Annotated in this window: 55 protein-coding genes (2 of these 55 cut by a window edge); 22 read left to right on the top strand and 33 right to left on the bottom strand. The window is 57.5% G+C overall.

Translation table 11 applies throughout. The features are described from left to right. Both BXY66_RS16020 and sseA read right to left on the bottom strand, forming a co-directional pair. A protein-coding gene (locus tag BXY66_RS16020) for an amino acid aminotransferase (RefSeq protein WP_132861393.1) crosses the window boundary here: on the bottom strand, positions 1-388 show its start. 797 nt of this gene lie to the left of the window's left edge; the window shows 388 of its 1,185 coding nt (coding positions 1-388); it begins with the start codon at positions 386-388; the stop codon falls past the left edge of the window. Beyond that, a complete protein-coding gene (gene sseA, locus BXY66_RS16025) occupies positions 388-1,245 on the bottom strand; it encodes a 3-mercaptopyruvate sulfurtransferase (protein WP_207911341.1) in 858 nt (285 codons plus the stop codon). Before sseA ends, BXY66_RS16020 begins: the two co-directional genes overlap by 1 nt. Before the next feature lie 310 nt (positions 1,246-1,555). Here sseA and BXY66_RS16030 point away from each other — a divergent pair, with 310 nt between their 5' ends. Then, positions 1,556-2,293, top strand: coding sequence for a hypothetical protein (locus BXY66_RS16030; protein ID WP_132861394.1), 738 nt, complete (start codon positions 1,556-1,558; stop codon positions 2,291-2,293). Here the strand turns inward: BXY66_RS16030 and smpB are convergent. Further along, complete coding sequence (gene smpB / locus BXY66_RS16035) at positions 2,276-2,755, bottom strand: SsrA-binding protein SmpB (RefSeq protein ID WP_132861562.1); 480 nt, start codon at positions 2,753-2,755, stop codon at positions 2,276-2,278. The genes BXY66_RS16030 and smpB overlap by 18 nt on opposite strands. 220 nt (positions 2,756-2,975) lie before the next feature. Here smpB and BXY66_RS20520 point away from each other — a divergent pair, with 220 nt between their 5' ends. The 3 genes from BXY66_RS20520 (at position 2,976) to BXY66_RS16045 (ending at position 5,089) form a co-directional block, all read left to right on the top strand. Continuing rightward, complete coding sequence (locus BXY66_RS20520; protein ID WP_165929216.1) at positions 2,976-3,122, top strand: hypothetical protein; 147 nt, start codon at positions 2,976-2,978, stop codon at positions 3,120-3,122. Between the two features lie 64 nt (positions 3,123-3,186). Continuing rightward, the gene (locus BXY66_RS16040) at positions 3,187-4,296 is read left to right on the top strand and encodes a THUMP domain-containing class I SAM-dependent RNA methyltransferase (RefSeq protein WP_132861395.1); all 1,110 of its coding nucleotides are present in this window, start codon (positions 3,187-3,189) and stop codon (positions 4,294-4,296) included. A gap of 67 nt (positions 4,297-4,363) precedes the next feature. Then, positions 4,364-5,089, top strand: a complete 726-nt coding sequence (locus BXY66_RS16045; RefSeq protein WP_132861396.1) for a class I SAM-dependent DNA methyltransferase — start codon at positions 4,364-4,366, stop codon at positions 5,087-5,089. 130 nt (positions 5,090-5,219) lie between these two features. Here BXY66_RS16045 and BXY66_RS16050 read toward each other — a convergent pair whose 3' ends face one another. Together BXY66_RS16050 and BXY66_RS16055 are read right to left on the bottom strand one after the other, a co-directional pair. Further along, complete coding sequence (locus BXY66_RS16050) at positions 5,220-8,141, bottom strand: error-prone DNA polymerase (protein ID WP_132861397.1); 2,922 nt, start codon at positions 8,139-8,141, stop codon at positions 5,220-5,222. A gap of 68 nt (positions 8,142-8,209) precedes the next feature. Then, positions 8,210-8,863 carry an RluA family pseudouridine synthase gene (locus tag BXY66_RS16055; RefSeq protein ID WP_207911342.1) on the bottom strand — a complete coding sequence of 218 codons (654 nt, stop codon included), beginning with the start codon at positions 8,861-8,863 and terminating at the stop codon, positions 8,210-8,212. Positions 8,864-8,991: 128 nt separating this feature from the next. Between BXY66_RS16055 and BXY66_RS16060 the strand changes: the two genes are divergently transcribed. The 3 genes from BXY66_RS16060 (at position 8,992) to BXY66_RS16070 (ending at position 11,806) form a co-directional block, all read left to right on the top strand. Further along, positions 8,992-9,402 carry a nuclear transport factor 2 family protein gene (locus tag BXY66_RS16060; protein WP_132861398.1) on the top strand — a complete coding sequence of 137 codons (411 nt, stop codon included), beginning with the start codon at positions 8,992-8,994 and terminating at the stop codon, positions 9,400-9,402. A 145-nt stretch (positions 9,403-9,547) separates the two neighbouring features. Further along, entirely contained in the window at positions 9,548-11,089 is a 1,542-nt protein-coding gene (locus BXY66_RS16065; RefSeq protein WP_165929217.1) for a DUF2125 domain-containing protein, read from the top strand. A gap of 3 nt (positions 11,090-11,092) precedes the next feature. Then, positions 11,093-11,806: an SGNH/GDSL hydrolase family protein gene (locus BXY66_RS16070; protein ID WP_132861400.1), complete on the top strand. Its 714-nt coding sequence runs from the start codon at positions 11,093-11,095 to the stop codon at positions 11,804-11,806. Here the strand turns inward: BXY66_RS16070 and rarD are convergent. From rarD to BXY66_RS16120, 10 genes are all read right to left on the bottom strand, one after another. Beyond that, positions 11,803-12,708, bottom strand: coding sequence for an EamA family transporter RarD (rarD, locus tag BXY66_RS16075; protein WP_132861401.1), 906 nt, complete (start codon positions 12,706-12,708; stop codon positions 11,803-11,805). The two genes, BXY66_RS16070 and rarD, sit on opposite strands and share 4 nt — an antisense overlap. A 127-nt stretch (positions 12,709-12,835) precedes the next feature. Further along, on the bottom strand, positions 12,836-15,286 hold the full coding sequence (locus BXY66_RS16080; protein ID WP_132861402.1) for a GcvT family protein: 2,451 nt from the start codon (positions 15,284-15,286) through the stop codon (positions 12,836-12,838). A 95-nt stretch (positions 15,287-15,381) separates the two neighbouring features. Beyond that, positions 15,382-16,284, bottom strand: coding sequence for a homocysteine S-methyltransferase family protein (locus BXY66_RS16085; protein ID WP_132861403.1), 903 nt, complete (start codon positions 16,282-16,284; stop codon positions 15,382-15,384). Beyond that, complete coding sequence (locus BXY66_RS16090; protein WP_132861404.1) at positions 16,281-18,731, bottom strand: GcvT family protein; 2,451 nt, start codon at positions 18,729-18,731, stop codon at positions 16,281-16,283. The genes BXY66_RS16085 and BXY66_RS16090 overlap by 4 nt, the downstream gene beginning before the upstream one ends. Positions 18,732-18,742: 11 nt before the next feature. Then, a complete protein-coding gene (locus BXY66_RS16095; RefSeq protein WP_132861405.1) occupies positions 18,743-19,366 on the bottom strand; it encodes a LysE family translocator in 624 nt (207 codons plus the stop codon). 2 nt (positions 19,367-19,368) lie between these two features. Further along, positions 19,369-19,740 carry a GFA family protein gene (locus BXY66_RS16100; protein WP_132861406.1) on the bottom strand — a complete coding sequence of 124 codons (372 nt, stop codon included), beginning with the start codon at positions 19,738-19,740 and terminating at the stop codon, positions 19,369-19,371. Positions 19,741-19,751: 11 nt separating this feature from the next. Continuing rightward, positions 19,752-20,321, bottom strand: coding sequence for a helix-turn-helix domain-containing protein (locus BXY66_RS16105; protein WP_243694417.1), 570 nt, complete (start codon positions 20,319-20,321; stop codon positions 19,752-19,754). Positions 20,322-20,476: 155 nt separating this feature from the next. Continuing rightward, a complete protein-coding gene (locus tag BXY66_RS16110; RefSeq protein ID WP_132861407.1) occupies positions 20,477-20,935 on the bottom strand; it encodes a GAF domain-containing protein in 459 nt (152 codons plus the stop codon). A 3-nt stretch (positions 20,936-20,938) separates the two neighbouring features. Then, entirely contained in the window at positions 20,939-21,982 is a 1,044-nt protein-coding gene (locus BXY66_RS16115) for an alpha/beta hydrolase (RefSeq protein ID WP_132861408.1), read from the bottom strand. A 69-nt stretch (positions 21,983-22,051) separates the two neighbouring features. Further along, positions 22,052-23,224, bottom strand: a complete 1,173-nt coding sequence (locus tag BXY66_RS16120; protein WP_132861409.1) for a thiolase family protein — start codon at positions 23,222-23,224, stop codon at positions 22,052-22,054. Between the two features lie 182 nt (positions 23,225-23,406). Between BXY66_RS16120 and BXY66_RS16125 the strand changes: the two genes are divergently transcribed. From BXY66_RS16125 to BXY66_RS16140, 4 genes are all read left to right on the top strand, one after another. Beyond that, on the top strand, positions 23,407-23,736 hold the full coding sequence (locus BXY66_RS16125; RefSeq protein ID WP_132861410.1) for an STAS domain-containing protein: 330 nt from the start codon (positions 23,407-23,409) through the stop codon (positions 23,734-23,736). Between the two features lie 35 nt (positions 23,737-23,771). Next, positions 23,772-24,215 (top strand): ATP-binding protein, encoded by a 444-nt coding sequence (locus tag BXY66_RS16130; protein WP_165929218.1) that lies wholly within the window; start codon positions 23,772-23,774, stop codon positions 24,213-24,215. 114 nt (positions 24,216-24,329) lie between these two features. Further along, positions 24,330-25,907 (top strand): gamma-glutamyltransferase family protein, encoded by a 1,578-nt coding sequence (locus tag BXY66_RS16135; protein WP_132861412.1) that lies wholly within the window; start codon positions 24,330-24,332, stop codon positions 25,905-25,907. A 1-nt stretch (position 25,908) separates the two neighbouring features. Then, positions 25,909-26,295 (top strand): rhodanese-like domain-containing protein, encoded by a 387-nt coding sequence (locus tag BXY66_RS16140; protein WP_132861413.1) that lies wholly within the window; start codon positions 25,909-25,911, stop codon positions 26,293-26,295. A 29-nt stretch (positions 26,296-26,324) separates the two neighbouring features. On the opposite strand, the gene hspQ is transcribed toward BXY66_RS16140, so the two are convergent. Continuing rightward, entirely contained in the window at positions 26,325-26,651 is a 327-nt protein-coding gene (gene hspQ, locus BXY66_RS16145; protein ID WP_132861414.1) for a heat shock protein HspQ, read from the bottom strand. An 83-nt stretch (positions 26,652-26,734) separates the two neighbouring features. Here hspQ and BXY66_RS16150 point away from each other — a divergent pair, with 83 nt between their 5' ends. Further along, positions 26,735-27,616 carry an AEC family transporter gene (locus BXY66_RS16150; RefSeq protein WP_132861415.1) on the top strand — a complete coding sequence of 294 codons (882 nt, stop codon included), beginning with the start codon at positions 26,735-26,737 and terminating at the stop codon, positions 27,614-27,616. An 82-nt stretch (positions 27,617-27,698) separates the two neighbouring features. Next, on the top strand, positions 27,699-28,286 hold the full coding sequence (locus BXY66_RS16155) for a transglycosylase SLT domain-containing protein (protein ID WP_132861416.1): 588 nt from the start codon (positions 27,699-27,701) through the stop codon (positions 28,284-28,286). A 19-nt stretch (positions 28,287-28,305) separates the two neighbouring features. Here BXY66_RS16155 and BXY66_RS16160 read toward each other — a convergent pair whose 3' ends face one another. The 4 genes from BXY66_RS16160 to BXY66_RS16175 form a co-directional block, all read right to left on the bottom strand. Continuing rightward, entirely contained in the window at positions 28,306-28,908 is a 603-nt protein-coding gene (locus BXY66_RS16160) for a LolA family protein (RefSeq protein ID WP_132861417.1), read from the bottom strand. Positions 28,909-28,996: 88 nt separating this feature from the next. Then, a complete protein-coding gene (locus BXY66_RS16165) occupies positions 28,997-31,978 on the bottom strand; it encodes a DNA translocase FtsK (protein ID WP_132861418.1) in 2,982 nt (993 codons plus the stop codon). 19 nt (positions 31,979-31,997) lie between these two features. Beyond that, the gene (locus BXY66_RS16170) at positions 31,998-33,173 is read right to left on the bottom strand and encodes an aminotransferase class I/II-fold pyridoxal phosphate-dependent enzyme (protein WP_132861564.1); all 1,176 of its coding nucleotides are present in this window, start codon (positions 33,171-33,173) and stop codon (positions 31,998-32,000) included. Positions 33,174-33,353: 180 nt separating this feature from the next. After that, positions 33,354-34,685: an amidase gene (locus tag BXY66_RS16175; protein WP_132861419.1), complete on the bottom strand. Its 1,332-nt coding sequence runs from the start codon at positions 34,683-34,685 to the stop codon at positions 33,354-33,356. An 84-nt stretch (positions 34,686-34,769) separates the two neighbouring features. On the opposite strand from BXY66_RS16175, the gene BXY66_RS16180 reads away from it, so the two are divergent. Next, on the top strand, positions 34,770-35,984 hold the full coding sequence (locus BXY66_RS16180; RefSeq protein WP_132861420.1) for an FAD-dependent monooxygenase: 1,215 nt from the start codon (positions 34,770-34,772) through the stop codon (positions 35,982-35,984). Between the two features lie 69 nt (positions 35,985-36,053). On the opposite strand, the gene BXY66_RS16185 is transcribed toward BXY66_RS16180, so the two are convergent. From BXY66_RS16185 to BXY66_RS16210, 5 genes are all read right to left on the bottom strand, one after another. Then, positions 36,054-36,245, bottom strand: a complete 192-nt coding sequence (locus tag BXY66_RS16185) for a Trm112 family protein (RefSeq protein WP_132861421.1) — start codon at positions 36,243-36,245, stop codon at positions 36,054-36,056. Beyond that, entirely contained in the window at positions 36,242-36,886 is a 645-nt protein-coding gene (locus tag BXY66_RS16190) for an LON peptidase substrate-binding domain-containing protein (protein WP_132861422.1), read from the bottom strand. Before BXY66_RS16190 ends, BXY66_RS16185 begins: the two co-directional genes overlap by 4 nt. Positions 36,887-36,913: 27 nt before the next feature. Further along, positions 36,914-37,840 carry a tetratricopeptide repeat protein gene (locus BXY66_RS16195; protein WP_132861423.1) on the bottom strand — a complete coding sequence of 309 codons (927 nt, stop codon included), beginning with the start codon at positions 37,838-37,840 and terminating at the stop codon, positions 36,914-36,916. Positions 37,841-38,404: 564 nt separating this feature from the next. Beyond that, positions 38,405-39,193: an exodeoxyribonuclease III gene (locus BXY66_RS16205; RefSeq protein ID WP_132861425.1), complete on the bottom strand. Its 789-nt coding sequence runs from the start codon at positions 39,191-39,193 to the stop codon at positions 38,405-38,407. A 415-nt stretch (positions 39,194-39,608) separates the two neighbouring features. Then, a complete protein-coding gene (locus BXY66_RS16210) occupies positions 39,609-40,295 on the bottom strand; it encodes a response regulator transcription factor (RefSeq protein ID WP_132861426.1) in 687 nt (228 codons plus the stop codon). Positions 40,296-40,466: 171 nt separating this feature from the next. Here BXY66_RS16210 and ribA point away from each other — a divergent pair, with 171 nt between their 5' ends. Both ribA and BXY66_RS16220 read left to right on the top strand, forming a co-directional pair. Continuing rightward, positions 40,467-41,558, top strand: a complete 1,092-nt coding sequence (gene ribA / locus BXY66_RS16215; protein WP_132861427.1) for a GTP cyclohydrolase II — start codon at positions 40,467-40,469, stop codon at positions 41,556-41,558. After that, a complete protein-coding gene (locus BXY66_RS16220) occupies positions 41,555-42,049 on the top strand; it encodes a L,D-transpeptidase family protein (protein WP_132861428.1) in 495 nt (164 codons plus the stop codon). Before ribA ends, BXY66_RS16220 begins: the two co-directional genes overlap by 4 nt. Before the next feature lie 6 nt (positions 42,050-42,055). Here BXY66_RS16220 and BXY66_RS16225 read toward each other — a convergent pair whose 3' ends face one another. The 5 genes from BXY66_RS16225 to BXY66_RS16245 form a co-directional block, all read right to left on the bottom strand. After that, positions 42,056-42,448 (bottom strand): hypothetical protein, encoded by a 393-nt coding sequence (locus BXY66_RS16225; protein WP_132861429.1) that lies wholly within the window; start codon positions 42,446-42,448, stop codon positions 42,056-42,058. Between the two features lie 63 nt (positions 42,449-42,511). Next, complete coding sequence (locus BXY66_RS16230; RefSeq protein ID WP_132861430.1) at positions 42,512-43,168, bottom strand: YggS family pyridoxal phosphate-dependent enzyme; 657 nt, start codon at positions 43,166-43,168, stop codon at positions 42,512-42,514. Between the two features lie 112 nt (positions 43,169-43,280). After that, positions 43,281-44,171, bottom strand: coding sequence for a porin (locus BXY66_RS16235; protein ID WP_165929220.1), 891 nt, complete (start codon positions 44,169-44,171; stop codon positions 43,281-43,283). A 360-nt stretch (positions 44,172-44,531) separates the two neighbouring features. Beyond that, positions 44,532-45,419, bottom strand: a complete 888-nt coding sequence (locus BXY66_RS16240; RefSeq protein WP_132861432.1) for a porin — start codon at positions 45,417-45,419, stop codon at positions 44,532-44,534. Between the two features lie 371 nt (positions 45,420-45,790). Next, positions 45,791-46,687, bottom strand: a complete 897-nt coding sequence (locus BXY66_RS16245) for a porin (protein WP_165929221.1) — start codon at positions 46,685-46,687, stop codon at positions 45,791-45,793. Positions 46,688-46,979: 292 nt separating this feature from the next. Between BXY66_RS16245 and BXY66_RS16250 the strand changes: the two genes are divergently transcribed. Further along, positions 46,980-47,498, top strand: a complete 519-nt coding sequence (locus tag BXY66_RS16250) for a DUF3576 domain-containing protein (protein ID WP_132861434.1) — start codon at positions 46,980-46,982, stop codon at positions 47,496-47,498. 72 nt (positions 47,499-47,570) lie between these two features. Here the strand turns inward: BXY66_RS16250 and BXY66_RS16255 are convergent, their stop codons facing one another. Then, positions 47,571-48,830 carry a glycosyltransferase family 4 protein gene (locus tag BXY66_RS16255; protein ID WP_132861435.1) on the bottom strand — a complete coding sequence of 420 codons (1,260 nt, stop codon included), beginning with the start codon at positions 48,828-48,830 and terminating at the stop codon, positions 47,571-47,573. Between the two features lie 191 nt (positions 48,831-49,021). On the opposite strand from BXY66_RS16255, the gene leuS reads away from it, so the two are divergent. From leuS to BXY66_RS16280, 5 genes are all read left to right on the top strand, one after another. After that, positions 49,022-51,589 carry a leucine--tRNA ligase gene (leuS, locus tag BXY66_RS16260; RefSeq protein WP_132861436.1) on the top strand — a complete coding sequence of 856 codons (2,568 nt, stop codon included), beginning with the start codon at positions 49,022-49,024 and terminating at the stop codon, positions 51,587-51,589. Positions 51,590-51,614: 25 nt separating this feature from the next. Next, positions 51,615-52,181, top strand: a complete 567-nt coding sequence (gene lptE / locus BXY66_RS16265) for an LPS assembly lipoprotein LptE (protein ID WP_243694406.1) — start codon at positions 51,615-51,617, stop codon at positions 52,179-52,181. Beyond that, a complete protein-coding gene (gene holA / locus BXY66_RS16270; protein ID WP_132861437.1) occupies positions 52,178-53,203 on the top strand; it encodes a DNA polymerase III subunit delta in 1,026 nt (341 codons plus the stop codon). The genes lptE and holA overlap by 4 nt, the downstream gene beginning before the upstream one ends. A 141-nt stretch (positions 53,204-53,344) precedes the next feature. Beyond that, the gene (locus BXY66_RS16275) at positions 53,345-53,659 is read left to right on the top strand and encodes a hypothetical protein (protein ID WP_132861438.1); all 315 of its coding nucleotides are present in this window, start codon (positions 53,345-53,347) and stop codon (positions 53,657-53,659) included. 66 nt (positions 53,660-53,725) lie between these two features. Continuing rightward, positions 53,726-54,319, top strand: coding sequence for a glutathione S-transferase family protein (locus tag BXY66_RS16280; protein WP_132861439.1), 594 nt, complete (start codon positions 53,726-53,728; stop codon positions 54,317-54,319). A 3-nt stretch (positions 54,320-54,322) separates the two neighbouring features. On the opposite strand, the gene BXY66_RS16285 is transcribed toward BXY66_RS16280, so the two are convergent. Together BXY66_RS16285 and BXY66_RS16290 are read right to left on the bottom strand one after the other, a co-directional pair. Next, complete coding sequence (locus BXY66_RS16285; protein ID WP_132861440.1) at positions 54,323-55,498, bottom strand: TIGR03862 family flavoprotein; 1,176 nt, start codon at positions 55,496-55,498, stop codon at positions 54,323-54,325. Then, positions 55,495-56,393 carry the 3' portion of a mechanosensitive ion channel family protein gene (locus BXY66_RS16290; protein ID WP_132861441.1) on the bottom strand. Its footprint extends 415 nt past the window's final position, so the window shows 899 of its 1,314 coding nt (coding positions 416-1,314); the start codon falls outside the window, past its right edge — the gene reads right to left on this strand; it ends in the stop codon at positions 55,495-55,497. Before BXY66_RS16290 ends, BXY66_RS16285 begins: the two co-directional genes overlap by 4 nt.

Here is a 56,393-nt window from a genome sequence, read left to right on the forward strand (position 1 = left end):
GGTTCGGCCACGTTGGGTCGGACACGAACACCCGTGCGTTCGGGCTCATCTGCTTGACGAGTTCAAACGCCTGACGCACGGCACCGGTGCCACCAGGTGTTGCTGCAGCAGCAAGACGTGCCCGATCCACGCTATCTGCCAACAGCAGGTCGCACATCGCATTGGAATAAGCCGGGTCGCCAGCAAGACCGGTGTAGGCTTTGGTTTCCTGCTCTTCCACCAGTTTGCGTTCAGCCGCCTTGACCGCGCGCATGACTGGAGTGACACCCTGCGCGTTTTTGTACACGCCTACGCCCAGATCCACCTTGGTGGCACGGGGGTCTTCGCGGTACTGGGCCATCAGGCCGAGGATTTTGTCTTTGGGTTGCTCTGTGAGATTGGTGAGCATCAGGCTTCTCCGGTGGCTACAGGCATCGTGGGGAAAGCGCCCCACTCGGCCCAGGATCCGTCATAGAGCGAATGGTCGGACTTGCCGAACCGCTCCATGGCGAGGCTCAGGATCGCGGCGGTCACGCCCGATCCGCAGGTTGTGATGGCCGGCTTGCTTAGGTCCACGCCTGCCGCTTCGAACACAGTGCGTAGCTCCTCAGGCGCTTTCATAGTGCCATCGGCGTTCAAGACAGTTGTGAACGGAATATTCTTGGAGCCCGGAATGTGCCCGGCTCGAAGGCCTTCGCGAGGCTCTGCCGCCTCGCCACGGAACCGCTCGGCACCGCGTGCATCGACGATCTCGTGATCTCCCAGCTTTGCAGCATGAGCCACCTGCGTCACATCTCGCACAAGTTGGTTGTGGCGGCGCACCGTCATGTGGCGGTCGCGGATCACTGGCGGTAAATCGTCTGTCTCGCGCCCTTCCTTGATCCATTTGGGAAGTCCGCCGTCAAGCACTGCGACATCCATCTGCCCCATCAAGCGGAACAGCCACCAGACCCGCGCGGCCGAGAAAATGCCGTGCCCGTCATAGACCACCACCTGATGCCCGTCGCCAACCCCCATGGCGCGCAGACGCGACATGAATTTCTCCACCGGAGGAGCCATATGGGGCATCTCACTCCGAGCGTCAGAAATATCGTCAATGTCAAAGAAACGCGCATTTGGAATATGCGCCTGAGCGTACTCGGCCTTCGCATCGCGTCCCATCGCCGGAAGATACCAGCTGGCATCCAGAATGCGCAGATCAGGGTCCTTCAGATGGGCCGCCAACCAGTCGGTCGAGACCAGCGTTTTCGGATCGTCCAAAGCCATATTTCCCCCTCAATCCGCGCCGCCGCGCACGATTGTTGCGCGGTCAATCCAGAGTCATCTGCCTGCCTACAGCCGAGGACCATAAGAGGCAAGGGCGCGCGCACAGGAACCGACTTCAGAAGCGTTATTTTGCAAGCGTCCAGGCAGACCGGTGACCGACAGATATGCAACTTGTCGGATTTTTATCTTCATCCCGCGTGCGCGCTGTCACGCCACTGTTTCAAAGCTTTTGGAAATCTGATCTAATTTCTTCAACTACCCGTAATTTCACTGAATTTATTTTTGCAAGACGCCAATAGCGGAGACGTTCATGTCCGCCCATTGCGACACGGTCCTAATTCTGGGAAGCGCCCCCAACGCGATTGAGGCGGCGGACTGGTCTCGTGAACACTTTGATCATCTCGTGGCCATCAACAATGCATGGGCCGTACGCCCTGACTGGTCACACCTGATCCACCCGGAAGATTTCCCCGAGGAACGCCGCCCGATCGACCTGCAAGACGGCCAGAAGATCGTTGATTATACCGACTACATACCGCAACAGAACGCCTACGGCGGCGTGGTCTATGCTGGCGGCACGATGGCTTTTACCGCCGGCTATTGGGCGCTCGGAGCGCTTCGCCCGCGCGTTATGGCCTTCATGGGGTGTGACATGATGTATGCCAGCGCCGGAAATACGCATTTTTACGGCACCGGTGAAGCAGACCCGCTGCGCGACGACATCACCTTACAATCATTGGAAGCCAAATCTGCCCGGCTGGCGCTTCTGGCGGCACAGCAAGGCTGCGCTTGCGTGAACCTGTCGTCTGATCCCAGCAGGCTGCTGTTTCCCCGCCGCCCGGTCGACAGCCTACGCGCAACCGGCCCGCTTACTTTGTCAAACGGGTGCGGAATCGCCACGGCGCAAGCCCGCGAGGAAGAGCTCTCATATACAGCGCCTGACGGCCGCTACTGGCAAATGCTGGATCAATTCGACGCGGACAAACTTGCCGAAGTCGACGGGCTCTGGCTCAATGCTTTCGAGACCGCATCAATCGCCGTGGCGTAGCAGACGCTGCTTCTGACGCCCCCAATCCCGTTTGGCTTCGGTCGCGCGTTTGTCGTGGTTTTTCTTACCTTTGGCGATACCGATCTTCATTTTCACAAGGCCTTTGTGATTGAAGTACATCACCATGGGCACAAGCGTCATGCCCTTGCGCTGGGTGGCATTCCAAAGATCGCTCACCTGTTTCCGGCTGACCAGAAGCTTGCGTTTGCGTCTTTCAAGATGGGGGAACATCGCCCGCTCATATGGCGCGATATAAGAGTTCACCAGCCAAAGTTCACCGTCCTCGACGGCCGCATAGCTTTCGGCGATATTGCCCGACTTTTCGCGCAGCGATTTGACCTCGGACCCGGTCAGGACAACGCCCACCTCGAGATCATCCTCGATGGCATAGTCAAACCGTGCCCGCCGGTTCTCGGCGATCACCTTGTAGTTGGGATCCGTATCTTTCTTTTTCTTCGCCATAGCCGTGACGGGATACCTTGCGCTGCGAGGCTTGTCCATAAGCGGCGCCGTGCCAAAATCTGCTGCAAGACCGCTGCAGATGCGGACGAGGAACGATTTTTCAATCTTCACCGTTGAAACGTCCTGTCCGCTAACTAAATCCGCCAGATTCGGAGCGTGCGAACACCCAGCACAATCCTACAACGACGCGGCAGGTTGCCGCCTTTCCGGACACACCGAAATGACACTCATTGCCGTCATCGCAATGCATGCACTTGCTGGCGCCACTTTTGGCGCAGTTGGCCGTATTTTTGGCCGTGATACGCTCGCCTTCATCTCACTACTGGCCGTGATCGGCTTGGTTGCCCTTTCAGCCAGCGGAGTTTGACGCCGCGAAACAAAGCGCGACCTTCCCTCTCGCAGATGCGGTCATTTCCCGTTACACCCTGCCCATGACCCAAGCACCGCCAAAGTTCGAGATCTTCGTCGTCACCGCACCCGGCCTTGAAAAGCCACTCGCAGCAGAAATGCGCGAAGCGGGCTTCAAAAAACCCAAAATGATGCCAGGAGGGGTGCGCTTCCGCGGCAACTGGCAGGATGTCTGGCGCGCCAATCTGACGCTGCGCGGCGCGGTCAAGGTATTGGCACGCGTGGCATCGTTCCAGACCATGCACCTCAACCAGCTTGAAGGCCTGACCGCAGACCTGCCATGGCGCTCTTTTCTCCGCACCGATACTCCGGTGCGCGTCGATGTGGTGACTCAGAAATCAAAAATCTACCATGCCGGCGCGGCCAAGGAACGCGTCGAAAAAGGGCTGCGCGCCGCGCTCGATGTTGAAACAACCGACGACGCGCCTGTGACTCTCAAAACGCGCATCGACAACAACATGGTGACCTTCTCGCTCGACACCTCCGGAGACAGCCTGCACAAACGCGGCTTCAAAGCCGCCGTCGCCAAGGCTCCCATGCGCGAAACGATGGCATCCATGTTCCTGCGCCAAATGGAATATGACGGCACTCAGACTGTGCTTGATCCCATGTGCGGCTCCGGAACATTCGTGATCGAAGCCGCCGAAATCGCCGCGGGCCTTCTTCCAGGCCGCGCGCGCGCATTTGCCTTCGAACATCTTGCCACATTCGACGCTGCTATCTGGGCAGATATGCGCGCAACCGACGCCCAACCTGCTTCAGCCCGCTTCTATGGTTCGGACAAGGATGCCGGCGCCATACGCATGTCACAGGACAATGCGGAACGGTCCGGCGTGTCAGAACTATGCACCTTCACGCACACCTCTGTAGGCGATTTGGAAGCCCCCGACACCGCACCCGGCATTGTCATTGTGAACCCGCCATATGGCACGCGTATCGGCGACAAAAAACCGCTGTATGCTCTTCATGCCAGCCTTGGTCGCGCTCTGAAAGAACGGTTTACTGGTTGGCGCGTCGGTCTCGTGACCTCGGACACCGGCCTTGCCAAATCTACCGGCCTGCCCCTTGAAACGCCCTTTGCGCCGGTGGCCCATGGTGGCCTGACGGTGAAACTGCATACCTGCCAGCTTTAGACCCGGGCCTGACTTGACTTGAAGGGGCGACCATTGTTCGCTCGCCCCATTCACATCGAGTTTTCCCATGCCCAATTTTTTCGACACTGATGTCGCCGAAACCTATGACGCAACACATGGCGGCAGCGACCCCGAACTCATAGCGCGCACAGTGGAAGTTCTTGCGGATCTCGCTGCTGATGGCCCTGTGCTTGAGTTTGCGGTCGGGACCGGACGCATCGCCTTGCCACTGGCCGCACAAGGCGTTCCGGTCTCTGGCATAGAACTGTCCGAGCCGATGGTCGCGCAAATGCGCGCCAAACCCGGCGGCGCAGACATCCCCACCGCCATTGGTGACATGACCTGCACCCGCGTGGCCGGCGACTTCGCTTTGGTTTTTCTGGTCTTCAACACGATCGACAACCTGACCACGCAAGACGCTCAGGTCGCCTGCTTTGAAAACGCGGCTGCTCACCTTGTGTCTGGTGGCCGCTTTGTCGTCGAAACCCTGATACCGCCCCTCCAGCGTCTACCGTTGGGGGAAATCCGCCTGCCCTTTGCCAACGACTCGGACCATTGGGGTGTGGACGAGTTTGACGTCACCACGCAAAACTACAGCTCGCATCACATCTGGCTCAGCGACGGGCAGGCCGAACACCTGACTGTCCCGTTCCGCTATGCATGGCCCGCCGAGTTGGATCTTATGGCGCGGATCGCGGGCATGCAGCTGGAGCACCGCTGGGCCGATTGGAGCCGCAAGCCTTTCACCAACCTCAGCCGCAGCCATGTCTCTGTCTGGAAAAAGACGGGCTAGGCTGTTTGAGCGCCGCGACGACTATCGCAACGCAACGCACGGGTGGTTCACACGTTTCGGGCGCAGATGTTGCACCGACGTAATACCGACGTTTTGCAGCCGTGACGCAGACCTCAAAATCTCATCCATATCAGCCCGTTAACCCTTGATTCGGCTCTCCCGGCGTCAACAGATGCCTGAGCAGAGCCACCGGATGTTTGCGAAGCGTCAGCCGCATCGCCACATAGTCCTCCACCACCTGCTCCCCCATGCTCATCTCTGGCAACAGGGCCGCAGGCTCCACGATCCCCTCCCCATCCATGTCGCCTGCAAACAAAGGCAACGGCTTTTCAGACCGGATCGCTTTGGCCTCCCACAAGGCCTCCCGCCGCTTCAACCCAAGGGACGCAAAGGCGTCCGCCTCCGCAAGCCGTGTCAACACATGCGGTCCAACTCCGGCACGCCGCCACACATCCTCGACCGTCTGATAGCCATTTCCCCGAGCCGCCGTGATCCACGCTGCATCTTCCTCACGCAACCGTCGCACCTGCCGGAACCCCAGCCGCAGCGCCAGCCCCCCACGCCCGTCAGGCTCCATGACATTGTCCCAGAAGCTTTCGTTGATATCGACAGGCCGCACTTCCACCCCATGCTCCCGCGCATCCCTAACTATCTGGGCAGGCGCGTAAAATCCCATCGGTTGCGAATTCAAAAGCGCGCAGGCAAAGATGCCTGGGTGATGGCATTTGATCCATGCGGAAGCATAAACAAGCAACGCAAAAGACGCCGCATGGCTTTCCGGAAAGCCATACGAACCAAACCCCTCGATCTGCGAAAAACAGCGCGCGGCAAAATCCTCTTCATAGCCGTTTTTCTTCATGCCGCGCATGAACCGATCTTGAAACTCGGACACCGATCCATGCTTCTTGAAAGTCGCCAGGGACCGTCGCAAACGATCGGCTTCTTCGGGCGAAAACCCCGCTCCGATAATGGCGATTTGCATCGCCTGTTCCTGAAACAGCGGCACGCCAAGCGTCTTTCCCAGAACCTCGCCCAATTCATCCGACGGGAACGTCACCGTCTCCTCGCCGTTCCTGCGCCGGATATAGGGATGCACCATGTCACCCTGAATCGGCCCCGGTCGGATAATCGCCACCTCGATCACAAGATCATAGAAATTGCGCGGCTTCATGCGTGGCAGAAAGTTCATCTGCGCCCGGCTTTCCACCTGAAAGACTCCAATGCTGTCGGCCTTGCACAGCATGTCATAAACCTTTGAATCTTCTGGTGGAATCGTCGCCAATGCGAGATCCATACCGTGATGGCGCTGCAAAAGATCAAACCCCTTGCGGATGCAGGTCAGCATCCCAAGCGACAGCACATCGACTTTCAGAATGCCCAGTGAATCAATGTCGTCCTTGTCCCAACAAATAACCGTGCGGTCCTCCATCGTCGCGTTCTCGATCGGCACCAATTCATCCAGCCGCCCCTCGGTCATGATAAAACCACCCACGTGCTGACTGAGGTGGCGGGGAAAACCGATGATTTCATAAACCAGATCCATGGTCTGCCGCAGACGCCGGTCATTCGGGTCCAGCCCAATTTCACGCATCCGCTCATCCTCTAGCCCCTTGGCTGAAAAGAAGCCCCAAAGCTGTGAACTCAGAGCAGAGATCGTATCCTCGGTCAGCCCCATGGCCCGTCCCACCTCCCGGATCGCCCGCTTGCCGCGATAATGCACCACCGTGGCACACAGCCCCGCCCGATGACGGCCATACCGCTCATAAATGTGCTGAATCACCTCCTCGCGGCGTTCGTGTTCAAAATCCACATCGATATCCGGCGGCTCGTCCCGCGCCTCGCTGACAAACCGTTCAAACACCATCGTGCCAATTTCGGGACTAACTGACGTTACACCAAGGCAATAGCAAACCACTGAATTTGCGGCACTTCCCCGCCCCTGACACAGAATGTCCCGGCCGCGGGCAAACGCCACCACATCGCGCACCGTAAGGAAGTAAGGTTCGTAGTTCAGCTTGGTGATCAGCGCGAGTTCATGTTCCAGCATCCCCCGCACCTTCTCGGGCGCGCCATGCGGATACCGCCACCGCAGCCCCTCGTAGGACAACCGCTTGAGGCGTTCCGCCGCGGTCTCTCCCTGCGCCACTTCAGAGGGGTACTCATAGCGCAATTCATCCAGCGAAAAGGTGCAGACATCTTGCAAACGCTCTGCTTGCGCCAACGCGTCCTCATAACCCCGAAACAGGCGCGCCATTTCGGCGGCCGACCGCAAACGTCGCTCACCGTTGGCTTGCGCCCCGCGCCCGAGCGCATCCACACGGCATCCCAGCCGTACGGCGCTCAGCACATCGGCCAGCCGGCGCCGCTGTCCCTGATGCATAACCGGTGCACAGGTGGCCACCAAAGGCATCCCGAGCCGCGCGGCCTCTGCTTGTCTTGCTGCAAACCGCTCTCCGTCCTCGCCATCATAAGCCGGCGTCAGGCCCAACTGCATTTTACCAGCAAAGCGCCGCGTCAGACGCGGCACGTGTTTCTCCCATCCACTCGCGCCGCACGGCCCCGCCAGCCCCTGCTGCTCCGGATGCAGGATAAGCTGCAACCCCTCTGCAAAATCCACGAGATCCGAGAGACTGAGAATACAGCTGCCCTTTTCCGCCCGCAGCCGCCCTTTTGACAGTATACGGCACAGGCTCGCCCAGCCCCGCCTGTTCTCGGGTAGGGCCGTCAGCGGCGGCGCATCCGTAAACTCCAACCGGGCCGCTGGCATCAGACGCGGCCTGGCATAGATTGGCGCACTTTGTGGCTTTGGGATGTGTTCAGGGCGCGGCGGGCCAACCAATCCCGTTGCCTCATCAACACGGCACCGTTCGCGCACTTTACGCGCTATTTCCCGCGCTTCGGTATGAGCTCTGACAATGCCCGCCACGCTGTTGATATCGGCAATCGCGATTGCGTCCAATCCGGCCATTGCAGCACGGCGCATGTACTCCTCCGGATGCGACGCCCCGGTGAGAAATGTGAAATTCGACGTGATACAAAGCTCGGCTACCATGGTGAGTCGCGAGTATATTCACGTTTTGTTCTCATTGCGAGTCGCAGGAACGGGAGTTCAAAAGGAGATCAAAAAGGTGCCTTGGCCCGAAACCCCATCCCCTTGCCGCTTTCGGGATGATTGATCCGCAACTCCTCGGAATGCAGCATCAGCCGCTCAAAGTGGCGCGCGGGACCTTCGGCATAAAGCGGATCGCCCAGAATCACGTGTCCAAGTGCCAACATATGCACGCGCAACTGATGGCTGCGGCCCGTCTTGGGAAAGAGCCGCACGCGGCTCTCAACGTCATTTGCTTTCATCACCCTGTATTCGGTCACGGCCGGCTTGCCATTCTCATGATCCACCATCTGCCGCGGTCGATTTGGCCAATCCACAATAAGCGGCAGATCCACTGTGCCGGTCTTCGGCTCGAGTCTCCCCCAAACCCGCGCCACATACGTTTTGCGGGTCTTGCGTTGTTCGAACTGCATCGAAAGATGTCGTTGCGCGTGCGCAGTCAGACCAAAAACCATAACGCCGGAAGTATCCCGATCCAGCCTATGCACGAGCAAGGCATCAGGAAACACCGCCTGAAGACGCGTAATCAAACAATCCGCCAGATGTTCTCCACGGCCCGGCACGGACAAAAGGCCCGAGGGTTTGTTTACCACGACAATGTCGCTGTCCTCGTGCAGAATTTCCAAAGGGTCCTGCGGTGGCTCGTAGGGTGTGATCTCAGTCATAAGCCCTGCCATAGCCCCTTGACGCCACGGCCTCAACCCAACGTCAGGCTTGCCATAACCAACGCCATCGGCAATCTGAACGTCGATTAGATCGCAACGATCTGAACCGGATCACAAGGGAGAGAGACATGCACCCGACCATCACGCGCATGCAAGAGGTTGTCGCCAAAGGCAACGAGGACGATATTAAGGGCCTGCTGGCCGAAGACGTAACATTCCAGCCGCCCACCTATTGGGCCACTTGGACAGGTCGCGATGCGGCCGCCGCGGTACTGGGCCACGTTGGGCAAGTATTTCAGGAATTCCGGTATCGCCGCGTCATGGGCGACGGCAACGACTGGGCTTTGGAATTCCAGTGTAAGGTCGGTGAATTTGACTGTGTCGGCGTCGACCTGATCACCCTGAACGACGATGGCGAAATCCAGCATTTCGAAGTGGTGATGCGCCCCTACAAAACCATTGGCGCATTGCGCGAGGCCATGAACAAACGCGTCATGACCGACGCACGCTTCCTCAAATTCAAAAACGCGTTGAGCTGACCTGACGGCAAACACATCTTGGGCAAGGCATCCAGCCTTGCCCACTGTGCCTCAGGTTCATAGGGTGCGGCTGACGACCATTTTCAGAATTGAATTTCAGATGCTTAGACGACCCCACCGATCAATCGTGCCTGTACTCCTCTGTATGACATCGCCCGCCTATGCCGAGATCACGGCAATGGACGTATGGGAAAACATGCGAACAACCGCGAGCGTGTTTGGCGGCAATCTTGCCGCGCGCCTGGAAGAATCCGACGATGGGTTGAACGCCTCGATCGTCACCTATCGGCTTAGTTTGACAGCACCGACAAGCAACAACGGACAGCCCCCCGCGCATCTTGCCGACATCGAGATCATGCTCCCTGACATGTCGCTAAAAGAAACAAGTCAGGGCACAGTCCAACTCAACTATGACCTGTCGGCCCCATACGTCTTTACCGTGTCCCTTTCTGAAGGCGAGACCTTCGCCGTGTCGACGTCTTTGAGCGCTTCTAACGGAACCATGGCGGCAACAGGCACACCCGAAAAAATCACTTATGACTACGCGGCTGAGCGTTTTCAGATAAACGTAGGTCCATTTCAAATCCCTGACGAAGACGATGTTTTTGAGATGAAGATGTCGTTTGGCTACGAAAACCTTCTCGGGCAATCATTGATCGACACAAGCAACGGCCTCAAGATTTCCTCGTCTTCGAGAAACAGTTTGAACACCTTTACTTCAGAAGATCGGGAACCTTCCGAGGACGGATCGATCAAGATCACAAGTACCAAGGGGACATCTCGGGGCGTGACAGCCAGCTCGGAACTGTCCTTGCCCAGTGGAGAAATCAATCTGTTCAACCTAGCGCGCGCGCTACGTAGTGGGTTGCAGATCTCAGCACGCATGGCTGCGGATCACTACGATGAGACTGAAAATACCACACTCAGCGGGCCAAACAGTCGGCTAATCGCCCATCGGGAAACAAGCCTTGGCGGCCAGGATTTGAGTTTTACTTTGGATCAAAAGGGCATCGACCTTTCGCTGGCCGCAAGAGACGTGGATGTCGATGCAACCCTCCCCAGCCTTGCTCTCTTCTTGATTGGAACTTTTGAAATCAGTGCAAAGCACCTCGATTTTCGGCTGGCTCTACCGTTGCTCAAAAGCGATGAGGTGACTGACAGCTTCCGCCTTCTCCTTGGCTTGGACGAGGTCGAATTGGGCGAGAATACTTGGTCTGCATTTGACCATTCCGGCACCCTTCCACGCGAACCAGGAAACCTAAAGCTCGACATCTCCTCGACCACCAAAAGCAACATCGAGTGGCTGGACTTTTGGGAACTCGACTCCGCACTTGACGCCACGCCGGGCGCCTATGTGCAACCGTATGATTTAAAAATCGACACACTCTTGCTTGAGGCTTTAGGAACCATTGCATCGGCGACGGGCGCCATCACTTTCGATCATTCCGATTATGAAACCATGGAGGGCATGCCTCTGCCGGAAGGAGACATCACGGTTGACATTCAAGGGGTTCAGGCACTTCTGGACGCCTTGGTCGAAACAGAACTGCTGCCTACAGATCAAGCCGCGGGGGTGCGTCTGTTATTGGGCGGCTTCTCCAAATCCATCGGTGAAGATCACCTGACCTCGACCATTGAAATGACGGCCGAAGGCCATATCCTCGCCAATGGGCAAAGGCTGAAATAACGGATGATCGCCTTTGACCAAATCGCCCGTATTCCTCTTGTGCCGCTTCTCGTGGCGCAGGGACTTGGCATTCGACGCCGGGTCAATCAGCTACCCGAACCTCCCGGGGCACGTGCAGGCGCTGATGGCGAAGGGCCCAAGCTGCGCCTGCTTATCATCGGCGACAGCTCTGCCGCAGGCGTCGGTGCCACGTCTCAGGCCAAAGCGCTCTCTGGCCAATTGGTTTCGCAGCTTGCCAAAACACACCGCGTGCACTGGCGGCTGGAGGCCGCCACGAGCGCCACAACACGCGTCATTCTGGACCACATCTCAAGTCTGATGCCGCAAAAAGTCGACGTGGTGGTGTCTGCGCTCGGGGTCAACGATGTCACCCGCGCAAGTTCCCTAAAAACCTGGGTCTCCCGGCAACAGCAACTCGTCGACCTGATCTCAGAAAGCTATGGTGCAAAGCTCATGGTCGCTTCGGGTTTGCCGCCCATGGGAGACTACCCGCAGTTGCCGCAGCCCCTGCGGTGGGTTCTTGGCGAACAGGCCAAACGCCTCGACAAAGGGCTTGCCGATCTGGCAGCCACGCACCCAATTCTTACACACTTGCCAATCGACGTACCATTTGAACCGCACTTTCAGGCTGAGGACGGCTATCACCCATCCGAGGAAGCCTATGCGCTTTGGGCAGAATTGATAGCGACGCACATTCGAGAAAACCTGAAGGGCTAACGGCCGCGCCGCAATTCGCGAAGCATCGGCACGGAATACACCACCAAAGCCGTCCAAATCATCGGGAAGGCAATCATCCTTGCCCGCCCGAAGGGTTCGTTGAACACGATCACCGCCACCAGGAAAATCATGGTCGGCGCGATGTATTGCATGATGCCAATCGTCGACAAACGGAGAAGCTTCGCCCCGTTGGCATAAAGCAAAAGCGGCACCGCGGTCACTACCCCGCAGACCAGCAACAGCCAAGTGTCCCGCGAGTTGGCCAGAAACTGCCCCTGACCCTGCGCCCCAAGCCACACCACATAAATCGTCGCGGGCACACTCAGGATCAGCACCTCAAGCAAAAAGCCCTGATTTGGACCTACCGGCAGCGACTTCTTGAAAAACGCATAGAACCCCCAAGACACCGTCAAGGTGAGCGCGGCCCAGGGAAGCGTGCCCGCATCATACCAAAGAACACAGACCGCGGCGGCTGCAAGGCCCACCGCAACCCACTGGAGTCTGGTCAGCTTCTCGCCAAGCAGCAATGCGGCCAAAGCGATGCTGAACAGAGGGTTTATGTAGTACCCCAGCGCTGCATCAAGCGCCCGATCTGTGGCAATCGACCAAACATAAATGCCCCAATTCACCGACACCAATGCAGCGGTCACACAAGCCATCATCAATGTGCGAGGACTTTTCAGCGCTGCCACCAAGGCGTCCGTGCGCCGCATAAGCAACAGCACGGCTCCGGCAATCGGCACCGACCAGATCACACGGTGGGCGACCACTTCAACAGGAGAGATATGGGCAACGAGCTTCATGAACAGCGGAAGAAACCCCCAGAAAACATACGCGCCCAACGCAAAGGCAAAGCCCTGCGGCGTGTCAGTGTTCTCGGCTGTTTCAGGTGAAGCGGCCATCGATGTCTCCTCCGCTGCGACGCTCTTTGGTAGACGCGCCCCGCTGCAAAGGAAAGCCGCAAAACTGTGAAGCCCATCATTCAGGATGGTGATGGCAGACCCAACATCAGGGTCTGCCGAAAATGACCTAGACTTTCACGCGCTCAGACTTGGGATCGTACATCGGCTTGAGCGAAGCCTCGGCGCGGACTTTCGTCCCCATCACATCGATCTCATAAGTCGAAGCCAGCACCTCTGCTGCCTTTTCGCCCTCGCACGGAACATAACCAAGCCCCATTGCGCCACCAAGTGTGTGGCCGTAGTTGCCTGAACTCAGATAGCCCACATATTCACCGTCCCGAATGATTGGCTCGTTGTGGAACAACAACGGTTCTGAATCCGTCAGCCTGAATTGAACAAGACGGTTTTTGGGCCCGCTTTCTTTGCGGGCAATCACCGCCTCACGGCCGATGAAATCGGGCTTGTCTGTCTTCACTGCGAAACCAAGGCCCGCGTCCACAACATGATCCTCGCATGTGATGTCGTGACCAAAGTGCCGGAAACCTTTCTCGATACGACAGCTGTCCATCATGTGCATGCCACACAATTTTAGCCCCATATCTTCTCCGGCATTCCAGAGCGTTTCAAAGGCATGTCCGGCCATATCCGAAGACACATAAATCTCCCATCCGAGTTCGCCGACATATGTTACCCGATGAGCGCGCGCGAGGCCCATGCCAAGTTCTATCTCCTGTGCTGTGCCAAACGGGTTGGTCGCATTCGAGAAATCGGCTGGCGACACGCGCTCCAACAGCTTTCGGGCGTTCGGCCCCATGATCGCCAGAACGCCCTCGCCCGCAGTCACATCGGTAATGACGACGTTGAAGGTGCCCTTGTGCCGCTCCATCCAAGTCTGGTCCGCCAATCTCGTCGCGGCTGGCGTTACCACAAGGTATGACGTTTCGGTCAACCTAGTAACGGTGACGTCCGCCTCTATACCCCCGTTTCGGTTTAGGAATTGGGTGTAGACAATTTTGCCATTCGCCACCGAATAGTCACCGCCGCCAACATAATTCATGAAGGCTTCAGCATCCGGACCCTCGACACGGATTTTCCCGAACGACGACATATCATACATGCCTACGTTCTCACGGATTGCACGATGTTCCGCTGCCGAGTTCTCAAACCAGTTCTGACGCTTCCACGTGTATTGGTACTCGCGTTCTTGTCCCTCATCAGCGAACCAGTTGGCACGTTCCCAGCCAGCCAACTCACCCATGACCGCTCCTTTTTCCAATAATTGATGGTGGAAAGGCGTACGGCGCACCCCACGGGCAGTGGCTTTCTGACGATAGGGGTAATGGTCCGCATAGAGCAGCCCCAACGTCTCTTTGGAGCGTTCAAACAGATAGGTTTTGTTGCCTTGGAAAGGCTGCATTCGACTGATGTCCACATCCCCAAGATCAAACGGCTTTTCGTTGTCGTTCATCCATTGAGCCAAGGCCATCCCAGCGCCGCCCGCTGACTGAATGCCGATCGAATTAAAGCCCGCAGCAACCCAGACATTGTCCATTTCCGGTGCCAACCCAAGGTGATAGGCGTCATCGGGCGTAAAACTCTCCGGCCCATTGAAGAATGTGTGGATACCCGCCTCGGCCAGCATCGGCATCCGGTTGCAAGCCGCTTCCAGAATTGGTTCAAAATGGTCGAAGTCCTCCGGAAGCTGGTCGAATTCGAACGTGTCCGGAATTCCGCCCATACCCCACGGCTTGGCATTCGGCTCAAACGCGCCCAACAGGATTTTGCCGGCGTCCTCTTTGTAGTAGGCGCATTCATCCGGCACCCGCAGCACGGGCATCTGCGTCAGTCCGGCAATACCTTCGGTCACGATGTAAAAGTGCTCGCAGGCATGCAGTGGAACATTTACTCCTGCCATACGACCAACCTCATGCCCCCACATGCCTGCGCAGTTCACGATCATGTCGCAGGCAATATGCCCCTGTTCCGCGCCATCGTCGCTGACCCAATCGACACCAGTCACCTTGCGGCCATTTTTGGCGATGCTCGTCACCTTGACCCGCTCTTTTACGGTGGCCCCCATCTGTCGGGCGCCCTTGGCCAACGCCAGGGCAATGTTGGCCGGATCGCCCTGACCGTCCAGCGGCAAAAAGACACCCGCCGTCACATCGTCAATGTTCAGGTGTTCGTATTTGGCTTTCACTTCAGACGGAGAAATCTCCTCAACTTCGACGCCAAAGGCGCGTGCCATGGCCGCTTGGCGAAAAATCTCTTCCTTGCGCTCTTCCGTGAGAGCAACAGTGATGGATCCGCAACGTTTGAACCCGGTTGCGACACCAGTCTCGGCCTCGAGGTTGCCATAGAGTTCCTGACTGTATTTCGCCAGTTTGGTCATATTCGCAGTGGCGCGCAGCTGGGCAATCAATCCGGCCGCATGCCATGTCGTACCACTGGTCAGCTGTTTGCGTTCCAAAAGAACCACGTCTTTCCAACCCAGCTTGGCCAGATGATAGGCCACGGAACAGCCGACAACACCGCCGCCGATTATGACCACGCGGGCCTTGTTTGGAAGATCAACCATGAGCTACGTCCTTTTTGGTGTTCCGGATGGCTTGCACCGTCCGACCGGCAGGGGAAATTGCCCCCGGACCCCCGGGATTTATTCGCAAGAAGAAGTCAGGCGCCGACCACGTCGTAACCGGCGTCGATTAGTTGTTTTGAAAGCTCTGCAATGTGGGATGGCCCGACTTCGCAACAGCCACCGATCAGACCCAGTCCTTGCTGCGCCCAGCGCATAGCAAACTCGGCATAGGCCACCGGCGTCAGATCCTTGCGAGCCTTGAGTCCGTCAACCGTGCCGCCAATTTCCAGCGCGTCAATTCCGGTGAAACCGTTGGCATAAGCGCCCGTCGGCAAACCTGAGCGCTGAACTTCGGCAAGGTTTGCGTCTACCACTTCAGGCTTGCAGCAGTTGATGCCGATCCCGGCAACCCCGGACCCGTCCAAAGCGGCAACGGCGTCGGACAGCGGCTCGCCGGAGCGCAAAGTACCGCTCTCGTCATCGTTGAGTGTCAGAAAAACCCACGTGGGCAATCCGGTTTCCACCGCCGCCTGTGCCGCTGATGTGACTTCGGCAATGCTGGACAGGGTTTCGGCAAGGATTAAATCGCTGGCTTCAACCTGTCCTTCCACAATTTCACGATACAATGGCAACAGGTCATTGTGCGACATCGCCATGTCGGGTCGGTACGACCCATGCAATGGCGAAAGACATCCGGCCACTTTGACACCTTCAACACCAACTTCTTCGCGCGCGGCATCTACCAGTTCGATCGCCCGCCTTTGCAGCGGGACAAACATGTCCGGCTCACCCTCCCGCTCAAGCCGTTCCGGCGTGACCGTATACGTGTTGAGTGTGAGCAGTCGCGCACCAGATCGGATGTAATCCGCATGCACACCTCTCACAATTTCCGGCTCTTCCATCATCACTTTGCACGACCACAATGGATGCGGCGGCATGGAAGAACGGGCCAGAAGTTCCTGCCCCGTACCGCCATCTTTGAGGATCACGCTGGTCACGCGCGAAGCCTTTCGTTTTCCGGGTCCCACATTGGTTGGTCTTCCTGAACAACTGCGCGACATTTCTGTCCGTAGATTTCCACCTCAAGCTCGGTGCCCGGCGTCGCCAGATCCGCTTTCACCATTCCCAGTGCGATCGACGCGTTCACGCGGTATCCCCAGCCACCGGAGGTGGTTTCCCCGACGATCTGATCGCCGCTCCAAATGCAGGACATGTACGGCGCGTCCGCGTCTCCGGCTTCGACCTTCAGAGTTACGAAGGACTTCTTCACACCCTGCTGTTTTTCGTTCAGGATTGCGGCCTTGCCCGGGAAGTCTTGCGGCTTGTCCAGCTTTACAAAGCGCCTGAGGCCTCCTTCCAGCAGCGAGTAATCTGTCGAAAGATCCCCTTTCCAAGCGCGATACCCTTTTTCCAAGCGCAGCGAGTTCAACGCATACATTCCAAACGGAGTCGCCCCTGCATCACGGATTGCGTCGTAAATTGCCGGCATGTGCGCATTCTCCGCATGCACCTCCCAGCCGAGTTCACCTGCAAACGACACTCGGATCAGGTAGGCAGGCTGTCCCGCGACAGTTGCGCTTTGGTGTGTAAGCCAGCCGCTTTCTAGATCGGCATCGGTCAACGTGGAGAGGATTTCGCGCGATTTCGGTCCGGTCACAATCAGTGTATCACGCGTTGTGGTAACATCTTCAACGCTCACGCTCGCAGGCATCGCCCTTTTGAGAATGTCTCGGTCGTGCCACTGAGCCGTCGCCGCAGTGATCATCAGGAAGGCGTCTTCGCCCATCCTGATACACGACATCTCGGTCAGGATGCGCCCGCGGTCATCAGAGATATAAACCAGGTTCATGCGACCCACCTTGGGCAAGCCTCCAGTCACGAGGCCACGCAGAGTTTCCGCCGCGCCCTCACCTTTGACCATGAAGCGCGAGAACCCCGGCAGATCAAGCACACCGCAGTGATCTCGCACCGCTTCGCACTCTTCTTTCACGCGTTGTTCCCAAGGGCCGGAACGCCCCCATGTATGGGTGGCAGCGAGCGAAGTGTCATCGCCTTCCTTGGCGAACCAGTTCGCCCGCTCCCAACCATTATAGGCCCCCATAACACCGCCAGATGCGACAACCCGGTCATGGACGGGGGAGAGCTTCTTGTCCCGGGCGGCGGGCCATTCGTGATGCGGGAAATGCATGGCGTACTCGTTTCCGTAGACCTCCATGCCCTTCTTCACGCAGTAATCGTGATCGGTGTAATCAGTGTAGCGGCGGGGATCGACGGCCCACATGTCCCATTCGGTATGGCCGTCGACAATCCACTCCGCGAGCACTTTGCCCGCGCCACCACCTTGGGCGATACCGAAGGTGAAGACGCAGTTTTCAAAGGCATTTTCCACGCCGGGCATCGGACCGATCAGCGGCAAACCATCGGGCGCATAGGGAATGGGCCCGTTGATCACACGGCTGATGCCTGAGGTTGCCATCAACGGAACACGCTCCATCGCATCCGTGACGATGTCCTCTATCCGGTCAAGGTCGTCAGACCAAAGCTGGAAGGAGAAATCATCCGGCATCGGATCATCATCCGTGTCCCAGTGTGCCTTACAGTTCGGCTCATACGGGCCAAGGTTGTAGCCATGCTTTTCCTGCCGAAGGTAGTAAGAGATATCCACGTCGCGCAGCAGTGGAAGCTTCACCCCGCCATTGGCTTTGGACCAATCCTCGACCTCAGGAATTTCTTCTGTCAGCAGATACTGGTGGCTCATAACCATCATCGGCACTGACCGGCCGCCGTACGGTTTGAACCATTCGCCAACACGCTGGGCATAATAGCCCGCTGCATTGACCACAAACTCACATTCAATGTCGCCTTTATCGGTGTGTACGATCCAGCTTTTGTCCTCCTTCTGAGTGACACCGGTTGCCGGGCAGAAGCGAAGGATCTTCTGCCCCATATCGCGAGCGCCTTTTGCCAGAGCTTGCGTCAGCTGGGCCGGATCGATGTCCCCATCTGTCGGGTCGTACAGCACCGCTTCCAGATCATGTGTCTCAAGGAACGGATAGCGCTCTTTGGCTTCTTCAGGCGTCCACATTTCCATCGGGATACCTTGATAGAGCGCCATAGACATGGCGCGCTCGAACTCTTGCCGGCGCTCCTTTGTGTGGGCCAGTCGGATTGACCCGGACTGGTGGTAGTTCATCGGATAATCGACTTCTTCTCCAAGCCGTGCATACAGCTCGGTCGAATAGCGCTGCATGTTCATGATCGCCCAACTATTCGAAAACGTTGGCACGTTGCCAGCGGCATGCCAGGTTGACCCCGCCGTCAGCTCGTTCTTCTCCAGCAGCACACAATCGGTCCAGCCTTTCTTGGCCAGGTGATACAGGCTGCTTGTGCCCACGACACCGCCGCCGATGATGACCACGCGGGCCTTCGTTGGAAAATCAGACATGACCATCTCCCTCAGTCAAATACGAGTTTTGCCGCCAGACCGCCAAATATGACGGCGGCGATTTTGTTCAGTACGCCAGTGGCTTGTTTTAGCTTCGCGCCCACGACTCCGGCCGACAGGCCGATGATCGACACCACCACAAATCCTCCTGACGCAAACATCACGCCGAGGATCACGATCTGCTGCCAGATCGGCCCGGCTTCGGGCGTGGTGAACTGTGGCAGAAACGCCAAAATAAAAAGGATTATTTTGGGGTTCAGCATATTGGTGAGGAACCCCCGTCGCACCGCGCGAAAAACGCTGGAGCGCCCCTCAGTTTCTTCCGCATCCGGTTTCGCTGTCCAGGCCTGATAGGCCAGAACCACAAGATAGGCCGCTCCTGCGTAGCGTATCACCAACAGAGCCGTCGGGGAGGCCGCGATCAATACGGCCAATCCCGCCGCAGCAAGTGTGATGTGAACCACCAAGCCCAGTGTGACGCCCACGGTCGCGGCAAAGCCCGCTTTCGGCCCGCCTGAAATACCACTTGCAATGGTGAACATCATATCTGCGCCTGGCGTCAGGTACATGACCAGAGACGCGGCCATAAAAGCCCAGAGTGTCACGCTATCCATCTGTGCAAAAGTTTCGAGCATGTTCAGTCCCTTTGCTCCACGCCGTCTGCGATGTCGTAGAAATCGCCTTTGTCACGAACAAAGATGTGCTTCTCGATTTTAACACCGGTCGGCCCGTCAACCGCACCCAATGCGAAGCTGATCGTGTCCTCGTCATGGGCCTTCCAGAAAAGAAAGGCTCCGCAACGCCCACACAGCCCCCTCTTGGCTATTTCGCTGGCCTCGAACCAAGTCACATTGCCGGAGATTTCCAGATCATGCTCTTTGACATGGGCCGATGCCCAGACTCCTCCAGACATCTTGCGGCACTGGCCACAATGGCACATCGAAGCGCCTTTTGGTGTCGCGGCGGTCCTGAAAGTAATGTCACCGCAAAGGCATGTTCCGCTCAACATAACGCGCTCCCTCAATACACCGGAGGTGCGATCACCCAGATCGCAACGCAGGCTTCGTCAAATGGATTGGCCCAGTGATATTCCTCTCCCCGAATGCGAAAACTATCGCCCGGCCCGACCGAGAATGCCTGATCCCCGATGCGCAACTCCAAATGACCGGAAATCACGTAGCCCACCTCTTGCGTCGGGCGTTGCGCCGGTTCCTGCATGGCGGATCTTGGCGCAAATGTTGAATGGACCATCTCGAAGTCATCTGTGAGGTCCGGCGACAAAAGCTCCTCGACCAGACCTTCCTCAGACCCGCCCATCGGCCGCCGCGCTCCTGCGCGAACGACATAACCCTGCTCGTGCACAGGCGCCGACGATTGCCCGAACAGCATCGACATCGGCACATCCAGCACTTTGGCGATGGCGCGCAAATCCGAAATCGTCGGTTCCGACTTGTCCCGCTCGACTTGCGAGAGCCACCCCACGGAACGCCCAAGCTGCTCTGCCATGTCCACAAGCGTCAGCCCGCGCGCCTTGCGCAGAGCGCGCACATCCGCCCCAAGCGTTTCCGTATCCGTAGGCACTTTGTGCAGCACGCGCGCGATTCCCTCGTGAAATTCCTTCCTCGAATTTCACGTTGCGTCAGCTTCATGAAATTTCCAAGAACTTTTTCACGAAGAGGTGCAGATTTCTCTGTATAGGCCGCATTTCCGGTCAGGCCCAAACCCACACGCGGCTGTAAGCCTGATCAAATCGCCTTTGCGAACACTTTCGACAAAAGGTCGGTCAAAGCATCTGCGTCTTCCTGCGTGAACGCATCGGGCTGGTCGCTGTCCAGATCAAAAACACCCAACAAATCACCGGCCCCGTTCTCAACCGGCAAAACAAGCTCGGACCGTGTAGAACTCGCACAGGCGATATGACCGGGAAACGCGTCCACATCTGCCACCAACTGAACCTCACGCGAACGAGCTGCTGCACCGCAAACTCCTCGGGAAAAGGGAATTACAAGGCAGCCATGCCCACCCTGGTATGGTCCGATCTTCAAGAGTTCCGGCCCAACAACGCGGTAAAAACCGGTCCAGTCAAATCTCTCATCCGCATGATGCACCTCACAGGCAAGCGTGGCCATCAGAGAAACCGTGTCCGATTCCCCTTCAGTCAACGCCAGTACGGTTTTTCGCAACTCATTGTAATCCACGCGCATCGTTCAGCGTCCTTCAAACACATCCTTAAGCCACTTGGCTGTTTTCTCGATGGCTTCATTGCCTTGCGGGATCACCTTGGTCAATGACATGAAAGCGTGAATCTGCCCCGGATATGCCAGCATATCGGTTTCAACACCCGCCTCCTGCAAAGCCTGTGCGTAGACATGGCCGTCATCCCACAGCGGATCATGCCCTCCTGCGACGATCAATGCCGAAGGCTGCATTGCCAGCGTATCGCTGAACAAGGCTGAAATGCGTGGATCAAGGCGATCCTGACCGTCCGGTATGTAAAGTTCGAGGTACCAGTCAATCCGAGCCGCTGGCAACAAAGGTTGCTCTTTCAAATCCTGCATGGACTTCGATGTCAGCCGAGCGTCCACGGCTGGATAGATCAGCACTTGGCCCGCAGGTATCGAAACACCGGCTTTGACGATGTCGTGCATCAGTACCGCCGTCAAATTGCCGCCAGCGCTGTCGCCACCTACAACCAGCTGCCCCGGATCGATGGCCAGTCTGGTTTCTCCCGCCACCAGCGCTCTGTAGCACGCAAGCACATCATCGCATCCCGAAGGCCATGGGTGCTCCGGTGCAAGGCGATAGTCGTAGGATACGACGCGAATGCCAGCCATGTCTGCAAGGCGCGCGCATAGGCCGTCGTGACTCTCAATCGCCCCCTGAACCCAGCCACCGCCATGCAAGTAAAGCAAGGTCGGCTCCGGACCTTCGACTGAAACCCCGGCCGGGGTATATACACGAGCGCGCCGATCACCTGCGGCGCCAGGCAACATGATGTCAGTCATACCCACGCTGTCAGGACCCGGCTGTTCCAGCTTCTGGGCCATCGCCAACAACTGCGCGCGGCTTTCCTCCACCGTCGGCATTACATCCGGGTCGCGCATCATCCCGACCAGATCACTCACGGCCTGCGCCTTGGCGTCTATCGTCCGGCCCGCAACCACGGTTCGTTTGCCACGATAGAGCCGTTCAACGACTCTTTCGGGCACCAGAACCTTCGCCACTCCGACAAATGTTTTGAATTTCGACACGACACGCCCCTCACTTTACCTTGCGGAAGTGAGACCGAGGGCGTGTCGATTTTCAACCAGAACGCGACGTTAAACGCGCTCAATCGCAATGGCGGTGCCTTCGCCACCACCGATGCAGATCGCGGCAACACCACGTTTCAAACCACGTTTTTCGAGTGCGTTGAGAAGCGTGACCATGATCCGAGCACCAGATGCTCCGATTGGATGGCCCAATGCACAGGCACCACCATTCACATTTACGATGTCACGGCTCAATCCCATTTCGTGCATGAACGCCATTGGAACCACTGCAAAGGCTTCATTGACCTCCCAAAGGTCCACGTCGTCTTTGGACCAGCCAATCTTCTGCAAAAGTTTCTGGGCTGCGGGCACGGGAGCGGTTGTGAACAACCCCGGCGCTTGTGCGTGGCTCGCGTGGCCGAGAATGCGCGCACGCACCTGCAGGCCTTGCGTCTGTGCCGCCTCTTCGGACGCTACAACCAGCGCGGCAGCACCATCGGAAATCGACGACGCGTTTGCCGGTGTCACAGTCCCGTCCTTGCGGAAGGCAGGCTTCAGCTGAGGAATTTTTTCAGGTCGTGCATTACCCGGTTGCTCGTCCTCGCCGACAACCACGTCGCCTTTGCGGGTAGAAATCGTCACGGGGGCAATCTCACCCTCAAATGCTCCAGACTTTTGTGCCTCAAGCGCATTGGACAAGGACTTCAGCGCGTATTCATCCTGCGCTTCACGGGTGAACTGGTAGCTTTCAGCGCAGTCCTCGGCGAACGTCCCCATCAGGCGCCCCTTGTCGTAAGCGTCCTCCAGTCCGTCTAGAAACATGTGATCGATCACCTGTTGGTGCCCGATCCGCGCGCCACCACGCATCTTGGGCAAAATGTAAGGTGCGTTCGTCATGCTCTCCATGCCGCCAGCGATCATCAGATCGCGATCCCCTAGCGCAACGGCGTCAAATGCCATCATGGCCGCCTTCATTCCGGAGCCGCACATCTTGTTGAGCGTGGTCGCGGGGACCTCCTCTCCAAGTCCACCCTTGAATCCCGCCTGACGGGCAGGTGCCTGCCCTTGTCCTGCCGGAAGCACGCAGCCCATCAGAACTTCTTCAACCGTGTCTGCCTTGGCATCTGCCAGCGCGGCACGAATCGCCGCGCCGCCTAGTTCGGCAGCCTCCACTCCGTCAAATGCGCCCTGAAAACCGCCCATCGGCGTACGCGCCGCGCCGGCAATCACCACATTTTTCATCGAATTCTCCCTCAAATCAAAGATTTACCCCTGTTCCGCCCCTGTCTGCATCACAAACATTGCACGGATATTGCAGCCTACCTGAGCCAACAAAGCCGGAGACGCAACACTGTTCGCGCTCACGTATTGGTAAGGATTTCTGCTTATTGTCTGTTTCAAGCACATGTTTTTGGGAGAAGCTCATGAACCTGACGAGCAAGACAGAAGGCGAAACGTTGATCGTGTCCGTACACGAAACGCGCATCGATGCCTCTGTCGCGATCCAGTTCAAGGACCGCATGCGAGAGGAAACCGACTCGGCCTCCGGCCGCGTTGTCCTCGATTTGTCCGAAGTCGATTTTATTGATTCATCCGGCCTTGGCGCGATTGTCGCGGCCATGAAACAGCTGGGGAGCAAACACCGGCTGGACCTGTCCGGCCTCAATGAAAATGTCGACAAGGTATTCCGCCTGACACGCATGGATACGGTTTTCAAAATCCACACGTCGTTGGGGGAGGCGCTGGCGTCATAAGATGACGTTGGCTGAGTGAAAGGGACAGCGGGACAGTGATCAAAATCAACCCCGACATCCATATCGAACTTGAGGGAACGCCACACGAGGTGCGCGTTGCTCTGGAAACCTTGCGCGAGCGTTTGACAGAACGGCAGCTCGAAGCCTGCAATGCCGGAACGTTGGAAATTGTGTTGGCAGAGGTTCTCAACAACGTGGTCGAACACGCGCTTGCAGACCGTTCCGACGGGCTGATCGCGCTCACCGGCAACTACGACAAGAACAGCTGGCACTTGAAAGTGCGCGACAACGGCAAGCCCATGCCGGACGACCAAATTCCTTCCGGCAATGCACCGGATGTGGAAACCGACCTCATGGATCTGCCCGAAGGTGGTTTTGGCTGGATGATGGTGCGCACCCTTGCCCGCAACATCGCCTACTCCCGGGCTGACGACAGCTGGAACGAACTGACCTTCTCCATTCCAGACGAAGCGGCTTGAACCGCCTCACATTACCGAGAATTCGACCCAAAGGTCGTACCTCCGCCTCTTGAACAACCGTTCATTCTGCCTCAGTCTCGCGTCAAACCTTTGACCGAACATCAAGAGGCCAACATGCGCGATTTCCAACTTCCCGGGCGCTCGCCCGTCATGTCCACCAACGGCATGTGCGCCACTTCGCACCCGCTCGCCGCTCAAGCCGCTTTGGACATACTAAAGTCCGGTGGCTCTGCAATGGACGCCGCCATCGCTGGCGCCGTTCTGCTGGGCATATGTGAACCTCAGTCCACAGGCATCGGTGGGGATTGTTTTGCGCTTGTCTCCACACCAGACAGTGACGAAGTTCACGCTTTCAACGGATCGGGTCGCGCACCATCCGCAGCCACTGCCGCGCGCTTGCGTGATATGGGGCACAACGCCGTTCCTGTTTTTGATGTCGAAGCCATCACCATTCCCGGCGCCATTGACGGCTTCTGTCAGCTGTCGGAAAAATTCGGTAAGCTCGGCATAGCCGACAGCCTCGCGCCAGCGATTCATTATGCAGATGCCGGCGTACCCGTAGCGCCGCGCGCAGGGTTTGATTGGGACATCAACGGACGCACCCTTCAGGGGCATGGCCGCACCCATTTCATGAATGGCGACAAAGCATATATGACTGGCCAACTCTTTAAGGCACCCGGACAAGCCGAAGTGCTGCGCCGCGTCGCAAAACACGGCCGGGATGCATTTTATACCGGTGAAATCGCCGAAGACATGGTCGCCACCCTGAACGCCTTGGGCGGGGTTCATTCAATGGATGATTTTGCCAATTGCATCGGCAACGATGCCGCTCCTGTCAGCGGCATTTACAAGGATGTGGAGCTGATCGAACATCCACCCAATGGGCAGGGCGCCATCGCGATCCTGCTGCTCAATATCCTAAAACACTTCGATATCGCAGGTATGGACCCGTTTGGAGCCGAACGCGCCCATATCGAAGCGGAAGCCGCAAAACTGGCTTATGACGCCCGTGACCGCTTTATTGCGGACCCGAGCTCTCCGGACCGCATCGACCACCTGCTGTCTGACGACACCGCAGCAAAACTGGCGGCACTGATCGACCCCGGCAAAGCCATGGCGCATCCCGCAAAACTGACGGAAGCCGTTCACAAGGACACCGTCTATATCACGGTTGTTGACAAGAACCGCATGGCGGTCTCGTTGATCTACTCGATTTTCCACGCTTTCGGCTCAGGCATCGCGTCAGAGAAATTCGGCATCCTAATGCAGAACCGAGGCGGCGGCTTCACCCTCCAAGAAGGTCATCCTAACGAACTTGGCCCCAACAAACGGCCCATGCACACGATCATCCCGGGAATGACCCGTCGAAATGGGCGGATTGAAATGCCGTTTGGGGTGATGGGCGGACACTATCAGCCAAATGGACACGCACGCGTTCTGACGAATATCGAAGACTTTGGCATGGACCTGCAGGAAGCGCTTGATGCACCCCGTTCCTTTGCCGAAGACGGCGTTCTCAAGGTTGAACGCGGCTACTCTGACGCTGTGCGTCAAGAGCTTGCCGATCTGGGTCACAAGGTGGAAATCCCGCCGGCCCCACTAGGTGGTGCGCAGGCCATCCAGATCCATCCGGATGGCTACCTTGTCGGCGCTTCCGACCCCCGCAAAGACGGCGCAGCGATAGGGTACTGATATGGCTATCACACCGGTAAAACGCCTCGTGGCGCAGGCCAAAGAGCAGATCACCAGCCTCACTCAGGAGGAGGCTGAAACACTGGTCGCGGAGGGCAAAGCACTGTTTGTCGACATCCGCGATCCGCGGGAATTGACCCGTGAGGGCCGGATCAAAGATGCCTTTCACGCACCTCGTGGCATGCTGGAATTCTGGATTGATCCCGAAAGCCCCTACCACAAGCCGGAACTGGCCACCGACAAAACCCTTGTTCTTTTCTGCGCCAGCGCGTGGCGAAGCGCATTATCAGTGAAAACCCTGCAAGACATGGGAGCGACGAATGTTGCCGAAATGGAAGGCGGTTTCTCGACCTGGAAAAAGCGAGGCGCGCCAGTCGAAACCGAATGACGCGCCCTGAATTTCGGATCCGAAAAGGGTCAGTTCATGTTGTAATGGAGCGGATAGACACCGTCTTCCATCGGCCCGAACATTTCGGGCAAATCGGGGTGACCAACAGGCTCGCCAGAGTAGTCAGCAATCAGGTTCTGCTCCGACACGTAGGCCACATAGTAGCTCTGATCGTTCTCCGCGAGCAGATGGTAAAACGGCTGATCTTTCACCGGCCGACTGTCTTCAGGAATGTTCTGATACCATTCCTCGGTATTCGAAAACTCGGGATCCACATCAAAGACAACCCCCCGGAACGGGTGTTTGCGATGACGGACAACTTGGCCGAGATAGTATTTTGCGCGTGTTCTAAGCATGTATTGCAGCCCCTATTGCCTAAAGTTAGACCCTTCAAGGGGGCAATGTCCAACTTTTGCCACATTTCGCGAGGAAACAGTCTGTGAACGTAATCTTAACAGTTCTGGAAATAGTGGCCCCTGTATTTCTTGTCGCAGGGGTTGGTTTTGCTTGGGTAAAAGCTGGATTTGAGTATAGAATTCAATTTGTTACCCGCCTAGCAATGACGCTCGCAGTGCCTTGCTTGATCTTCACCGCCCTGATGAAAACCGAAGCCGATCTGGCGACACTGGGCACACTCGCGGTTGCAGGCAGCGTCGGTTACTTCGCCATTGGCGTGCTTGGCTGGGGTATTCTGCACGTCGCGGGCCTCGACATGCGAACCTATTTGGCTCCCTTTACCTTCGGAAACACCGGCAACCTTGGCATTCCTTTGTGCTATTTCGCCTTTGGACAGGTCGGCCTGGAGGCCGCCGTTGTCATGCTTGCGGTCACCGCAATTTGGTCTTTTACGATCGGCCTGTGGATGGTCGCCGGGAAAGGGTCTGCCGGGAAAATTCTAAAGGAACCTATGATAGCAGCTACACTTCTGGGCGCCGTGTTTCTGTGGCAAGATTGGGAAACGCCAAGATTTCTCACAAACACGCTCGATTTGATTGGCCAGATGGCAATTCCGCTCATGCTGGTGACCCTCGGTGTGGCTGTTGCCCGCCTAACACCGGGTCGGATCGCCACCGCCCTGTGGCTATCTGTTGTAAAGCTGGTTCTATGTACGGCTGTTGGCTGGGCTGTGGGATCCGCGTTTGGCCTGACCGGCGCGATCTTTGGTGTTCTTGTGCTCGAACTTGCCACGCCTGTCGCGGTTACAGCCTATCTTCTGGCCGAAAAATACGAGGCCGACAGCAACGCGGTGGCGGGTTACGTCATGGTGTCGACGCTCACCTGCGTGGTCGGATTGCCGCTTGTCCTCGGATTTCTCCTATAATCCCGCATATTTGTGAATTCACCTCCCACGCCAAATGGCGTAAACTCTCGCAAAACAACAAAACAAACATAGCGTGAGGCAGATGAGCAGGTTCCTTATCGCGTTAATGGTCGTCCTTTTTGTGGCGTCCTGTGGTGGCGGCGACAAAAAGCCACCAAGAAACCTTGAGAACGCGTGTTCGATTCTCAAGGAAAAGAAGCATTTTGCGAAAGCGTTCAAGAAGACGCAGCGCAAGTGGGGCGTGCCAGTGAGCGTGCAGATGGCCGTGCTCTATCAGGAGAGCAAATTCATCTCCAACGCGCGCACTCCGCACAAATATGTTCTGGGTGTTCTGCCGATGGGACGCCAGTCCTCAGCCTATGGCTACGCACAGGCGCTCGATGGCACGTGGGATCAATACAAGAAAGAAACCCGCAACCGCGGCGCGAAACGGGATGACATCAGGGATGCAACAGACTTCATGGGCTGGTATTTCAACAAGTCCCGCGAAAAGAACGGCATCGCCCTCTCCGATGCGCGCGGCCAATACTTGAATTACCACGAAGGCCACACCGGCTACGCCCGTGGCACCTACAGAAACAAGACTTGGCTTTTGAACGTCGCAAACGACGTCAATGCACGCGCAGCGCGTTACGGCGAACAACTCCGCCGCTGTACACGGGTCTGGTAACCTTGGGCGGGCGCGGACTTTAGTTCGCGCCGCGTCTTTCCCGGTCAATGTCGAAGATGCGGTTCCGGAGCGGTACATCCGCTTTTGTATCGCCAAGTATAACAGTCGTCTGACTGCCGGCACTGTCATTGATCACCCACTGCCGCAGTTCGACCGGATTCGCTGTGAACTTCAGCTGGATATTCCCGATTTCAGGGTTCTCAGGGTCTTGGGCCGTCACAATCGTGGCAGTGCCGTCAAAATCGTGTCCGACCACCATGTTTGCCTGCCCAAGGTTCACCTGATCAGCCAGAATGATCGACAACGGCGTCCGCTTTAGCGGATAGACCTCAGGCGGTTGGTTCGAGCGCCCGTCAAAAATTGCCACGGAGTTGTTGGAGACCAGAACCAGCGCTTTTTCGGGCGGATTGTACTCGAACCGCATCCGACCGGGACGCCGGATATACAGCGTGCCGGTCTGAACAGAGCCGTCGTCGGAAATCTGCGTGAAACCTGCCTGCACCGTGGACATGCTGTTGAGGTAGGTCGACAGATCACCTAGCGAAATCTGTTCGGCATTGGCAGGTGCAGACACAAAAGCGGCCAATGCGGCGGGAGCGACAAAGCTTTTCAACGTATTCATATCCTTAAACTAATTGACCGCCGCCGGGATTTCAGCCCCCGACGGCGGTCACGATACTGTGTCAGCAAACCTTTGCCTACCGGTGCCTTTATTGCTCTGGCACCAAAATCTCACGCTTACCGACGTGGTTGGCAGCGCTCACAAGACCTTCGTCTTCCATCTGCTCCACCAGTCGCGCGGCCTTGTTATAACCGATGGCCAGTTTGCGCTGGATATAGCTGGTCGAGCACTTGCGATCCTTGATGACGATTGCCACAGCCTGATCATACAGTGCATCTTCGCCATTGGTATTGCCGCCGGTGTTCAACCCGAGCACGGCGTCGATGTTATCGGCTTTGTCGTCATCAGGTCCTTCAACCACACCACCAATGTAACTTGGCGGACCAAAGCTCTTGAGGTGGTTCACGATTTCCTCAACCTCCTCATCACTCACGAACGGACCGTGACAACGAGTAATCTTGGCACCGCCAGCCATATAAAGCATGTCGCCCATGCCCAATAGCTGTTCCGCGCCCATCTCACCCAGAATGGTGCGGCTGTCGATTTTCGAGGTCACCTGGAAGGAAATACGGGTAGGGAAGTTCGCTTTGATTGTACCGGTAATCACATCCACGGACGGGCGCTGCGTGGCCATGATCAAGTGGATGCCCGAGGCACGTGCCATTTGGGCAAGACGTTGAATGCAGGCCTCGATCTCCTTGCCCGCAACCATCATCAGGTCGGCCATCTCGTCCACGATGACGACAATGTATGGCATTTTCTCCGGAGTCATCTCTTCGGTCTCGAAAACCGGTTCACCGGTGTCATCGTCGAAGCCTGTCTGGACCGTCCGTGAGAACGTCTCGCCTTTAGCCAACGCGTCAGCGACGCGACTGTTATAGCCATCGATGTTGCGCACGCCCATTTTCGACATCTTGCGATAGCGCTCTTCCATCTCGCCCACGACCCATTTCAGCGCGACAACTGCCTTCTTGGGATCCGTCACAACTGGCGACAACAGGTGCGGAATGCCGTCATAAACCGACAATTCCAGCATCTTCGGGTCAATCATGATCAAACGGCACTCTTCCGGTGTCAGGCGGTAAAGCAGTGACAGGATCATCGTGTTGATCGCGACAGACTTACCGGAGCCGGTTGTACCCGCGATCAACAGGTGCGGCATCTTCGCGAGGTTCGCAACAACGGGATCGCCACCAATGTCCTTCCCCAGCGCCAACGGCAGCTTCATATTGCTATCGCCAAAGTCGCGGGCGCTCAGAATTTCTCGCAAAACCACTTTTTCGCGGTTCTCGTTCGGCAATTCGATCCCGATCACTGACCGCCCCGGCACTGTGGACACACGCGCAGACAATGCGCTCATCGAGCGGGCGATGTCGTCGGCCAGACCAATGACCCGGCTCGCTTTCAAACCAGGCGCCGGCTCAAGTTCGTACATCGTGACAACCGGACCCGGACGCACGCTGACAATCTCACCCTTCACGCCATAGTCGTCCAGAACGGTTTCCAACATGCGTGCATTTTCTTCCAGCGCTTCGTCACTCAGATGGTGACGAGAGATCGTCATTGGATTTTCCAACAGGTTGAGTGGCGGAAGCTCGTATTCGATGTGGTTTTCTTCGAACGCAAGCGAAGGTTGTGCTTCCGCTTTTGCCCGTGCTGAAGGTTGGACCGGCTTGATCTGACGCGGCTGCACGACCTTCTTAGGCTCAGGCACTGGAATAGGTTGCGGCGCCACATGCTGAACCGGCTGCGGCGCAATCTCCGGCGCAGTCGGTTCCTGCGCATCCCAATGATCGTCCTCGGCAAAAATCTCATCAGCCACCGGCACCGTTGGCACAGGTGCTGCCGGTGATGCCATCGGCGCCGACAACGGCGGCTCGACACGCACTCCCGCCCCACCTGTCAGCGGCGGTTCCATCGGATGTGCGGCTTGCGGCACTGCCCGTGGTTGTCCCTGAGCCGCGCCGTCGAGAACCAGCGGATCCGGACCACGGCCACGCCCCTTGGTCAGTGGTTTGTCGAAATGAAGATCCGGGTGAAGTTCAGGATTCAGATCGGGCGGAGAAACCGCCTCGCCGCGGCGCGCCCGATTGCGCATCACATCAGCAATCTTGGATTTGATGCGATCCTCGCCACCCGGAGCGTCTTCTATTTCTTGGGAAAAGATATTCTCGACCAACTCAGGTTCAGGCATCGGTGCTGCGGCCGGCTCTGAACGCTTGATAAGCGCCGGCATGCGCAAACGCGGTTTGGAAAACGGCGCGACTTCTTCAATAGTCGGCTCTACATCTTCCTCAATAACAGGATCATTCCAGCCCTCTTCCGCAGATTGCGCAGCGCGTGCTTCTTCAGCATCGCGGCGTTCCTGACGACGTGCCTGCACGTTTTTTGCAGCCATTGTCGCCCCTGCGACGGCGCCACTGGCCCCTCGGCCCAAAAGGATCATCAACTTGTCATAGGCGAGCACCAGACCAACCGCGATCCGGTGAGCAAACCCTTGAAGTTCCCCACGGGTGAAGCCCAGCGTGAAAAGGGCCATCGCAACAAATGCCACACCTGTCACCAGAGACAGAACTTTCACCCCTGCCTGCGCTCCAATCGGCAAAACGGTCAAAAGAAACCCGGTAACCGTATCGCCAAATAGGCCGCCCAGACCGAAATCGTGTGTCCAGCTTTCGCCTGGCGCCATTGTGGAGCCATAAATCGCGCCAAGCGCGAGCATAATCGGCGCGAAAATTATTCGGCTCTGAAGCCGTTCTTCACCGATATGAAAGGCCATGCGCAGCCCCCATACGGTCAAAACAGCGGCAACGCCCCAGCTGGCAAAACCGATAATGACAAACAATCCGGCAGCAATAGAGGCGCCGATCCAACCCATCCAGTTCTGGACGGGCGCGTCAGTCACAGACAGGAAACTGGGGTCCGTCGGTGTATATGACGCGATCATCGCAGCGGCCATCAAGCCAAGCGCGATCAGCACAAAACCGATCAGTTCCTTGCCTCGTTTCTCCACTGCTGCCTGCGTTGCACTGTCCAAAAGTGGGCCTCGTCCACGCGCCTGATATGCCATCTCGTTACCGTCCTCGTTCTTATCCGTAAATGCAGGCGCGCAGCTTCGTCAGCGCCTCCCGCACTTCGTCTTTTGGGGCCACCAGAGCGACCCGAATAAATCCCTTGCCTGGGTTATACCCTTCGGCATCTCTGCTCAGATACGCGCCAGGCAAAACCCGCACGCCGGTCTCCGTCCAAAGTTTGACTGCAGCCCTTTCGCCATCTTCCACTGGCAGCCACAGAAAGAACCCTGCTTGTGGGCTGGTGTATCCGGGCACATCCCCGAGGATGTCGTCCGCAATATCGAATTTTTCCGCGTATAGACGACGATTTTCCTCTACGTGGGTTTCGTCCGCCCAGACCTTCTCCGCCGCACGCTGCAAAGGCAGTGGCAAGGGCGCACCGGAGTAATTCCGCAACTGCCGAATCCGACGAATGCTCTCCGGCCCACCTGCCACAAAACCGGAGCGCAATCCGGCGAGGTTGGAACGCTTGGACAGAGAATGGAAAATCAACACGCGCTCAGGATCTGCCCCCATCTCATTGGCAACCTGCAACGCTCCCGGCGGCGGTGTTTTTCGGTAAATCTCGGAATAACACTCGTCCGCAAATACCTTGAAATCGTGTTTTTCGGCCAAGGCAATCAGATCACGCCAATACGTTTCGCTGGCCACAGCGCCTTGGGGGTTGGCCGGAGAACACACGTAAGCAATCGCAACGCGATCAAGAATCTCCGGCTCCAATGCAGCGAAATCCGGCAGGTGCCCGCTTGCCTCGGTTGCAGGCACAAACCGTGCTTCTGCTCCTACCGACGCGGCGGCCACCGAATAGACCTGATAAAAGGGGTTTGGTGTCAGGATGATCGGTTGCTTGCCGTTCTTGGTCTCCGGACAAAGCGCCATCGCCGCGTTGTAGAGGCCTTCGCGCGTCCCGTTCAACGCCATCACCTGTTCCGGGGGCACCGCAATGCCATAGCGCCGTTCAATCCACGCCGAAATCGCCTGAAGAAGCTCCGGAGTGCCTTCGTTTGTGGGGTACTTGATGAACTCGGCGGCATTCTCAGCAATGACCTCCGCGACCCAATCAGGAAAGGCATGTTTGGGTTCGCCAATGGTCATATGCATCACAGGCCCACCTGGTTTCAGGTGATCCAACAGCGCACGCAGGCGCGGAAACGCATAAGCCGGTAGGTTCGAAAACCGCTCGGGGAACATCATATTCAAACTGCCTCAGGTTCGGGATCATTTCGCCCCGTTTGCACCCAAGTTACCCAAAGCACATGCGCCCGTCCACTAAAATGCCTATGAATCCGTCACTTGTGGCCTCCGCGCCACCGGGCATTTTATTCAATTCGAAGGACTGCGCATTTTCTTTGGCACGACACCATCGATAGCTCAGGAGGCCAACACCGCTTCTGTTGCCGAAGCCAATCTGAGCAGTCGCTCTTCTGACATGGGTGCCCCGAGCATCATCAGACCACAACTTGGTACACCTGTCGGGAGAGAAACGCCCGCGCTGCCCATCAAATTCCCGATCCGCGTGTTGCGCAACGCCAGAAGGTTCTCAGTGACGTAATAGTCGTGATCGCTCATCAAGCGGCCCGCGTCCGGTGGCAAAATAGGAGATGTCGGCAAAAGAACAGCGTCAAATCCGGCGATCCGCGTGTTCCAGCGCATCCGGTGTTCTTCCAGCGCCTGCCAAGCATCAACGTAATCGGGTCCGGAGAACGAAGCCCCTGCACGGAACCGCTCAAGTATCTGGTCGAACATCAAATCGGGCGCAGCCTCGATCTCGTCGCGCCATTCCCCATATGCCTCAGAAGTGAAAAGCGGTCCCGTCAAATCCATCGCTCGCGCGACTTCACCCGCTTTCAGAAACTCCAACGATGCACCCGCCTCCTGCATACGGTGCAGCGCCTTTTCGAAACCTGCCATCGGGGCTTCTCGCACGCCTTCCAAAGCCACTGTTTCAAGAACCGCAAACCGCTTGCCTACCAGAGTTGCGCCATTCAAATCTGCGGGTGCGGTGCCTTCGAGTGCCGCCAAAAGTAGCGCGGCATCTTCAACTGTCCGACACAGCGGTCCGACGGTATCAAAACTCCGGCACAGCGGAACAACCCCGTCGTTGGACAAACGTCCCGACGTGGTCTTCAGCCCCACGAGATCGTTCCAAGCCGACGGGATTCTGACCGATCCGCCGGTATCCGACCCTATCCCCGCCGCAGCGAGGCCGAAGGCGACCGACGCGCCTGCGCCAGACGAAGACCCGCCAGGCACAGCCTTGGGGTCATTCACGCATGGTGGCGTTGCCGTCATCGGGTTTAGCCCCAAACCGGAGAAAGCCAATTCACTCATGTGCGTCTTGCCGAGACACACAAGACCCGCAGCTGTTGCGTTGCGCAGCACTTCCGCATCCCGCCCCGGAACACGGTCCTTGAGCAGCAGAGATCCCGCTTCTGTTGCAACGCCGGCCGTATCAAAAAGATCTTTCCAGCTCACCGGAACCCCATCGAGCAAAGACAAGCGTTCGCCCGCTCGAGCGCGTTCAGCCGCAGCCTCTGCCTCTGCTAGGGCGCGGTCGCGTGTAACCCGCGCATAGATTCTGTCCTTATGGTCGCTGCTGTCGATGGCGCCTAAAAACGCTTGGGTCAGCGCAACCGGGTCAATAGATCCGTCTCCAATCCCGCGCCCCAAATCCGCCGCGCTCATTTCCAGCCAGTGCAACATCTCTCGTCCCCACAGTTCCGCTCAGGCGACGGTAGCGGCGCAATCGCACATGGACAATCCCGAACCGTCCCCCATATTGGCCCCATGAGCTTTGACACCGATATCCTCATCGCCGGAGGCGGTCTTAACGGACCCGCCCTTGCCCTCGCCCTGTCCCGCGCGGGCTTCACCGTGACTGTGGTCGACGCGCGCCCGGCCACGACGCGGGCGAGCGACAATTTTGATGGCCGAGGCTACGCGCTGGCCCTGGCGTCCAAGAGGCTTCTGGACAAAATTGGCATCTGGGATGGGGTCGCGGCCAACGCTCAACCGATGCTGGATATCAAAGTGTCCGATGGCCGAGCGGGTGAAGGCCCCTCACCATTCTTTCTGCATTTTGATCACACCGAGCTTGAAGAAGGCCCCATGGGCTACATGCTCGAAGACCGCTTTCTTTACCGGGCCTTCCTTGCTGCAATGGAGGCCGACGAGGCGATCACTTTGGTGCCCGAAACCGGTGTCACGGACCAATCCGTCGATGCGACAGGCGTAACAGCGACACTGTCTGACGGCACAACCCGACGCGCACGTCTATTGGTTGGCTGCGATGGTCGCCAGTCCGGTGTGGCCCAGCGCGCAGGAATAAGGCGTACTGGCTGGGGCTACGGTCAAACCGCACTGGTCTGCGCAATTGCGCATGAGAAGCCCCACGATGGCGTGGCGCACCAGTTTTTCATGCCCCCCGGCCCGCTTGCGATCCTGCCATTGCCCGGCAACATGTCATCAATCGTCTGGTCTGAAACCGAGGAAAACGCAAAGCGGATAAACGCGCTCGGCGACGAGGACTATCTCGCAGTTCTCCGTCCCCGTTTCGGCGACTTCCTCGGCGAAATATCTCTGGCCGGGGCGCGTTTCACTTACCCGCTTGGCCTTACCGTGGCGAACGATTTCGTGGCTGACCGCGTGGCGCTGGTTGGTGACGCTGCGCACGGCATGCATCCGATTGCCGGACAGGGGCTCAACGCTGGCCTGCGCGACGTGGCCGCGCTCACCCAAATTCTCACCGAAGCCAAATCTCGCGGCGAGGATATTTCCGCCATTCAGGTTCTTGAGCGCTATCAGGAGTGGCGCCGCTTTGACACACAAGCCCTCGTTGCCGCCACAGATCTCACCAACAAACTGTTTTCCAACGACAATCCGCTACTCCGCGCCGGCCGCGACATTGGCATGGGGCTGATCGGCCGCGTTCCCGCCCTACGCCGTACTTTTATGCGGGAGGCCGCAGGGCTCACAGGCGAACTGCCTGACCTCATGCGATAACGCGTAGTTTTCCGGCAACGCGCGTTTTCAACTTTGATTGGGTTGTTTGCTCAGACGAGCGCCCGAGTCCTAGTCCAGAGTACGCGCCTCATCCACAAGCATAACCGGAATACCGTTCCGGATCGGAAACGCCAATCCAGCACCGCGAGACACAAGTTCCTGTCTCTCTGCGTCGTATTCAAGCGTAGCCCGCGTTTCGGGGCACACCAGCGCTTCCAGCATCCGCCGGTCAAACCCTGGCTCAGACGTTTTCTCAGTCATTGTATCAAGTCCTCTCCGCCGCCACCGCGCATCGCGAATTCCAACAGCGTGACCAAAGTTTCCCGCCGTGTTCTCAGGCTCGGTGCCTCAAGCAAGGCCTGCTTGTCTTCAGCCCCGAAGTCCAGCAGCATCGACAGCGAATTGATCAGCAGCTCGTCGTCGGCATCCTTGAGCGTTTCCCAGTCCGTCTGCAACTCCAACTGCTCGAAATACCGCTTCAAAAGTGACAAAAATGCAGGCCGCTGAAATGCTTCGTCGTGTTCGGTTGATCCCAGATCACGATCAAACCCGACCCAGTCGACGTTGCATCGCCGATATGGCGTGAACCCGTCCACCTCGGCCTGAATGCGAAACCGCGACACTCCTGTCAGCGTGATCAGGTAACGGTTGTCTTCTGTTTCGGTAAACTGGGTAATCCTGCCAGCACAGCCGATCGTCTGAAGTCCCGGGCCTTCCCTGCCAGGCACTTCATTTGGCTGCACCATACCGATCATGCGCTCCGGCGTTTTGAGCACGTCATCCAACATCGCAAGATATCGAGGTTCAAAAATGTGCAGAGGAAGACGCGACCGCGGCAACAAAAGCGCCCCCGGAAGAGGGAATACCGCGATCGTGTCAGGAAGATCAGCCGCCTTGATCATACGTGCAGCCTACTCCGGTTTTGTCGATCAGGCAAAGATCAACGAACTCAACTTACGGCGACCGTTCAGAACCACGGGATCATTGGCTGGCAGAGCATCAAAAATAGTGAAAAGCTGCGTCTTCGCCGCACCATCGTTCCACTCGCGATCCCGTCGGAACAACTCGAGCAGTTCGTCGACCGCCGCCTCAACCTCTCCAGCGCCATGCAGCGCCTGCGCCAGATCAAGCCGCGCCTGGTGATTGCCCGCATCTGCCGCAACTGCCGCCCGCAATTCCGCAACCGGTCCCGCGTTTTCAGCCTGCCGCGCCAAAGCCAACTGAGCGTGTGCCGCTTCTACTTCAGGCGCATCTGCAAAGGCTGCAGGCGCTCCATTCAGAACAGCCTCTGCCTGATCCAGAGCTCCCAGAGCAATGTTGGCGCGTGCCAGCCCTGCAAATGCAGCAACACTCTCGGTGTCCTGCTCAAGAATGGCGGCAAAGGTTTCCGCCGCGTCTTGGGCTGCTCCGGCTTCTAGCATCTCCTCAGCCGCGGCGAGGGCGTCCGCAAGACCGCCATCTGGCACCTCACCACCTCCCGCTTCGACAACTTTGGCAACAAATGCATCAATCTCGCTCTGCGGCAGTGCGCCTTGGAAACCATCGATCGGCTGACCTTGGAAAAATGCATAAACCGTAGGGATCGACTGCACGCGCATCTGACCGGCAATAGCCTGATTTTCATCAACGTTGATCTTCGCCATCTTCACCGCGCCGCCAGCCGCGGTAACCGCCGCCTCAAGCGCCGGACCAAGCGTTTTGCACGGTCCGCACCACGGCGCCCAGAAATCCACGATCACCGGCACAGTCATAGACGCGTCCACCACGTCGGCCATGAAAGTTGCCTCAGAGACGTCTTTGATCAGATCGCCATTGGCCGGCGCTGCGGCACCGTTGCCTTGTCCAAGTTCAAGCATTGGAGTCATCCTTTATATGCGTTGGCCTCTATATGAGCCTCCGCGCCGGAAAATCAAAGGTCAAAGGTGAGGCAATCTGGCAACCGATGCCAGTCAAACCCCATTAGAAGTGGTCAAACGGTAGACCAAAGGGTTCGCCATTGAAGGTATGCGTACAGCACGGGCATGTCGGCCGCATATCTGCGCTTCTGAGATCCGGGTCGACTTTGCACAACAGACCGTCCTCCGTCACAAAGAGACCGCTGTGGTAACTGGACTCTCCGGTCCTTACTACACCCTTTCGATCGACCTCGCTGCGCGCGACCAGCCACCAAATCGCCTCGTCGTTGGGCAGTCGCGAAACAGCCTCGGAATAAACCCCATCCCAAGGCTGACCCACTTTTGACAGCAAAAATTTGTACAGCGGTGTGAAATCCAGGCCATGCCGCAACCCCTGTCGCATCCCCCTCCGCTTTTTGTCTTCATGCTTTTTGCGCTCGGCAATCCGCAAACATCCGTGCCGAACACCGTGGGTACGGGTGTTCACTTTGCGATAAAGTGGGGATTTGCGACCGCGCGCGGCCATTACAGATCAAACGTTGCGAATACCGGCGCATGATCGCTCGGTTTTTCCCAACCGCGCGCATCCCGCAGAACGCGGCTGCCATGTGCAGCGGCCGAAATGTCTCCCGTTGCCCAGACGTGATCCAGCCGCCGTCCCTTGTCTGCCGCGTCCCAATCGCGCGCACGGTAGCTCCACCAACTGTACAGTTTGCCATCCGGAATATCCTGACGAGTGACATCCACCCACCCACCGGCGTCCTGCGTCTCCGCCAAGTGTTCCACCTCGATCGGCGTGTGACTCACAATCTTCAGAAGCTTCTTGTGGTCCCAGACATCGTCTTCGCGGGGCGCAATGTTCAAATCGCCCACCAACACCGATTTCTGCGGCGTCTCTTTGTGGAACCAATCGCGCATGCCAGTTAGGTAATCGAGCTTCTGTCCGAACTTCTCGTTCTTTTCCCGATCTGGAACATCCCCGCCGGCCGGCACATAAAAGTTGTGGATGGTGACCCCGTTTTCCAGCTTGCCCGCTATATGCCGCGCATGCCCCAGATCAGCGAAATCCTCGCTGCCTGCTTCTTCCATCGGTATCTTCGACAAGATCGCGACGCCGTTGTAACCCTTCTGTCCCCGCGCCACCATATGCGTATAGCCAAGCGCCGCAAAACCCTCCAAAGGGATCTTTTCAACGGGGCTTTTACACTCCTGAAGGCACAACACGTCCGGCGCTTCCTCCTCCATCAGCTTCAGCACAATCGGCTCCCGCAGCCGCACCGAATTGATGTTCCAGGTAGCAAGAGTAAAGGACATGGCAGGGTCTCCGGATCAAAACTGTCGGCGCACCCTACCCCCGTGATTGCAACGTTGCCAACGCCATTTCCTGCGCATTCCAACGGCCCGACAAAAAAAGGGCCCGAGCCGAAACCCGGGCCAGTCCAACAGGGAGGTATATGCCTTAACCCGGACATATGCGGGATCTCTTCCTTGCCCACCTTAAAGATGCGGCGCAGATGTTTCTTTGATCGAGGTCAAGAAACTGTTTCCCCTGCCCAACAAAAAAAAGGACCCGAGCCAAAGCCCGGGTCAGTCCAACAGGGAGGTCATGTCATAACCCGGACATGGCGGGAGTTCTCATGACTCTGATATAGGTAGAGTGTTGCTGAATTCCTTCCTCATCGCCGCCAATTCTTGAGAATTTGAGACAATTTGGCGGAATTCTGCCGTTTCACGCTACCAATCTGTACCCACCGCTTTCTGTCACAAGCAGGCGGGCGTTGCTGGGATCGGGCTCGATCTTCTGACGCAGGCGATAAATGTGGGTTTCCAGCGTGTGCGTCGTCACACCCGCGTTATAGCCCCAAACTTCATGCAGCAGAACATCTCGAGCGACCACGCCATCCGTCGAGCGGTAGAGATACTTGAGAATGTTGGTCTCTTTCTCTGTCAGACGGATTTTGCGTTCATCCTCGGTAATCAGCATCTTCATCGCAGGTTTGAACGTGTATGGGCCAAGCACGAATACTGCGTCTTCGGACTGTTCGTGTTGCCGCAGCTGGGCGCGGATCCGCGCCAGAAGCACCGGAAACTTGAACGGTTTTGTCACATAATCATTCGCGCCGCTGTCCAAACCCAGAATGGTGTCCGCGTCACTGTCGTGTCCAGTAAGCATCAGGATCGGGCTCTTCACGCCCTGCTTTCGCATCAGGCGGCACAACTCGCGCCCGTCCGTGTCCGGCAAACCAACGTCCAGAATAATAATATCGTAAAGACCTTCCTTGACGCGGCTCATGGCCTCGGCCCCATTGCCAGCCTCGAACACGTCAAAATCCTCGGTCATCACAAGTTGCTCGGAGAGCGCCTCGCGCAGGTCTTCGTCGTCGTCGACCAGCAGGATTTTCTTCAACTGTGCCATCCGTGTCCTCCACGTATCACTAGGTGTTAACTTCTGTTCACGACATGGATACGTAAGAAACCCCCAACAAGATTTACTGCAATCCCCTCACGCCCTCGTGTTTCTGCAGCGTCAAATGTTTCATATTGCTGCAAAGGGGGCTACAGGTATGGCTCCAACCGCGAGGGGACCATGAGTTTTTCGCCCGACATCATAGAACGTATTGCCCGCGCCCGCGCCGATTTGCGCATGGGGGTCCCGATCGTCATGACCGGCGGCGGCAAGGCTGTTCTGATTATGTCAGCCGAAACCCTGGATCGCGACCGCCTTGCGGACTTGCGCAACTTGGGAGGAGTTCCGCACCTGGTCGTCACCGGCCGACGCGCCGAAACACTTAAGGCCCGCGCCTATGACGGCGACATTGCACGTGTGCGCCTGCCTGCCGACGCCGACCTAAAATGGCTGCGCAGTATTGCCGATCCCGCTGACGACCTGATGAGCCCGATGAAAGGTCCTCTGGCAACAGAACGTGAGGGGAATGCGGACTTGCATCGTGCCGCAATAAAGCTGGTGAAATCTGCTCAGCTGTTGCCCGCCGCCCTTGCCCTCACACTGGAAAACGCCGCAACCTTCGCTCTGGATCACGGATTAACAGTTATTCCGGCCGATCTGGCCGCGCCGCATCTGACTTCGACCAGCCCCCTGCATCCGGTGGTTCACGCGCGCTTGCCGATCCGCGCAGCCGACGCTGGGCGCCTGCACATTTTCCGCCCCGAAGACGGTGGAGAAGAACACTATGCAATCGAAATAGGACGCCCTCCTCGCGACAAACCGGTTTTGGCACGCCTGCATTCAGCCTGTTTCACAGGCGACGTTCTTGGCTCTCTGAAATGCGACTGCGGTCCACAACTCAATGCCGCTTTGATGCAAATGGGCACCGAGGGCGAAGGCGTTTTGCTTTATCTCAATCAAGAAGGCCGCGGCATCGGCCTCGCCAACAAAATGCGCGCCTACTCGCTTCAGGATCAGGGATTTGACACGGTAGAAGCCAATCATCGCCTTGGTTTTGAAGATGACGAACGCGACTTCCGCATCGGAGCCAAGATACTAAAAGAAATGGGTTTTTCTTCGGTACGTCTTTTGACAAACAACCCGCGCAAGATCGAGATGATGGAAGCCACAGGCATATCCGTTGCCGAACGTGTGGCGCTCAAAGTTGGCGAAAACGCTTATAACAGCGCCTACCTCGCGACCAAGGCCAGCAAATCGGGCCACATGCTGTGACCCCGTTTGACCTCGTTCTGACCAATCGGGGTGTGCGGTTTATGGGGCGTTATTTCCCCTGTTCCGTTGGCAAGGGCGGCATCCGAAGCGACAAGCGGGAAGGCGACGGCGCAACTCCGCGCGGGCTCCATTCTATCACGGGGCTCCTTTATCGGGCGGATCGCATGTCACAGCCTGCGCCTTGGGCTCAACCGATTGGCAAGGACGATCTCTGGTCTGATGCCAGCGGCGACGCTCAATATAATCAACAGGTCCATGCGCCCTACGCGCACAGCCATGAGAAACTTCGGCGCGCCGATCCTCTGTACGATTTGGTTCTGCTGACCGACTGGAACTGGCCTCGCGCAGAGGTTGGGAAGGGTTCCGCCATATTTCTACACACGTGGCGTCGACGTGGATTTCCAACAGAAGGCTGTATCGCCTTCCGCCGGGACCACATGCATTTCATCGCGCGAAATGCGGTGCCTGGTACGCGCGTTATCGTGCCATGACCCCGGTCACTCAGGGTAGTCGCGGCGCGCCTTGGCATTTCCGCTCATTCGATTGCCAGCACGTGCGGTCACCTTCCATTCGTACGTATTGACACCATTGACCGGACAGGGCCCACGGTAGTTGAAGGTGCCCGCCGGAATGCGACCGTCCGCGGGCACCGGCAAACGCTTGCTGGCACCGCGATTGGCGGCCGGTACATTCAGGTTCTTGAAATAGAATTGCACAGTCGTCGTGCCAGCGGGAATATCCGTCAATATGAACTCGGGGTTGGGCACCGATTTGGGGTTGCCATTGTTGCAGGCAGGGATGTTGCCCCATCCGTCAAACCGCAGGGAAAACTCTGCCGAAGCTGCACCTGCGCTCAAGCAAAGCGACAAAAGCAAAATAGGAAAACGCATCGTGAAACTCCTGAACCAAATCATTTGGACTCACTGTTGCACGGCCTTGTGGTTCAGGCACAATCACGTTTGCGTCGGGCGCTCTCCGAAAATTGCCGAACCCACCCGAACGTGCGTCGCGCCCAACGCCACCGCCCGCTCAAAGTCGCCGCTCATGCCCATACTCAGCCCGCTAAGCCCGTTCCGCGCTGCCAGTTTCGCAAGCAATGCAAAATGCAATGATGGTTCTTCTTCGATCGGCGGGATGCACATTAAGCCCACGATTGGCAGATCCATGTCCCGACACTCGGTCACAAATCTGTCCACATCATCCAACAGGACCCCTGCTTTTTGCGGTTCCTCGCCGGTGTTTACCTGTATGAACAGATCAGGACATCCACCTGTCTCCTGCGCCAGTCGTGCCACGGTGTTTGCTAGTTTTGGTCGGTCCAGAGAATGGATCACGTCAAAAAGCCCTATTGCCTGACGCGCTTTGTTTGTTTGCAACGGCCCAAGCAGATGCACAGCCACATCACCAAATTGCTCTTTGAAACCCGGCCATTTTCCAGCCGCTTCCTGCACCTGGTTCTCGCCAAACACCCGATGTCCCGCTTCAAGCACTTCAGCAACGCGGGCGTCAGGCTGGCGTTTGGACACCGCAATCAACTGGGTTTCTCCCACCGTGCGTCCGGCAAGTTCCTCAGCTTTGTGGATTCGGGCGGTGATTTCGCTCAGCGACAAGGCGGCCTCCAACGTCGGGTTGATCGTGTCGGCGCAAAGAACACCAAACCACCACAAAAGAAAAGGGGCAGCGCCGTTGCGCCGCCCCTCGTTGCTCAAACGACAGGGTCGCTTAGAACTTGAACCGAACACCAAGGTCAGCCTGGTTTTCGCCGTTTTCGTCAGAGACAACACCACCAACAAGACGTGCGCCGCCAAGGCCATGATTGAAGCCTACGCCCCAGAGGGTTTCGGTCGCGGAGTCATCTTCCGCAACAAAGGCGGTAAGCATAGTATCGGACCCAACTTGTGCTGTTCCGCTCAGACGCCACTTGGAGGTGCCGTCGTTGTCCGCGTAACCCGCGCCAATGCCGTAGTTCCCGAAGGTCGCTCCCGCGGTGACAATGACCTTGTCGTCGATCGCCACTTCGCCGGATTGCACGCCGCCAGAGACAAACCAGTTGGATTGCTCGTAAGCCGCAAACAACGCTGTGCGGCCGCTGACCGGACTATGAGACAAATGTGTCGAGAAACCGTTGGCCGAGTATTTCACTTCGGCACCGTTCGCACCGCCACCGGCAGAGCTGAACGAGTCCCAGTTGTCATCGGTACGCGCTGTCTTACCAACCGCGTTCAAATCGCCCAGAGCGGTCAGACCAACTTCACCGTCATAAAGGCCGGGCATTTCCTCGATGGCACCTTCGATGTTGCCAACTGCAAATTCGACGCCATTCGCCCGCAGACCAACACGAGGCGCGGACACACCGGAAGAAGACGTTGCGCCGTTGCCTTCGTTTTCGCCACGAATACGAACGCGGGCAAAGAACTCGATGCCGGAGTCGGTTTCAGTTGCGGCGTCGATGTTCAGGGTGAAACGGTTGTGAATACCCAGCTTGTCATCAGAGCCCGTCAGCGACGAGTCATAGATGGCACCGAAGCGGGCGGAGCCGGAGAAGGTGATATCCGCAGCCGCAGCACCAGCGGTGAGGATCAGCGCGGAAGACGCGAGGAGAACGTTTTTCATGACACTTCCTATGAAGGTTTGGATGGGAGGAGCGCCCCGTTTTCGGGATCTCATCTCCCCCTTGATCCTTCACAGCTTCGTGTTCAACGGCGAAAATCACACGTCGGCTGAGTGAGTGTTTTGATCGGCGGAATGTTGAACAAGAGGTTAGCGAGAAGTTGCCCAATCCTCGAAAATTGGATGTAAATTCAGAGATTTCCGGACATTTTTAGAAACAATTTGAGCTTTATTGATCGGATCGACCGACACCCGAGTGGCGGCGGTTCTCAGCCTCAGGCGCGATTCCCAATCCTCATTTGCGCTCGCAACAAAAAAGGCAGGGCCAACGCCCTGCCTTCAATTCTCGTGCTATCCGTCGGATCAGAAGGAGAAGCGAACACCCAGATCAGCTTGGTTTTCGCCATCCTGGTCGCCTACGACACCACCGGCAAGAACCGCACCGCCGAGGGAGTGGGTGAAGCCCAGGCCCCAAAGGGTATCAGTTGCGCTTTCGTCATCCGCAACAAACGCGGTTACACGGGTTCCGGAACCAACAGCTGCGGAACCGTTCACGCGGAACTTGGCTACACCGTCGTTGTCACCGTAGGACGCGCCAACACCAAAGTTACCGAAAGAACCGCCTGCCGTCAGAACCCATTTGTCGTCGGTGTTGAGACCGGCGTCCTGATAGGCTGCCGCCACAGTCCAGTCGCCAAAGTTGTAAGACGCGTTCACCGCTGTGCGATCCGTAACCGGGCTGTAGGACAAGTGCGCACCGAATGCTCCGGTCGAAAAGAGCACTTCAGCACCGTTTACGCCGCCGCCAGCAGAGCTGAAGCTGTCCCAGTTGCCGCCATTCTGATCGGTGATCGCAACAACGTTGAGGTCACCAAGTCCGGTCAGGCCAACCGCGCCATCATACAGACCGGGGGTCTCTTCCAAGGCACCTGTGATGTTGCCGACTGCAACGGTCACACCGTTGATGGACATGCCGACGCGTGGCGCGGAAACGCCGGAAGCTGAGGTCGTACCTGTACCGGTGTTGCCACCACGAACTCGTACACGGGCAAAGAACTCGATACCGGAGTCAGTTTCGGTAACGCCGTCGATGTTCAATGTAAAACGGTTGTGGATGGCCAGTTCATCAGCCGCAGTCGGGGTAGAGTCATACATCACACCGAAACGGGCAGAACCGGAGAAGTTGATTTCCGCAGCGGCCACACCAGCGGAAAGAAGAAGCGCCGAGGAGGCGAGGAGAACGTTTTTCATAACACTTCCTATGAGTTGGTTAGCGCGCTGTGAGACCCTTGTTTCCGGGTGCGCGCGAGCCCTCTTTTGCAGCGATTTTTTTTGCCTACAAGGCGCTTTCCGCTCTTGAAATTTCAGCAGCCTGACCGTCGGCGATTTTTTGATCAAACCATAAGCGGAAAGCCGCCAAATGTCGGGGTTTAGCTTTAAAAATCATAATGTTATGTGAAGATTTTCTAAGCAATTTGTTGCTTATTTTTGACAGCGTGGTGGCTGTCGCGCTGAGTGTCCACCCCGTGGATCTTCTGGGAATCAAGTTCGAAAACTAGCGCAAAAGAAAAGAGGCGGAACCGAAGTTCCGCCTCTCTCTATTAGGTGTCTCTTCTTCCGAATTAGAAGGAGAAACGAACACCCAGGTCGGCTTGGTTTTCGCCACCTTCGTCGCCAACTACACCGCCGGCCAGAACTGCGCCGCCGAGGGAGTGGGTGAAGCCCAGACCCCAGGTGGTGTCGTATTTGATTGCGCCGTCTTCGTCTGCAACGAATGCGGTTACAGTGGTGCCGGAACCGAAGGATGCGGAACCGTTGATGCGCCATTTCTGGGTGGTCGGGTTGTCAGCGTATGCTGCGCCAACACCGAAGTTACCGAAGGAACCACCAGCGGTCAGCAACCATGTGTCACCCGCGCCGGAGTCGTCCTGGTAACCAGCAGCAACAGTCCAGTCGCCGAAGTTGTAGGACAGGTTCAGTGCGGTACGGTCGGTGCCGGTACCGGACCAAGACAGGTGACCACCGAAGCCAGCGTTCGAGTAGATCACTTCAACACCGTTGGCGCCGCCACCTGCGGAGGAGAACGAGTCCCAACCCCAATAGCCGTCGTTCAGAGTGTTGGTCGGCAGGTTTTTCCAGCCAAGACCGGTGAGGCCAACTGCGCCGTCATACAGACCAGGTGTGCTTTCCAGCGCGCCCAGGATGTTGCCGGTTGCCAGGGTGAAGCCTGCTACGGACAGACCAACGCGAGGCGCGGAAACGCCAGAAGCGGAGGTTGTGCCGGTGCCGGTGTTGCCGCCACGAACACGTACACGAGCGAAGAACTCGATGCCGGTGTCGGTTTCAACAGAACCGTCGATGTTCAGTGTGAAACGGTTGTGGATGGCCAGTTCGTCAGCTGCGGTCGGGGTGGAGTCATAGATCACACCAAAACGTGCAGAACCACCAAAGTTGATTTCTGCTGCAGCCATGCCCGCGGTCGCGATCAGCGCGGTGGTTGCAAAGAGAACTTTTTTCATAGTTTTTCCCTCGGTTTTCCAATTCATGCGCCCAACTCAGAGAATCCCAAGCTGGGTATGGCGACACGTTTCGCTCTTTTGGGGGTCTCATTGCAAGGAAACCGGAAGCTGCCGATCCAATGCGCCACAAAATGGTGCAGACATGTCACACTCGATTTTCGCACCCTCTTCCGCCTCTCTATATAACAGGAGTCCATTGGCCTGCGCCTATGTAACCGGAACCGACTATTCATCTTGCCCAACGCGGTCTGCTTGGCTAGGACAGTATCGGAACGTTTCTAAAGGCTGTACCATGGACCTATTCCGCCGCACGGCAACGATTATTCTCCTGAGCACACTGGCTCTGACCACGGCATGCGGCAACCAGACCGCAGCCCCCACGAGCACCGCAGTAGGATCAGGATCCGGCGATAGGGATGTCACTGGTAACCCGCTCGACGGCTACAACGCATCTGACAGCAACAAGACAGAGTCTATCTGGACGCTATTCGGCCCGGACAACAGCGATGTCCAACTCAGCGTGAACAAATATCTCTGGGCGGCTTCGCTTGAGGTTCTCGGCTTCCTGCCGATCCAGACCGTGGATCCGTTTTCGGGCGTAATTTCCACCGGCTACGGTACGCCGCCGGGCGGCGGCCGCAGCTACCGTGCCACGGTCTACATCCGCGATGCGGCGCTGGACGCGCGTTCACTGAACGTGGCCATGCAAACCCGAGGCGGTCGAGCCGTTTCCGAAGGTACCGTGCGCGCCGTAGAAGACGCGATCCTGACACGCGCTCGCCAAATCCGCATCGAAGACAGCCGGTTCTGAACCCGCCAAAAGATCAAAGACGCCAAAGGCCGCTCTCGTGAGCGGCCTTTTTCTTTCTGGTATTTCAGAAACTCAAACCTTGATCGGCCCCGGTGTCTTGGCAAAAAGCTCGTCGATCCACGCAAGCTGTCGCGGCAGGCACCGGCTTTCGAGATCATAGCCCTCAATAGCCAAAGCCCGCGCTGACGCGCCCATCTGGTCCCGCAAAGCCGCATCATCAAGCACACGACTGATCTGTGCGACCATCCGCTCCCCATCAAAGAAAGGAAACAAAAGACCTGTTTCTTCGTCGGTGATCACTTCTTGTAGTGGAGCGGTGTCACTGGCGACAATCGGAGCACCAATCGACATTGCCTCGATCAGCGACCAACTGAGCACAAAAGGATATGTCAGATACACATGCGCCCGTGTGATCTGCAGCATCGACAGGAAATTGCCGTATGGCACCTTGCCAAGGAAGTGAACACGCTCCCAGTCCGGCGTCGGAATACGGCCGCGCACCTCGTCGATAAAAATCTGTTTCCACGTCTGACCCTTCGGTGGAGCAGCCCCATAGCTCACCTCGTCGCCCCCAACGATCAGAACCTGCGCATTGGGTCGCTCTTTGAGCAGCCTTGGCAAGGCGCGCATGAAAACGTGATAGCCGCGATACGGCTCAAGATTTCGGTTCACAAATGTGACCACCTCGTCATCTCGGCTAAGAACCCGTCCATCGGGCAGTTCGAATGTCGCTTCCGGATTGGGCTTCACCACATTGGTGTCGATGCCGTCATGTATGACAGAAATTATGTCCTGCCATTCTTCCGGATATGTCGCGGCCTGAAACTGCGTCGGGCTGATCCCCATATCCGCGACATCTCGGTGCATCGTGTTGTTCAAATTCTTGAGCCTTAACCGGATCGCATCCGTTTCTTTTTCGGCTTTCGGGAACTCGGGATCGAAACCGACATCGGTGTCTCGGTTGGTGTAATAGAGCTCACAATAAAGCCCGATCCGCGCCGTCGGCCACAGATCGCGCAGGAACATCGGTTCACCCCAACCGGGATGCGCGACAATCACATCCGGCGTAAAGCCTCCGTCACGCAGCTTGCGCGCGGCTGCAAAACAACTCTCCGCCCGCAGCAATTTGGTCTCGAAATCCACCAGCCAGGGGTGCAACCCCTTCGATGGTGCCCGCTTGAGCTCATAAGGCACGAGCCGCACGCCCTTCCACGTGCCGGGTTCTTTGACCCGCAACGTCAGGGAAACGACCTCGTGACCTCTTTCCACCAAAGCCGGTGCAAGATGCTTGAACTGGCCTGGAAAGTTCTGGTGGATAAAAAGGATTTTCATACTGCCTGCCCGCGAAATCACGCTGTTTTGTCAATGTATATCGCAGATTCTGGCACCCGTAAGCCCGCAACCGGTGCATTTTCATGGCTCGGCACTGGACCATAAGGCAAAGCAAGCCTATCAGATTGCCGGAACGAACGTCGCGCATCCGGCGCGGCCACCGCAGAATCGCAGATACAAGGGCACGCCAAATGTCGCGCTACACACCCGCAGAGATAGAAGCCCGCTGGCAAGACGCCTGGGCCAAGAACGAGACCTTCAAGGCCGTTCGGGACGAGTCCAAGCCGAAATACTATGTGCTGGAGATGTTTCCCTACCCGTCGGGCAAACTGCACATGGGCCACGTGCGAAACTACACCATGGGGGATGTGATCGCGCGCTACAAAATCTCCACCGGGCACAACGTACTGCATCCGATGGGCTTTGATGCGTTTGGCATGCCGGCTGAAAACGCGGCGATGGCATCTGGCGGCCACCCCAAAGACTGGACATACGCCAACATCGACACAATGGTCGAACAGATGAAGCCGCTTGGCCTCTCGCTGGACTGGTCGCGCATGTTTGCGACCTGCGACACCGACTACTACGGCCAGCAACAATCGCTTTTCCTCGATTTCCTTGAAAAGGGCCTCGTTTACCGCAAAAACGCCGTTGTGAACTGGGATCCGGTCGACATGACCGTTCTGGCCAACGAACAGGTCGAAAACGGCCGCGGCTGGCGTTCCGGCGCACTGGTGGAACGACGCGAACTCACCCAATGGTTCTTCAAGATCTCGGATTACTCCGACGAATTGCTGACCGCGCTCGACGGTCTGGACAACTGGCCCGCCAAAGTCCGCCTGATGCAGGAAAACTGGATCGGCAAATCGCGCGGTCTCGAATTCTCGTTTGAACGCACGGACGCAGGCGATCCTATCACCGTCTACACCACCCGCCCGGATACCCTCATGGGCGCGTCTTTTGTGGGCATTTCGCCGGATCATCCAATTGCCAAAGAGCTTGAGGCGCAGAATCCGGATGTCGCCGCCTTTGTTGCGGAATGCCGCAAAGGTGGCACCACCGAGGAAGCCATCGAAACCGCGGAAAAACTGGGCTACGACACCGGAATCCGCGTGAAACACCCGCTGAACCCCGACTGGGAACTGCCGGTCTGGATCGCCAACTTCATCCTGATGGACTACGGCACCGGAGCGATCTTCGCCTGCCCGGCCCATGACCAGCGCGACCTCGACTTCTGCCGCAAATACGATCTTCCAGTCATCGATACTTTCTTTGCACTTGGAGATGAAACACCAGTCGACGCCACCGCGTTTGTTCCGGGCAAGGAAGAAAAGGTAAAGTGGGTCAACCACTTCGCAGGTCTGGACGAGGCAACTGGCCAGGAAGCCATCGATACCACCATCGACTTCGCCGAAAAAGCCGGTTGGGGCAAAGGCGTCACCAACTTCCGCCTGCGTGACTGGGGTCTCTCCCGCCAGCGCTACTGGGGTTGCCCGATCCCTGTTGTGCATTGCGAAAGCTGTGGAGTCGTGCCGGAAAAGAAAGAAAACCTGCCGATCGAACTTCCCTATGACGAAGCTGGCAAGCCAATCGACTTCTCCGTACCCGGCAACCCGCTAGACCGCCACCCGACGTGGCGCGACTGCTCTTGTCCAAACTGCGGTGCTCCGGCGAAACGTGAAACCGACACGATGGACACCTTTGTGGACAGTTCGTGGTATTTCGCCCGCTTCACCGCGCCAAAGGCCGACACGCCCACCGTGGCCGAGGATGCCGCCTACTGGATGAACGTCGACCAATACATCGGTGGCATCGAGCACGCGATCCTGCACCTGCTTTATTCGCGCTTCTTTGCCCGCGCGATGCACATCTGCGGCCATCTGCCCGAAAGTGCCAAGGAGCCGTTTGACGCGCTCTTCACCCAAGGCATGGTGACCCACGCGATCTACAAGCGGGAAAACCAAAGCGGTCGCCCGACATACTACTATCCCGAACAGGTTGAACTGCGCGATGGCAAGGCGTTGCTCAAGGAAGATGGTACCGAAGTCGACATCGTACCCTCTGCCAAAATGTCCAAGTCCAAGAACAACGTGGTGGACCCCGTCGACATCATCACCAGCTTCGGCGCTGACACGGCCCGCTGGTTTGTGTTGTCAGACAGCCCGCCCGAGCGGGATGTGGAGTGGACTGCCTCCGGAGCAGAAGCAGCCTACAAGCACCTTACCCGCGTCTGGAACCTTTGCGACAAGATTGGCGAGATGGACGACGGCGCCCAAGGTCAGGGCGACGAAGAACTGCTGCGTGAAATGCACAAGGCAATCCGCGATGTAACGCTGGGTGTGGAAAGCTTCGGTTTCAACGCCTCGATTGCAAAGCTCTATGCTTTCACAAACACCATTGCGAAATCCAAGGCTGGCAAAGCTGCAAAACGCGAAGCCATCATGACGTTGGCCCAGCTCATGGCCCCGATGACACCGCACCTCGCGGAAGACATCTGGTCCCATCAGGGCGGCGAAGGCCTGATCATCAACGCGCCTTGGCCAGTTGCCGATGACGCCATGCTGGTCGAAGCAAATGTCACCATGCCAATTCAGGTAAACGGCAAGCGTCGCGGCGAAATCACCGTCGCCAAAGACATGCCAAAGGAAGAGGTTGAAAAACTGGTTCTGGCGCACGAAGCTGTCACCAGCCGGCTGGAAGGGGCCCAGCCCAAGAAACTCATTGTTGTCCCCGGCCGGATCGTGAATGTCGTCATCTAAATCGTTTCCCGTTAGCACTGAGATCATGCATCGGTTTTCTGCGTCAAAGCCTGTGGCCGTTGACGACGACAACCGATCCCGTTCAAACGGAAAAACGATGAACCGCCGGGGCTTTCTCCTGCTCGCCGCAGCCGGCGCACCCGCGCTGGCAGGCTGCGGATTTGAACCCGTTTACGGGACATCGGGAGCCGCAGACGGTCTGTTGGGGCAGGTGGTCATGGATGCGCCCGCCAACAACAACGCGAGCTACTTGCTGGTTCGCGAATTGGAAGACCGCCTCGGGCGGACGTCCACCGGTGCCTACGGCCTGTCGCACTCGATAAAAACACGACGCAGAGCCGTAGGTAAGACCGTTGCACAGGTCACCTCGCGGTTCGACATCTTTGCGGAAGTCACCTACGCGCTGCGCGATTCCCAAACGAAAAAAGTTCTCACATCCGGTAAAGCCAGCAGCTTTGTGGGCTATTCCGCAAGCGGTTCGACCGTTTCTGAACTGGCTGCCGAGGAAGACGCCTACGAACGCCTGATGATTGTCATCGCCGACCGGATCGTCGCCGACCTTCAGGCCTACGCGACCAAAAACCCTCTATGAAACTATCTGCGCGCGACGCCAACCGCTACTTCGGCAAGCCCGACCCGGACAAGACCGGCATTCTGATCTACGGGCCGGACGCCATGCGCGTCGCCCTCAAAAGACAGGAACTAGTCGCAGCCCTGATCGGACCTCAGGGTGAAGAGGAGATGCGCCTGACACGCATCCCCGGCGCCGAACTGCGCAAGGACAAGGCACGACTTCTGGACGCGACCAAAGAAATCAGCTTCTTTCCCGGCCCGCGCGTCGCCTTTGTCGAGGATGCCAACGACAACGCCGCACCTGCCATTCTCGCCGCCCTCGAAGACTGGGCACCGGGTGACGCACAGATCGTCGTCACCGCCGGCCAACTCAAAGCCAGCTCAAAGATCCGCAAGGCTTTCGAGGGTCACGCGAACGCATACGCCGTGGGAATTTACAACGATCCCCCAAGTCGTGAGGAGATTGAAGGCGAACTCAACGCCGCAGGCCTGAGAAATGTGGATCATGAGGCGATGACGGATCTCTTCAACCTGTCGCGCGAACTCGATCCTGGCGACTTCCGCCAAACCGTTGAAAAACTGGCGCTCTACAAACTCAACGACGACCTGCCGGTCACCTCCGACGACGTCGCAGCTTGTGCGCCGGTGTCTACCGAAGCCGCGTTGGATGACGTGCTGAACATCGTTGCCGAAGGACGCGCGCAGGAACTCGGGCCTGTGCTTCGCAAGCTGGAAGCGCAAGGCACCAATCCGGTTGCGCTTCTGATCGCCGCCACGCGACATTTCCGTGCGCTTTACACAGCTGCCTCTGATCCCGGAGGTGCCGCGCAGGGCATCGCGCGCATGCGCCCGCCGATTTTCGGGCCTCGACGCGACCGCATGTTGCGACAGGCATCTGGTTGGGGTGCCCCCAAGCTGGAACAGGCCCTCACCGGCCTGACCGACACCGATCTCCAACTTCGGTCTGCAGGCCAACGCGCCCCTGACATGGCGCTGGTTGAACGCCTGTTCCTGCGCCTATCGATGCTGGCGCGGCGTTGATCACCTGCTGCGGCTCCAGCCCACAAGTTCCGATACGCTCTTGAAATTGCTCCACACTACGGGTTTTCTGCGCAGGACCGCACGACTGAGCAGCCTGTTCGCCAACAATCGGGCGCGACGCCGCAACCCAAGGAAACCGTCATGAAATCACTCCCTCTTGCTCTCACAGCACTGCTTATAAGCCCGTTTCCCGCCCTTGCAGGCAGCCTTTCCGAAAATCATCCGGACGCCCTCGTGTGTTCCATGGAAAGTACGGACGGCTCCGGCACAACGCAGGCGTTTCTTTTTCTTTCCGGAATCAGAGACGACGGCAGCAGCCTGTACCTGTCACTTGGATCCGCCGCGCTGAGCATCTTGTTCGACGAAGAAGGCAACCCGGCGGGACCAAACGCGAACCTATGCAATGGCATGAGCCTGCCAGAGTTGACCGATGCGGGAATGACAAGGGACTTCTAAAGAACCTGAAGGGTACTGCGCCCGTCTTTGTTATCGCACCCACCAGCCTCAAGAAGGGGAACCGACATGTACGAAGTTATTGGCAGTGCCACCAGCCGGGCATTCCGCGTCATGTGGCTGCTCGAAGAACTCGGCCAGCCCTATGAGCACGCCCCGGAAAATCCGCACAGCGACCGCGTGAAAGAGTTGAACCCGTCGGGCAAGATTCCGGTGCTCATGGACGGCGACACGCTCTTGACCGACAGCACGGCGATCCTGACCTATCTCGCGGACAAACACGGCGCATTGACCTATCCTGCCGGTACCGTCGAACGCGCAAAACAAGACGGCTTTACCCAAATGATCCTCGACGAGATCGAAGGTCTCCTTTGGACCGCCAGTCGCCACACTTTTATCCTCCCCAAAGACAAGCGTGTTCCAGAGCTCAAAGACACGCTGATCTGGGAATTCGAGCGGAATATCCGGAACGTCATGAGCCGTGCCAACGGCCCCTATTTGATGGGTGAGATGTTCACGGTTCCTGATATCATCCTGACACAATGTGCCACATGGGCCAAAGTTGCAGGTTTCCCGACGGACAATGAAGCGGTGGTCAACTACATCAAGGGCACACGCTCGCGTCCGGCCTTTCGAACGCTGTTGGAAAAGATAAAGAGATAAGGCTCAGGCCGACCCGCTGGGCCGGCTTTTTTCGTTCAGGTACGAAACAACCCCGTCGCCGGCCTTCTTTCCGGTCGCCAGACACGCGGTCAGCAGATACCCACCTGTTGGCGCTTCCCAGTCGAGCATCTCGCCTGCGGCAAACACACCCGGACGGTCGCGCAGCATCAAAGCGTTGTCCAAAGCATCAAACCGCACCCCGCCCGCCGTACTGATGGCCTCGTCCAACGGCCGCGGTCCTGTGTGGACGACAGGCAAGGCTTTTATCAGCGGTGCAAGGTCCGCGGGCAGCGGCCGTGCGAATTCCATCAACAACGCCTGTTTTTCCGCCGACAGCTTCAGCGCCTTGCGAAGAAAGTTCGACAGGCTCGCCTTGCCGCGCGGTTTTGCGAGCTTTGAACGCACCTCTTCAAGCGACAGGTCCGGCAAAAGGTCCAACAATAGCGGATGTCCCTCTCGCATCGCCCGGGACACCGCGTAGATCCCCCCGCCTTCCAGACCACGCTCCGAGATTACAAACTCAGCCCGAAGCTGTTTGTCACCTGCCCGCAATACGACGGCCTTTACCGGCGTGCCGAAATGCTTCGCCATATGCGATGACCACGCCACCTCAAACCCCATGTTCGCAGGTTGGAATGGTGCCAAAGGTACATCAATCCACTCGGCCCAGGCTCCGTCAGATCCCAAACGCGCCCAGCTCGCGCCTCCACAAGCCAACACACAGGTCCTCGGTGCAACTTCCTCGACACCTGTCGGGGTATCAAATCGATAGGCACCGCCAGTCCATCTCCACCGTGTCCGTATCTCGACCCCTTGCGCGTCCAGACGCGCCAACCACGCCCGCAATAGCGGTGAGCCCTTCATCACGGTCGGAAATACACGCCCGGACGAGCCGGTAAACATGTCCTGCCCCAGCCCCTCCGCCCACGCCACGGCCTCTTTAGGGCCAAAGCTTTCAAGCATTGGCCGCAAAGCAGGCGCGGAATCCTCATATGCGCTCAGGAACCTCGCAAAAGGTTCATCTTTGGTCAGGTTTAAACCCGACTTACCGGCCATCAGGAACTTTCGCCCGACAGATGGTTTCGCCTCTGCCACCAATACGGACAAACCGGCAGCAGACATCACGTCCGCCGCCATCAGCCCCGCGGGACCAGCGCCTATGACAAGCGCGTCCTTCACGCCTTTGGCAAGGGTGTTTTGAGTTCCACAACACGCTGCGGATAAGGAATGGTGATGCCTTCGTCCTTCAAGGCGTTCCAAATCAGGAAGAGCACATCCGACGTGAACTTGTTGCGTCCGTCGTCGATCCCCTCGACCCAGAACTCCACCGCAAACTCGATTCCGCTATCGCCGAAACCGCGCAATTCGCAATCGGGCGGAAATGGCTCGCTCAGAACCCCCGGATGCTTGGCCACGGCCTTTTCGATGATGTCAGGCACCAAATTTATGTCAGTGTCATAGCTCACCGAAAACGGCGCTTCGTATCGGTTGGCCGAGCCACTGTCCGAATAGTTCACCACCCGTGTGGTAATGAAGTCCTCGTTCGGCACCACAATCCAGCGCCCATCATATGTCTCAAGGATCGTCGCACGCGCGGTCATCTTGATGATCGTCCCCGCCTCGCCGCCGTCCAGTTCAACATAGTCACCAACCGTCGCCTGCCCCTCAAGAAGAAGAATTACGCCCGAGATGAAGTTGCTGGCGATCTTTTGCAGGCCAAAGCCGAGGCCGACACCGATCACACCGGTCAGCACCGCCAGCGATGTGAGCGAAATGCCCATGATGTTCATCACGAGCAGGAAGGCGACGCCAAAAATCCCAATCTCGATCGTCTTGGCGATCAGTTCACGCATCGCGGGACGCATATCGTCCTGCGCCTTGATGAACTGGCTGGACTGGTCATTCGACCACCGACCGAGCCAGAAAATCGCTCCCGCGACCAACACAAACCGGATCGCAAAAAGCACCGAGAATGACAGATTGCCAAGCGGTACGACTGTGGCATCCAGATAAGCCATCACCTCGTCCAGAATGCCCAACGCATACAGGCCTGCAACCGGCACAAGGATATACT

Source organism: Shimia isoporae, assembly GCF_004346865.1.
GTDB classification, from domain to species: domain Bacteria; phylum Pseudomonadota; class Alphaproteobacteria; order Rhodobacterales; family Rhodobacteraceae; genus Shimia; species Shimia isoporae.

What these genes read in the sequence shown, in the direction of transcription:
- sseA (WP_207911341.1), bottom strand. Translation starts at nt 1,245, where the DNA reads ATGGCTTTGGACGATCCGAAAACGCTGGTCTCGACCGACTGGTTGGCG.
- BXY66_RS16030 (WP_132861394.1), top strand. Translation starts at nt 1,556, where the DNA reads ATGTCCGCCCATTGCGACACGGTCCTAATTCTGGGAAGCGCCCCCAAC.
- smpB (WP_132861562.1), bottom strand. Translation starts at nt 2,755, where the DNA reads ATGGCGAAGAAAAAGAAAGATACGGATCCCAACTACAAGGTGATCGCC.
- BXY66_RS20520 (WP_165929216.1), top strand. Translation starts at nt 2,976, where the DNA reads ATGACACTCATTGCCGTCATCGCAATGCATGCACTTGCTGGCGCCACT.
- BXY66_RS16040 (WP_132861395.1), top strand. Translation starts at nt 3,187, where the DNA reads ATGACCCAAGCACCGCCAAAGTTCGAGATCTTCGTCGTCACCGCACCC.
- BXY66_RS16045 (WP_132861396.1), top strand. Translation starts at nt 4,364, where the DNA reads ATGCCCAATTTTTTCGACACTGATGTCGCCGAAACCTATGACGCAACA.
- BXY66_RS16050 (WP_132861397.1), bottom strand. Translation starts at nt 8,141, where the DNA reads ATGGTAGCCGAGCTTTGTATCACGTCGAATTTCACATTTCTCACCGGG.
- BXY66_RS16055 (WP_207911342.1), bottom strand. Translation starts at nt 8,863, where the DNA reads ATGACTGAGATCACACCCTACGAGCCACCGCAGGACCCTTTGGAAATT.
- BXY66_RS16060 (WP_132861398.1), top strand. Translation starts at nt 8,992, where the DNA reads ATGCACCCGACCATCACGCGCATGCAAGAGGTTGTCGCCAAAGGCAAC.
- BXY66_RS16065 (WP_165929217.1), top strand. Translation starts at nt 9,548, where the DNA reads ATGACATCGCCCGCCTATGCCGAGATCACGGCAATGGACGTATGGGAA.
- BXY66_RS16070 (WP_132861400.1), top strand. Translation starts at nt 11,093, where the DNA reads ATGATCGCCTTTGACCAAATCGCCCGTATTCCTCTTGTGCCGCTTCTC.
- rarD (WP_132861401.1), bottom strand. Translation starts at nt 12,708, where the DNA reads ATGGCCGCTTCACCTGAAACAGCCGAGAACACTGACACGCCGCAGGGC.
- BXY66_RS16080 (WP_132861402.1), bottom strand. Translation starts at nt 15,286, where the DNA reads ATGGTTGATCTTCCAAACAAGGCCCGCGTGGTCATAATCGGCGGCGGT.
- BXY66_RS16090 (WP_132861404.1), bottom strand. Translation starts at nt 18,731, where the DNA reads ATGTCTGATTTTCCAACGAAGGCCCGCGTGGTCATCATCGGCGGCGGT.
- BXY66_RS16095 (WP_132861405.1), bottom strand. Translation starts at nt 19,366, where the DNA reads ATGCTCGAAACTTTTGCACAGATGGATAGCGTGACACTCTGGGCTTTT.
- BXY66_RS16100 (WP_132861406.1), bottom strand. Translation starts at nt 19,740, where the DNA reads ATGTTGAGCGGAACATGCCTTTGCGGTGACATTACTTTCAGGACCGCC.
- BXY66_RS16110 (WP_132861407.1), bottom strand. Translation starts at nt 20,935, where the DNA reads ATGCGCGTGGATTACAATGAGTTGCGAAAAACCGTACTGGCGTTGACT.
- BXY66_RS16120 (WP_132861409.1), bottom strand. Translation starts at nt 23,224, where the DNA reads ATGAAAAATGTGGTGATTGCCGGCGCGGCGCGTACGCCGATGGGCGGT.
- BXY66_RS16125 (WP_132861410.1), top strand. Translation starts at nt 23,407, where the DNA reads ATGAACCTGACGAGCAAGACAGAAGGCGAAACGTTGATCGTGTCCGTA.
- BXY66_RS16135 (WP_132861412.1), top strand. Translation starts at nt 24,330, where the DNA reads ATGCGCGATTTCCAACTTCCCGGGCGCTCGCCCGTCATGTCCACCAAC.
- BXY66_RS16140 (WP_132861413.1), top strand. Translation starts at nt 25,909, where the DNA reads ATGGCTATCACACCGGTAAAACGCCTCGTGGCGCAGGCCAAAGAGCAG.
- hspQ (WP_132861414.1), bottom strand. Translation starts at nt 26,651, where the DNA reads ATGCTTAGAACACGCGCAAAATACTATCTCGGCCAAGTTGTCCGTCAT.
- BXY66_RS16155 (WP_132861416.1), top strand. Translation starts at nt 27,699, where the DNA reads ATGAGCAGGTTCCTTATCGCGTTAATGGTCGTCCTTTTTGTGGCGTCC.
- BXY66_RS16160 (WP_132861417.1), bottom strand. Translation starts at nt 28,908, where the DNA reads ATGAATACGTTGAAAAGCTTTGTCGCTCCCGCCGCATTGGCCGCTTTT.
- BXY66_RS16165 (WP_132861418.1), bottom strand. Translation starts at nt 31,978, where the DNA reads ATGGCATATCAGGCGCGTGGACGAGGCCCACTTTTGGACAGTGCAACG.
- BXY66_RS16170 (WP_132861564.1), bottom strand. Translation starts at nt 33,173, where the DNA reads ATGTTCCCCGAGCGGTTTTCGAACCTACCGGCTTATGCGTTTCCGCGC.
- BXY66_RS16175 (WP_132861419.1), bottom strand. Translation starts at nt 34,685, where the DNA reads ATGTTGCACTGGCTGGAAATGAGCGCGGCGGATTTGGGGCGCGGGATT.
- BXY66_RS16180 (WP_132861420.1), top strand. Translation starts at nt 34,770, where the DNA reads ATGAGCTTTGACACCGATATCCTCATCGCCGGAGGCGGTCTTAACGGA.
- BXY66_RS16185 (WP_132861421.1), bottom strand. Translation starts at nt 36,245, where the DNA reads ATGACTGAGAAAACGTCTGAGCCAGGGTTTGACCGGCGGATGCTGGAA.
- BXY66_RS16190 (WP_132861422.1), bottom strand. Translation starts at nt 36,886, where the DNA reads ATGATCAAGGCGGCTGATCTTCCTGACACGATCGCGGTATTCCCTCTT.
- BXY66_RS16195 (WP_132861423.1), bottom strand. Translation starts at nt 37,840, where the DNA reads ATGCTTGAACTTGGACAAGGCAACGGTGCCGCAGCGCCGGCCAATGGC.
- BXY66_RS16205 (WP_132861425.1), bottom strand. Translation starts at nt 39,193, where the DNA reads ATGTCCTTTACTCTTGCTACCTGGAACATCAATTCGGTGCGGCTGCGG.
- BXY66_RS16210 (WP_132861426.1), bottom strand. Translation starts at nt 40,295, where the DNA reads ATGGCACAGTTGAAGAAAATCCTGCTGGTCGACGACGACGAAGACCTG.
- ribA (WP_132861427.1), top strand. Translation starts at nt 40,467, where the DNA reads ATGAGTTTTTCGCCCGACATCATAGAACGTATTGCCCGCGCCCGCGCC.
- BXY66_RS16225 (WP_132861429.1), bottom strand. Translation starts at nt 42,448, where the DNA reads ATGCGTTTTCCTATTTTGCTTTTGTCGCTTTGCTTGAGCGCAGGTGCA.
- BXY66_RS16235 (WP_165929220.1), bottom strand. Translation starts at nt 44,171, where the DNA reads ATGAAAAACGTTCTCCTCGCGTCTTCCGCGCTGATCCTCACCGCTGGT.
- BXY66_RS16240 (WP_132861432.1), bottom strand. Translation starts at nt 45,419, where the DNA reads ATGAAAAACGTTCTCCTCGCCTCCTCGGCGCTTCTTCTTTCCGCTGGT.
- BXY66_RS16245 (WP_165929221.1), bottom strand. Translation starts at nt 46,687, where the DNA reads ATGAAAAAAGTTCTCTTTGCAACCACCGCGCTGATCGCGACCGCGGGC.
- BXY66_RS16250 (WP_132861434.1), top strand. Translation starts at nt 46,980, where the DNA reads ATGGACCTATTCCGCCGCACGGCAACGATTATTCTCCTGAGCACACTG.
- BXY66_RS16255 (WP_132861435.1), bottom strand. Translation starts at nt 48,830, where the DNA reads ATGAAAATCCTTTTTATCCACCAGAACTTTCCAGGCCAGTTCAAGCAT.
- leuS (WP_132861436.1), top strand. Translation starts at nt 49,022, where the DNA reads ATGTCGCGCTACACACCCGCAGAGATAGAAGCCCGCTGGCAAGACGCC.
- lptE (WP_243694406.1), top strand. Translation starts at nt 51,615, where the DNA reads ATGCATCGGTTTTCTGCGTCAAAGCCTGTGGCCGTTGACGACGACAAC.
- holA (WP_132861437.1), top strand. Translation starts at nt 52,178, where the DNA reads ATGAAACTATCTGCGCGCGACGCCAACCGCTACTTCGGCAAGCCCGAC.
- BXY66_RS16275 (WP_132861438.1), top strand. Translation starts at nt 53,345, where the DNA reads ATGAAATCACTCCCTCTTGCTCTCACAGCACTGCTTATAAGCCCGTTT.
- BXY66_RS16280 (WP_132861439.1), top strand. Translation starts at nt 53,726, where the DNA reads ATGTACGAAGTTATTGGCAGTGCCACCAGCCGGGCATTCCGCGTCATG.